The sequence below is a fragment of the Enterobacter sp. SM3 genome (genome assembly GCF_009811935.2).
Taxonomy (GTDB): domain Bacteria; phylum Pseudomonadota; class Gammaproteobacteria; order Enterobacterales; family Enterobacteriaceae; genus Enterobacter; species Enterobacter asburiae_D.
Genome location: NZ_CP099971.1, coordinates 3,555,808 through 3,611,526, shown reverse-complemented (window position 1 = coordinate 3,611,526; position 55,719 = coordinate 3,555,808). Strand labels below are relative to the sequence as shown.

57 protein-coding genes (2 of these 57 cut by a window edge) are annotated in these 55,719 nt (G+C 56.9%); 39 read left to right on the top strand and 18 right to left on the bottom strand.

Annotated features, from left to right (window positions below):
* The 4 genes from pssA to trxC all read right to left on the bottom strand — a co-directional run.
* Positions 1 to 88 carry the beginning of a CDP-diacylglycerol--serine O-phosphatidyltransferase gene (gene pssA, locus GVO84_RS16855; protein ID WP_159515659.1) on the bottom strand. It extends 1,268 nt beyond the left edge of the window, so 88 of the gene's 1,356 nt are visible here — the first part of the coding sequence; it begins with the start codon at positions 86 to 88; the stop codon falls past the left edge of the window.
* A 110-nt stretch (positions 89 to 198) separates the two neighbouring features.
* The gene (locus tag GVO84_RS16850; protein ID WP_159514711.1) at positions 199 to 2,862 is read right to left on the bottom strand and encodes a bifunctional acetate--CoA ligase family protein/GNAT family N-acetyltransferase; all 2,664 of its coding nucleotides are present in this window, start codon (positions 2,860 to 2,862) and stop codon (positions 199 to 201) included.
* A gap of 35 nt (positions 2,863 to 2,897) precedes the next feature.
* Entirely contained in the window at positions 2,898 to 3,596 is a 699-nt protein-coding gene (locus GVO84_RS16845; RefSeq protein ID WP_159514710.1) for a tRNA-uridine aminocarboxypropyltransferase, read from the bottom strand.
* Positions 3,597 to 3,665: 69 nt separating this feature from the next.
* Complete coding sequence (gene trxC / locus GVO84_RS16840) at positions 3,666 to 4,085, bottom strand: thioredoxin TrxC (RefSeq protein WP_023308858.1); 420 nt, start codon at positions 4,083 to 4,085, stop codon at positions 3,666 to 3,668.
* Between the two features lie 204 nt (positions 4,086 to 4,289).
* Here trxC and GVO84_RS16835 point away from each other — a divergent pair, with 204 nt between their 5' ends.
* On the top strand, positions 4,290 to 5,420 hold the full coding sequence (locus GVO84_RS16835; protein WP_159514709.1) for a tRNA/rRNA methyltransferase: 1,131 nt from the start codon (positions 4,290 to 4,292) through the stop codon (positions 5,418 to 5,420).
* Positions 5,421 to 5,460: 40 nt separating this feature from the next.
* Here GVO84_RS16835 and ung read toward each other — a convergent pair whose 3' ends face one another.
* On the bottom strand, positions 5,461 to 6,150 hold the full coding sequence (gene ung, locus GVO84_RS16830; RefSeq protein WP_023333064.1) for a uracil-DNA glycosylase: 690 nt from the start codon (positions 6,148 to 6,150) through the stop codon (positions 5,461 to 5,463).
* 313 nt (positions 6,151 to 6,463) lie between these two features.
* On the opposite strand from ung, the gene grcA reads away from it, so the two are divergent.
* Positions 6,464 to 6,847, top strand: a complete 384-nt coding sequence (gene grcA / locus GVO84_RS16825; RefSeq protein ID WP_008502190.1) for an autonomous glycyl radical cofactor GrcA — start codon at positions 6,464 to 6,466, stop codon at positions 6,845 to 6,847.
* Between the two features lie 49 nt (positions 6,848 to 6,896).
* Here the strand turns inward: grcA and srmB are convergent, their stop codons facing one another.
* Entirely contained in the window at positions 6,897 to 8,225 is a 1,329-nt protein-coding gene (gene srmB / locus GVO84_RS16820; protein WP_023308854.1) for an ATP-dependent RNA helicase SrmB, read from the bottom strand.
* A gap of 132 nt (positions 8,226 to 8,357) precedes the next feature.
* On the opposite strand from srmB, the gene trmN reads away from it, so the two are divergent.
* On the top strand, positions 8,358 to 9,095 hold the full coding sequence (gene trmN, locus GVO84_RS16815; protein ID WP_023344703.1) for a tRNA(1)(Val) (adenine(37)-N(6))-methyltransferase TrmN: 738 nt from the start codon (positions 8,358 to 8,360) through the stop codon (positions 9,093 to 9,095).
* Here trmN and nadB read toward each other — a convergent pair.
* Positions 9,080 to 10,699 carry an L-aspartate oxidase gene (gene nadB / locus GVO84_RS16810; protein WP_159514708.1) on the bottom strand — a complete coding sequence of 540 codons (1,620 nt, stop codon included), beginning with the start codon at positions 10,697 to 10,699 and terminating at the stop codon, positions 9,080 to 9,082. The two genes, trmN and nadB, sit on opposite strands and share 16 nt — an antisense overlap.
* Before the next feature lie 363 nt (positions 10,700 to 11,062).
* Here nadB and rseD point away from each other — a divergent pair, with 363 nt between their 5' ends.
* The 12 genes from rseD to acpS all read left to right on the top strand — a co-directional run bounded on the left by rseD (position 11,063) and on the right by acpS (position 20,455).
* Positions 11,063 to 11,125 carry a rpoE leader peptide RseD gene (gene rseD, locus GVO84_RS16805; protein WP_229255512.1) on the top strand — a complete coding sequence of 21 codons (63 nt, stop codon included), beginning with the start codon at positions 11,063 to 11,065 and terminating at the stop codon, positions 11,123 to 11,125.
* Positions 11,122 to 11,697, top strand: a complete 576-nt coding sequence (gene rpoE, locus GVO84_RS16800; protein ID WP_006176728.1) for an RNA polymerase sigma factor RpoE — start codon at positions 11,122 to 11,124, stop codon at positions 11,695 to 11,697. Before rseD ends, rpoE begins: the two co-directional genes overlap by 4 nt.
* Positions 11,698 to 11,728: 31 nt before the next feature.
* The gene (rseA, locus tag GVO84_RS16795) at positions 11,729 to 12,379 is read left to right on the top strand and encodes an anti-sigma-E factor RseA (protein ID WP_008502186.1); all 651 of its coding nucleotides are present in this window, start codon (positions 11,729 to 11,731) and stop codon (positions 12,377 to 12,379) included.
* Complete coding sequence (rseB, locus tag GVO84_RS16790) at positions 12,379 to 13,332, top strand: sigma-E factor regulatory protein RseB (protein WP_121425087.1); 954 nt, start codon at positions 12,379 to 12,381, stop codon at positions 13,330 to 13,332. The genes rseA and rseB overlap by 1 nt, the downstream gene beginning before the upstream one ends.
* A complete protein-coding gene (gene rseC / locus GVO84_RS16785; protein ID WP_121425088.1) occupies positions 13,329 to 13,805 on the top strand; it encodes a SoxR-reducing system protein RseC in 477 nt (158 codons plus the stop codon). The genes rseB and rseC overlap by 4 nt, the downstream gene beginning before the upstream one ends.
* A gap of 185 nt (positions 13,806 to 13,990) precedes the next feature.
* Entirely contained in the window at positions 13,991 to 15,790 is a 1,800-nt protein-coding gene (gene lepA / locus GVO84_RS16780; RefSeq protein WP_024908619.1) for a translation elongation factor 4, read from the top strand.
* 15 nt (positions 15,791 to 15,805) lie between these two features.
* The gene (gene lepB, locus GVO84_RS16775; protein WP_023308848.1) at positions 15,806 to 16,780 is read left to right on the top strand and encodes a signal peptidase I; all 975 of its coding nucleotides are present in this window, start codon (positions 15,806 to 15,808) and stop codon (positions 16,778 to 16,780) included.
* A gap of 222 nt (positions 16,781 to 17,002) precedes the next feature.
* A complete protein-coding gene (gene rnc, locus GVO84_RS16770) occupies positions 17,003 to 17,683 on the top strand; it encodes a ribonuclease III (protein WP_003860711.1) in 681 nt (226 codons plus the stop codon).
* Positions 17,680 to 18,585 (top strand): GTPase Era, encoded by a 906-nt coding sequence (gene era, locus GVO84_RS16765; RefSeq protein WP_042715851.1) that lies wholly within the window; start codon positions 17,680 to 17,682, stop codon positions 18,583 to 18,585. The genes rnc and era overlap by 4 nt, the downstream gene beginning before the upstream one ends.
* 17 nt (positions 18,586 to 18,602) lie before the next feature.
* Positions 18,603 to 19,310: a DNA repair protein RecO gene (recO, locus tag GVO84_RS16760; RefSeq protein ID WP_159514707.1), complete on the top strand. Its 708-nt coding sequence runs from the start codon at positions 18,603 to 18,605 to the stop codon at positions 19,308 to 19,310.
* A 33-nt stretch (positions 19,311 to 19,343) separates the two neighbouring features.
* The gene (pdxJ, locus tag GVO84_RS16755; protein WP_159514706.1) at positions 19,344 to 20,075 is read left to right on the top strand and encodes a pyridoxine 5'-phosphate synthase; all 732 of its coding nucleotides are present in this window, start codon (positions 19,344 to 19,346) and stop codon (positions 20,073 to 20,075) included.
* Positions 20,075 to 20,455, top strand: a complete 381-nt coding sequence (gene acpS, locus GVO84_RS16750) for a holo-ACP synthase (RefSeq protein ID WP_023294331.1) — start codon at positions 20,075 to 20,077, stop codon at positions 20,453 to 20,455. The genes pdxJ and acpS overlap by 1 nt, the downstream gene beginning before the upstream one ends.
* Here the strand turns inward: acpS and GVO84_RS16745 are convergent.
* Positions 20,452 to 20,712, bottom strand: coding sequence for a YfhL family 4Fe-4S dicluster ferredoxin (locus tag GVO84_RS16745; RefSeq protein WP_010434061.1), 261 nt, complete (start codon positions 20,710 to 20,712; stop codon positions 20,452 to 20,454). The two genes, acpS and GVO84_RS16745, sit on opposite strands and share 4 nt — an antisense overlap.
* Before the next feature lie 46 nt (positions 20,713 to 20,758).
* Complete coding sequence (locus GVO84_RS16740; protein ID WP_023308844.1) at positions 20,759 to 21,607, bottom strand: MurR/RpiR family transcriptional regulator; 849 nt, start codon at positions 21,605 to 21,607, stop codon at positions 20,759 to 20,761.
* Between the two features lie 117 nt (positions 21,608 to 21,724).
* On the opposite strand from GVO84_RS16740, the gene murQ reads away from it, so the two are divergent.
* The 4 genes from murQ to tadA are packed head-to-tail and all read left to right on the top strand — an operon-like array spanning position 21,725 to position 25,194.
* A complete protein-coding gene (murQ, locus tag GVO84_RS16735; protein WP_032659486.1) occupies positions 21,725 to 22,618 on the top strand; it encodes an N-acetylmuramic acid 6-phosphate etherase in 894 nt (297 codons plus the stop codon).
* An 11-nt stretch (positions 22,619 to 22,629) separates the two neighbouring features.
* Complete coding sequence (locus GVO84_RS16730) at positions 22,630 to 23,991, top strand: PTS transporter subunit EIIC (protein ID WP_121425130.1); 1,362 nt, start codon at positions 22,630 to 22,632, stop codon at positions 23,989 to 23,991.
* 3 nt (positions 23,992 to 23,994) lie between these two features.
* Positions 23,995 to 24,630 (top strand): phosphatidylglycerophosphatase C, encoded by a 636-nt coding sequence (gene yfhb / locus GVO84_RS16725; protein WP_039263757.1) that lies wholly within the window; start codon positions 23,995 to 23,997, stop codon positions 24,628 to 24,630.
* 24 nt (positions 24,631 to 24,654) lie between these two features.
* Positions 24,655 to 25,194 (top strand): tRNA adenosine(34) deaminase TadA, encoded by a 540-nt coding sequence (gene tadA, locus GVO84_RS16720; protein WP_032659480.1) that lies wholly within the window; start codon positions 24,655 to 24,657, stop codon positions 25,192 to 25,194.
* On the opposite strand, the gene mltF is transcribed toward tadA, so the two are convergent.
* Positions 25,082 to 26,632, bottom strand: coding sequence for a membrane-bound lytic murein transglycosylase MltF (gene mltF / locus GVO84_RS16715; RefSeq protein WP_159514705.1), 1,551 nt, complete (start codon positions 26,630 to 26,632; stop codon positions 25,082 to 25,084). The two genes, tadA and mltF, sit on opposite strands and share 113 nt — an antisense overlap.
* A 267-nt stretch (positions 26,633 to 26,899) precedes the next feature.
* Between mltF and purL the strand changes: the two genes are divergently transcribed.
* The 5 genes from purL to glnB all read left to right on the top strand — a co-directional run bounded on the left by purL (position 26,900) and on the right by glnB (position 35,214).
* A complete protein-coding gene (purL, locus tag GVO84_RS16710) occupies positions 26,900 to 30,787 on the top strand; it encodes a phosphoribosylformylglycinamidine synthase (protein ID WP_159514704.1) in 3,888 nt (1,295 codons plus the stop codon).
* Between the two features lie 532 nt (positions 30,788 to 31,319).
* Positions 31,320 to 32,747 carry a two component system sensor histidine kinase QseE/GlrK gene (qseE, locus tag GVO84_RS16705; RefSeq protein ID WP_121425134.1) on the top strand — a complete coding sequence of 476 codons (1,428 nt, stop codon included), beginning with the start codon at positions 31,320 to 31,322 and terminating at the stop codon, positions 32,745 to 32,747.
* A gap of 1 nt (position 32,748) precedes the next feature.
* Complete coding sequence (gene qseG / locus GVO84_RS16700; RefSeq protein WP_159514703.1) at positions 32,749 to 33,486, top strand: two-component system QseEF-associated lipoprotein QseG; 738 nt, start codon at positions 32,749 to 32,751, stop codon at positions 33,484 to 33,486.
* On the top strand, positions 33,473 to 34,810 hold the full coding sequence (gene glrR, locus GVO84_RS16695) for a two-component system response regulator GlrR (RefSeq protein WP_159514702.1): 1,338 nt from the start codon (positions 33,473 to 33,475) through the stop codon (positions 34,808 to 34,810). The genes qseG and glrR overlap by 14 nt, the downstream gene beginning before the upstream one ends.
* Positions 34,811 to 34,875: 65 nt before the next feature.
* Positions 34,876 to 35,214 (top strand): nitrogen regulatory protein P-II, encoded by a 339-nt coding sequence (glnB, locus tag GVO84_RS16690; protein WP_003860685.1) that lies wholly within the window; start codon positions 34,876 to 34,878, stop codon positions 35,212 to 35,214.
* Positions 35,215 to 35,295: 81 nt separating this feature from the next.
* Here the strand turns inward: glnB and hmpA are convergent, their stop codons facing one another.
* A complete protein-coding gene (gene hmpA / locus GVO84_RS16685; protein WP_159514701.1) occupies positions 35,296 to 36,486 on the bottom strand; it encodes an NO-inducible flavohemoprotein in 1,191 nt (396 codons plus the stop codon).
* Between the two features lie 304 nt (positions 36,487 to 36,790).
* Between hmpA and glyA the strand changes: the two genes are divergently transcribed.
* Complete coding sequence (gene glyA / locus GVO84_RS16680; RefSeq protein ID WP_029741146.1) at positions 36,791 to 38,044, top strand: serine hydroxymethyltransferase; 1,254 nt, start codon at positions 36,791 to 36,793, stop codon at positions 38,042 to 38,044.
* A 54-nt stretch (positions 38,045 to 38,098) separates the two neighbouring features.
* On the opposite strand, the gene GVO84_RS16675 is transcribed toward glyA, so the two are convergent.
* Entirely contained in the window at positions 38,099 to 38,521 is a 423-nt protein-coding gene (locus GVO84_RS16675) for a DoxX family protein (protein ID WP_159514700.1), read from the bottom strand.
* A gap of 173 nt (positions 38,522 to 38,694) precedes the next feature.
* On the opposite strand from GVO84_RS16675, the gene GVO84_RS16670 reads away from it, so the two are divergent.
* Positions 38,695 to 39,840, top strand: a complete 1,146-nt coding sequence (locus GVO84_RS16670; RefSeq protein ID WP_159514699.1) for a 3-phenylpropionate MFS transporter — start codon at positions 38,695 to 38,697, stop codon at positions 39,838 to 39,840.
* Here GVO84_RS16670 and csiE read toward each other — a convergent pair.
* Positions 39,835 to 41,112 (bottom strand): stationary phase inducible protein CsiE, encoded by a 1,278-nt coding sequence (gene csiE / locus GVO84_RS16665; RefSeq protein ID WP_121425139.1) that lies wholly within the window; start codon positions 41,110 to 41,112, stop codon positions 39,835 to 39,837. The two genes, GVO84_RS16670 and csiE, sit on opposite strands and share 6 nt — an antisense overlap.
* A 125-nt stretch (positions 41,113 to 41,237) precedes the next feature.
* Between csiE and GVO84_RS16660 the strand changes: the two genes are divergently transcribed.
* Both GVO84_RS16660 and GVO84_RS16655 read left to right on the top strand, forming a co-directional pair.
* A complete protein-coding gene (locus GVO84_RS16660; protein ID WP_159514698.1) occupies positions 41,238 to 41,876 on the top strand; it encodes a DUF1007 family protein in 639 nt (212 codons plus the stop codon).
* Positions 41,867 to 42,847, top strand: coding sequence for a nickel/cobalt transporter (locus GVO84_RS16655; RefSeq protein ID WP_159514697.1), 981 nt, complete (start codon positions 41,867 to 41,869; stop codon positions 42,845 to 42,847). The genes GVO84_RS16660 and GVO84_RS16655 overlap by 10 nt, the downstream gene beginning before the upstream one ends.
* 59 nt (positions 42,848 to 42,906) lie before the next feature.
* Here GVO84_RS16655 and suhB read toward each other — a convergent pair whose 3' ends face one another.
* Positions 42,907 to 43,710, bottom strand: coding sequence for an inositol-1-monophosphatase (suhB, locus tag GVO84_RS16650; protein ID WP_003860668.1), 804 nt, complete (start codon positions 43,708 to 43,710; stop codon positions 42,907 to 42,909).
* A gap of 131 nt (positions 43,711 to 43,841) precedes the next feature.
* Here suhB and trmJ point away from each other — a divergent pair, with 131 nt between their 5' ends.
* The 11 genes from trmJ to sseB all read left to right on the top strand — a co-directional run bounded on the left by trmJ (position 43,842) and on the right by sseB (position 52,604).
* Positions 43,842 to 44,567: a tRNA (cytosine(32)/uridine(32)-2'-O)-methyltransferase TrmJ gene (gene trmJ / locus GVO84_RS16645; protein ID WP_023333041.1), complete on the top strand. Its 726-nt coding sequence runs from the start codon at positions 43,842 to 43,844 to the stop codon at positions 44,565 to 44,567.
* 231 nt (positions 44,568 to 44,798) lie between these two features.
* Positions 44,799 to 45,290, top strand: coding sequence for a Fe-S cluster assembly transcriptional regulator IscR (gene iscR, locus GVO84_RS16640; protein ID WP_023308826.1), 492 nt, complete (start codon positions 44,799 to 44,801; stop codon positions 45,288 to 45,290).
* Positions 45,291 to 45,407: 117 nt separating this feature from the next.
* Positions 45,408 to 46,622: a cysteine desulfurase gene (gene iscS, locus GVO84_RS16635; protein WP_008502157.1), complete on the top strand. Its 1,215-nt coding sequence runs from the start codon at positions 45,408 to 45,410 to the stop codon at positions 46,620 to 46,622.
* 24 nt (positions 46,623 to 46,646) lie between these two features.
* Positions 46,647 to 47,033 carry a Fe-S cluster assembly scaffold IscU gene (gene iscU / locus GVO84_RS16630; RefSeq protein WP_003860661.1) on the top strand — a complete coding sequence of 129 codons (387 nt, stop codon included), beginning with the start codon at positions 46,647 to 46,649 and terminating at the stop codon, positions 47,031 to 47,033.
* A 13-nt stretch (positions 47,034 to 47,046) separates the two neighbouring features.
* The gene (gene iscA / locus GVO84_RS16625; protein WP_003860659.1) at positions 47,047 to 47,370 is read left to right on the top strand and encodes an iron-sulfur cluster assembly protein IscA; all 324 of its coding nucleotides are present in this window, start codon (positions 47,047 to 47,049) and stop codon (positions 47,368 to 47,370) included.
* A 79-nt stretch (positions 47,371 to 47,449) separates the two neighbouring features.
* Entirely contained in the window at positions 47,450 to 47,965 is a 516-nt protein-coding gene (hscB, locus tag GVO84_RS16620) for a co-chaperone HscB (protein WP_159514696.1), read from the top strand.
* A gap of 14 nt (positions 47,966 to 47,979) precedes the next feature.
* Positions 47,980 to 49,830 (top strand): Fe-S protein assembly chaperone HscA, encoded by a 1,851-nt coding sequence (hscA, locus tag GVO84_RS16615; RefSeq protein WP_159514695.1) that lies wholly within the window; start codon positions 47,980 to 47,982, stop codon positions 49,828 to 49,830.
* A 1-nt stretch (position 49,831) separates the two neighbouring features.
* Positions 49,832 to 50,167, top strand: a complete 336-nt coding sequence (gene fdx, locus GVO84_RS16610) for an ISC system 2Fe-2S type ferredoxin (protein WP_003860652.1) — start codon at positions 49,832 to 49,834, stop codon at positions 50,165 to 50,167.
* Between the two features lies 1 nt (position 50,168).
* Positions 50,169 to 50,369, top strand: a complete 201-nt coding sequence (iscX, locus tag GVO84_RS16605; RefSeq protein ID WP_003860650.1) for a Fe-S cluster assembly protein IscX — start codon at positions 50,169 to 50,171, stop codon at positions 50,367 to 50,369.
* Between the two features lie 60 nt (positions 50,370 to 50,429).
* Positions 50,430 to 51,716 (top strand): aminopeptidase PepB, encoded by a 1,287-nt coding sequence (pepB, locus tag GVO84_RS16600; RefSeq protein WP_121425143.1) that lies wholly within the window; start codon positions 50,430 to 50,432, stop codon positions 51,714 to 51,716.
* A gap of 111 nt (positions 51,717 to 51,827) precedes the next feature.
* Positions 51,828 to 52,604 carry an enhanced serine sensitivity protein SseB gene (gene sseB, locus GVO84_RS16595; protein ID WP_029741156.1) on the top strand — a complete coding sequence of 259 codons (777 nt, stop codon included), beginning with the start codon at positions 51,828 to 51,830 and terminating at the stop codon, positions 52,602 to 52,604.
* A 17-nt stretch (positions 52,605 to 52,621) separates the two neighbouring features.
* On the opposite strand, the gene GVO84_RS16590 is transcribed toward sseB, so the two are convergent.
* The 4 genes from GVO84_RS16590 to GVO84_RS16575 all read right to left on the bottom strand — a co-directional run.
* Positions 52,622 to 53,392 (bottom strand): MurR/RpiR family transcriptional regulator, encoded by a 771-nt coding sequence (locus tag GVO84_RS16590; protein ID WP_159514694.1) that lies wholly within the window; start codon positions 53,390 to 53,392, stop codon positions 52,622 to 52,624.
* Positions 53,392 to 54,237 carry a 3-mercaptopyruvate sulfurtransferase gene (gene sseA, locus GVO84_RS16585; protein WP_159514693.1) on the bottom strand — a complete coding sequence of 282 codons (846 nt, stop codon included), beginning with the start codon at positions 54,235 to 54,237 and terminating at the stop codon, positions 53,392 to 53,394. The genes GVO84_RS16590 and sseA overlap by 1 nt, the downstream gene beginning before the upstream one ends.
* 90 nt (positions 54,238 to 54,327) lie before the next feature.
* Positions 54,328 to 55,695, bottom strand: a complete 1,368-nt coding sequence (locus GVO84_RS16580) for a 6-phospho-alpha-glucosidase (protein ID WP_042718127.1) — start codon at positions 55,693 to 55,695, stop codon at positions 54,328 to 54,330.
* Positions 55,696 to 55,707: 12 nt separating this feature from the next.
* A protein-coding gene (locus tag GVO84_RS16575; RefSeq protein ID WP_159514692.1) for a PTS transporter subunit EIIC crosses the window boundary here: on the bottom strand, positions 55,708 to 55,719 show its 3' portion. 1,533 nt of this gene lie beyond the right edge of the window; 12 of the gene's 1,545 nt are visible here — the last part of the coding sequence; its start codon lies off the right edge, out of view; its stop codon occupies positions 55,708 to 55,710.

Here is a 55,719-nt window from a genome sequence, read left to right as displayed (position 1 = left end):
AGAACTCTACATCATCAACTGACTGAGAAATCTTCGGTAGTTGAGCAAGGTGTTGTTGATGTTTATTACGCTTAAATTTTGACAACATCACAGTGCGTTTCTTCTCTGTTCATTGAAGGGTTGTCTGTACCATGCAAACAACATAAGCGGACAATGATACCACCAGTCCCGTCCAAAGTGGGTAACATTTCCAGTAGCTTACTCGCGTTTGTCTGCTGATGTCAGACCGAGGGACAAGGCCACAATACCTTCGTCCAGCTGAATATCAACGTCAAACCCAAGTTTTCGCGCCAGGGTCACCATACCGCGATTGTTAGGCATAGTAATGCCATTGAGGCGTAACAATCCGTGATCTCGCGTATAACTGATGAGTTTTTCCAGCAGCCGTCTTCCCAGGCCCAGGCCTTTAAGATCGGAGCGCACCAGCACCGCAAACTCCGCATCGACGTTATCCGGGTCAGAAATAGCACGCGTGACGCCGAGGATCTCATCCCCCTTATCGGAGCGACGAACGGCAACAAACGCCATTTCTCGATCGTAGTCGATCTGGGTCATATTGGCTAAATCATCGTGGGTAAATTCGTTGATTTCGCTAAAATAGCGATAATAAAGATCCTCTTTCGTGACCTGAGAGATAAAGGCCCGCAGCTGGGGCTCATCTTCTGGCAGAATAGGGCGGAACAAGGCGCGTTCCCCATTCTTCATCTCAACCCACTCCTCCAGCTGCAGGGGATACGGGCGGATTGCCAGACGGCTCTCTCTGTCTCCTTCGAAGGGTGCGATATCCAGGGTCACGTCCAGCGCCGTGAACTCGTTGCCGGAGGCGAGCAGCGGATGAATGTCCAGCCGCTGGATCTCGGCACAATCCACAATCAGATTAGACACCTGCACCAGGAACTGGCTTAACCCGGCAATATCAAGCGGACGCAGTGCGCTCCGGCCACGGATCTTTTTACTTTTAATCGCCTGGATGATCAGATAACGCGCCAGGTTCATGTTCAGCGGCGGTAAAGCGACCACGGCCTGCTCTTCCGGACGCCACTCAACGCCACCTTCCCCTAGCATGATGAGCGGGCCAAAGACGGGGTCGTATTCGACCACAACCCGTAATTCCTGAGCCCCAGCGCGGTTGGCCATGCTTTGCACCAGCAATCCGTGGATCCTTGCCTGCGGCCAGGCCATTTTGACCCGGTCGAAAATGGCATCAGCTGCCTGCTGCACCTCAGTCGCCGTACGCAGGTATAACATAACACCCTGAACATCAGATTTATGCGGGATATCCGGGGAGCGCAGCTTCAGGGCCACCGGATAGCCAATTTGCTCGGCAATATGCACGGCCTCAGCGCTGTCGCTGGCGATCCAGGTCGGCAGGGTTTGCATCCCGTAGCTGCCCAGAATGGGCTGGACCTCATGCGTATCAAGCGACGTCGCGCCTTCTTCAATGGCCTGCTGCAACAGCCGGTGAACGTCGACGGTGTTCGCCGTCAGATTCCCGGGCAAAGCCGGCGTCTCACGCAGCTGTTTCTGGTTGCGGCGATATTCCACCATATGCATGAACGCGGTGATAGTGCCTTCCGGCGTACGGTAGGTTGGCAGCCCGGCCTCGCTGAACAAGCGCCGCGCCTCCTGAGAGGAAAATTCACCGCACCAGTTGGTGAGCAGGGTGACATATTTGCCTCGTGGATGGTTGTGCACGGCGTCAATGAGCGCGCGCGCGCTTTCGCTGCCCGGCGCGACCGCGCTGGGGGAGTGGATAATCATCAGCGCATCAAAATCCTGACTATCCAGCAATATGGAAATCGCCCTGATATAGCGGTCGCTGCTGGCGTCATCGCGCAAATCAAGCGGATTGCCGGGCGTCACGCTGGTCGGAAGCGCTTCTTTCAGGCGCTGCAGCGTCTCTTCACTCAGCGTTGCCAGCTTGCCGAAGCGCCGCCAAAGCTCATCCAGCGCGAGCGCGGCAGGGGCTGCACCGTTACTGACAATCATTAATTTCTCACCGCGCAACGGGCGCATATGGCTTAACGTCTCAACGGCGGAAAAAAGCTCGTGCGTATCCTGCACCCGCAGCAACCCCGCGCGCTGGATGGCGGCGTCCCATGCGGGATCCATGCCGGAATGCGAATGCAGCAAACGCTGTGCCGCAGGGCTTCGTCCGCTTTTGATCACCAGGATCGGCTTGTTGCGCGAAGCGCTTCGAGAAGCCGAGACAAAACGACGCGCGTCGCTGAGGTGCTCAAGATAAAGCAGGATCGCACTGGTTTTGCCGTCGCGCGCCAGAAAATCCAGCAGTTCATCAACATCGATATCCAGGCTGTCGCCCAGGGCAATGAAGTAGGAGAATCCCATTTCACGCTGCTGCGCCCAGTCGAGGATGGTGTTCGATACCGCAGCAGACTGCGAGATAAACGCGAGTTTGCCTTTGCGGATTGGAACCGGGGAGAAACTGGCATTCAGCCCCTGCCAGGGGGCGAGCAGGCCCAGACTGTTTGGCCCAAGAATTCGCATTTGATAGCGGCTGGCGCAGGCCAACAGCTCGCCTTTCTGTTCAGGGGGAGACGAGAGAATAATGCAGGTTTTACACCCCTTCTTGCCGAGTGATTCCAGCAGTTCCAGGTTACGCTTCGCGTTTGTACAGAGTACGGCAAGATCCGGCACGAATGGCAGGCTTTGTACGTCAGGCCATGCAAGCACCCCTTGTACGGCCTTATAAGCCGGCGTGACGGGCATGACGGGGCCATTAAAACCCCCGGCCAGCAGGTTGCGCATCATCAGATAGCCAGCACGATCCGGTTTCATTGATGCGCCGATGACGGCAATGGATTTAGGACGAAGTAGCGCTTCTAACCCTCGCTGGCTCATGCAGGCCTCCTGTGAATGCAAGCGACCTGATGATTTTAAACGCTTTCTGGCTCGAGTGCTGTGACGCTGCCCTTATGAACGGTTTTTCCCGCCAGATAGCGCTCCCGGAAGCATGAGAAATGGTCGCCAAGAGCCCCTGCAGCAGCGGTATCTCCCGCTAAATCCAGAAGCGCAATGGCTACTTCGGCGGTGCAGTACTGCCCGTCAGCATGCGCTTCACGCAGGCGGTAGGCGGATACGCGGGAAAGATCGACAGAAATCACCGGCAGCGCGTCGAGATAGGGGCTTTTGCGAAACATTTTCCGCGCTTCGGTCCAGGTGCCGTCCAGCATAATAAACAGCGGTGGTTTACCGGATGGCGGCACTGAAAGCACCTGGCGATCCACGCCTGCATATGAGGCGGGGAAAACGACCATCGGCTGATAGTCCTTGCTTGCCACTAAATCGAGCAGGGCTTGAGGTGGCTCCGTACGGGACCACTGAAACGCGGCCGTATTCGGCAGAATATCGGCGATAAGACGCCCCGTATTGCTGGGTTTCATCGGCTCGGTATCGAACATGACCAGACAAAAACGGCTCTCCGCCGTACTCGGAGCCAGCGTCTCGCACAGACAAACCTTCAGCGGCAGCAGGCAGCGCTGACAGCGGCGAATACGGTTGCCTCGGGCGAGGAACGGTCGGGTGGCGCGCGCAAGGCGTTCGGCGCGTAATTTAAGGACAGCGTTATCAGTCATGGGCGAAATGCAGGAAAAACACTATTTTCGCAGAGGCGGGAGCGGGGCACAAGGTGTGCCCCGTGAATGTTACAGCGACTCGTTTAACCAGCTTTCAAAAGGCGCTTTTGGAACCGCGCCGTTGAGCATATCGATCACTTCGCCATTTTTGAAAATCATAATGGTCGGGATGCTGCGAATACGAAAACGTGCGCTCAGTTCGGGTTCGGCTTCGGTATTGACCTTCACGAACCGCATTTTTCCGCTGCGCTCTTCGGCCACATCTTCGAAGATCGGCGCGAAGCTACGGCATGGGCCGCACCATGGCGCCCAGAAATCGATCACAACAGGAAGATCGTCCTTGAGGAGTTTGTCCAGCGTAGCACCCGTCGCGTTAATGACATCGCCATCAAATAATTCATGGCCACAACGTCCGCATTTCGCACCATCTTCCATCCGATCGTCCGGAATGCGATTAAGAGCCTGACAGTTGGCACATACGGTATTCATAACTAACCTCTGATAGAGCCGTGGGACAGCGGCAGAACGCCGATAATGTTTCTAATATGTTACATATTATCAATGAGCCTGTTTGAAACAACAATGCGTTTTATTCAATGAGAACAATAGTCACAGGCTTTTGTACGAAATTATGGCTATGCGCTGGCACATCGGGTAATCTGCGCGCTTCGCGCAGCGCTGGTGGAGAAAAGCATGAACGACGAAATGAAAAACAAAAGCGGCAAGGTCAAAGTGATGTATGTCCGCAGTGATGATGACTCTGATAAACGCACCCAAAATCCGCGTACCGGAAAAGGTGGCGGGCGTCCGGCGTCTTCTCGTGCAGACGGTGGCCGTCGCCCCGCCCGCGATGACAAAAATAACCGCGGTGATGACCGCAAACGTGACGATCGCAAACGCGATGATCGTCCGCGTTCCGACCGCCCACGCAGTGACCGTCCACGCGACGATCGTCCGCGTGATGACTTCTCACGCGATAACGCCTCCCCGTGGCGCACCGTTTCTCGCGCCCCTGGCGATGAGACGCCGGAAAAAGCCGATCACGGCGGTATCAGCGGTAAAAGCTTCATCGACCCGGAAGTGCTGCGCCGTCAGCGTGCGGAAGAGACCCGCGTGTATGGCGAAAACGCCTGCCAGGCGCTGTTCCAGAGCCGTCCTGAGTGTATCGTCCGCGCCTGGTTTATCCAGAGCGTGACTCCTCGCTTTAAAGAAGCGCTGCGCTGGATGGCCGCGAACCGTAAAGCCTACCACGTCGTGGATGATGCCGAGCTGACCAAAGCCTCCGGTACTGAACACCACGGCGGCGTCTGCTTCCTGATCAAAAAACGTAACGGCACAACCGTGCAGCAGTGGGTCAGCCAGGCGGATGCCGATGACTGCGTGCTGGCGCTGGAAGACGTGGGTAACCCACACAACCTGGGCGCAATGATGCGCAGCTGCGCGCACTTTGGCGTGAAAGGCGTGCTGTTGCAGGATGCCGCGCTGTTGGAGTCCGGCGCCGCGATCCGTACTGCGGAAGGCGGAGCCGAGCACGTACAGCCGATCACCGGCGAAAGCGTTCTGGATGCCCTTGAGCAGTTCCGTAAAGCGGGCTATTCCATCGTGACTACCTCGAGCCATGCCGGTACGCCGCTGTTTAAAGCGACGCTGCCGCGTAAAATGGTGCTGGTATTAGGTCAGGAACGTGATGGTCTGTCTGACGCGGCGCTCTCCAGTGCGGATCTGAGCGTCTCTATCGACGGGACAGGTAATGTGGAAAGTCTGAACGTATCCGTTGCGACCGGCGTGCTGCTGGCCGAGTGGTGGCGTCAGAACAAGGCATAAGCCTCTTAATGTGCCGGGCCTGACCCGGCACATTCAAATCCTACTCGCTCTCTGCCGGTAATACAGGCATCCAGTCAATCGGCGTTTCGCCACGTTTTTCCAGCCATTCATTCGCCAGAACAAAATGATTACTGCCAAAGAAACCGCGATGAGCAGACAGCGGTGACGGATGCGGTGCTTTCAACACGTGATGACGCTGACGATCGATAATCGCCCCTTTCTTCTGCGCGTGAGAACCCCAGAGTAAAAACACCACCCCTTCACGATGCTCGTTGATAAGGCTGATGACTTTATCGGTAAAGGTTTCCCACCCAAGGCTGGCGTGCGAGTGCGCCTGGCCCGCCCGTACGGTAAGCACCGTATTCAGTAACAGCACGCCCTGGCGCGCCCAGCTTTCCAGGTAGCCGTGGTTTGGCCGGGTAAAACCGGGCACGGTTCCCTCAAGCTCTTTATACATGTTGAGCAGAGAAGGGGGGATAGCCACGCCCGGACGGACGGAAAACGCCAGCCCATGCGCCTGCCCAGGGCCGTGATAGGGATCCTGGCCAAGAATGACCACTTTCACATCGCTCAGTTCGGTGTAGCGAAAGGCGTTGAACACATCTTTCTGCGGCGGGTAAATCGTCTGTCCGGACTGACGCTCGGCGGCAACGGTGCTGAGCGTATTGATAAAATAAGGCTGCTGCTTTTCTTCTGCCAGCACGTCATGCCAGGTTAAAGGTGTTGTCATCTCGCTCTCCTGCGAATCTCAATCTGTGACTAGCTTACCTGTTTAACCCCGGTGAGCAAAATTACACGCTGAAATGTGCGCTAAGTGGCTAAATTTATTTTGAAAAGATGCAGGGCAAGTTGAATTGGTAAGGTTGTGAAATTGATCTAAAACAATAAATTCAAACCACACTCTTTATGTGGTTGGTGTTTTTGTTGATTTAAATCAATAAATCACCGAGGTGTGAATGATATATATACACACAAGAAACAATGGTTTTACCAATTGGCCGCGAGAGGCCGACATCAGTTAATGTAGCCTAGGGAGGCAACACATGATTACAGGTATCCAGATTACTAAAGCTGCAAATGACGATCTGCTCAACTCTTTCTGGCTGCTGGACAGCGAGAAAAACGAAGCGCGCTGTGTCGTTGCGAAAGCGGGTTTTGCTGAAGATGAAATCGTGCCGGTGAGCAAACTGGGCGAAATCGAGTACCGTGAAATTCCAATGGAAGTGAAACCGGAAGTGCGCGTGGAAGGCGGTCAGCACCTGAACGTAAACGTACTGCGCCGCGAAACGCTGATGGACGCGGTTGAGCACCCTGAAAAATACCCACAGCTGACTATCCGCGTGTCCGGCTATGCGGTTCGCTTTAACTCACTGACTCCAGAACAGCAGCGCGACGTTATCGCCCGTACCTTTACTGAAAGCCTGTAACGGCTTCAGCAGGGGGGAATAAAAAAGCCGGGGAAATCCCCGGCTTTTTTTACTCTTCAGTTTTCGTCTCTGGTGCGGCAGAGCTTGGCTTACGGCGCTTACCAATATTTTTGGTATCGCGGTGGCGCTGCTTCACGCGCGGTTTCTCTTTTTCTTTCTCTTTTCTCTCAGCACGTTTCGCGAGCGCTTTCTTGGACGGTTTACCCGTCATCTTTTCACTCGGCGCGCGCGTGGTCGGGCGGAGTTCGTCAATAACGCGCGCTTTCAGCGGCTCATCAACATAGCGGCCAATTTTCTGCAGCAGCAGGTAGTCATGCGCTTCGACCAGTGAAATCGCAATCCCTTTGCGGCCCGCGCGGCCGGTACGGCCAATACGGTGCAGGTAGGTATCTCCGCTGCGCGGCATATCGAAGTTAATGACGTGGCTGACGTCCGGGATGTCGATCCCACGTGCGGCAACGTCAGTTGCAACCAGCACGTTAACGCGGCCGTCGGTCAGGCGCTTGATGCCTTCGGTACGCTTGATCTGCGCCATCTCGCCTTCAAGATAGCAGTTGTTGATCCCGGCGTTACGCAGCATTTCAGCCAGCTCGTGCACGCGCTCGCGCTTACGCACAAACACGATGGTGCGCAGAGCATCTTCCTGCTTCAGCAGGTGTTTCAGCAATTCGACCTTGTGCTCGAGGTTGTCCGCGCGGTAGTACCACTGGTGGATCTTCTTACGCTCACGGGTGGACGGCGTCGCCGAGACTTCCACCGGATCTTCCAGCAGGCGCTCTGCGAAGTCTTTGATCGCTTCCCCTTCGAGGGTGGCAGAGAACAGCATCGTCTGGTTACGCCAGCGCGTTTCCCCGGCAATGTGCTCGATATCCTGTGCGAAGCCCATGTCCAGCATGCGGTCGGCTTCGTCGAGGATCAGTGTTTCAACCGCGCGGCAGTCGAAGTTCTCTTCTTTAATGTACTGCAGCAGGCGTCCCGTCGTCGCAACGACGATGTCCTGGTTTTCGCTGAACACTTCGGCGTGGTTCATATACGCAACGCCGCCGGTGATGGTGGCGATATCCAGATGAGTATTTGCCGCGAGTTCACGCGCGTGATCGGCAACCTGCATTGCCAGTTCGCGCGTAGGCGTCAGGATTAAAATACGCGGCGGGCCAGATTTTTTGCGTGGGAAGTCGAGCAGATGCTGCAACACAGGCAGCAAATAGGCTGCTGTCTTCCCCGTGCCGGTTGGCGCAGAACCGAGCACATCGCGGCCCTCAAGCGCAGGCGGAATGGCCGCTGCCTGAATGGCGGTCGGGCGTGTAAAGCCTTTGCTCTCAAGTGCATTGAGCAGGCTTTCATCGAGTTCAAGTTCGGAAAAAGTCGTTACAGTCATGTTCTACCTCTGTGTGGGGCGCTGATTATAGACGTTACGGCTGTAATCTTCATCTGTTTGTATGGATATCGCTTTTCGGCCACTTCGCTTTCCCCTATGCTACTCCAGTTTCACTTAGAAGGTTGCCCTGACATGTCTCAACTCAAAGCGCAGCTGCGCCGCGATGGTTTTACGTTCAAACAATTTTTTGTCGCCCACGATCGCTGTGCCATGAAAGTCGGTACAGACGGTATTTTACTGGGAGCGTGGGCGCCTGTCGCAGGTGTTAAGCGTATTCTTGATATCGGTACCGGCAGCGGGCTGGTAGCGTTGATGCTGGCGCAGCGTACGGAAGAACATGTCACCATTGATGCCGTCGAACTGGATGCGCAGGCCGCAGAGCAGGCGAGTGACAATATGGCCGAATCTCCCTGGGCAGCTCGAATGAAGGTGGAATGCGCAGATGTGCTCGCCTGGGCGCCTGAACAAACCGCGCGTTACGATCTGATCGTCAGCAACCCTCCCTACTACGAGCCCGGCGTTGAGTGCGGCACACCCGAGCGTGAACAGGCGCGTTATACCGGCTCCCTCGATCATAAAGCGCTGCTCACCAGTGCGGCAGAACTCATCTCCGAAGAAGGTTTTTTCTGTGTGGTCCTGCCTGAGAGTACCGGCAACACGTTCATCGGTATCGCGCAGGAGATCGGCTGGACGTTACGTCTGCGTACCGACATTTCGGATACGGAAGGACGGCTGCCGCACCGCGTGCTGCTGGCGCTCTCGCCAAAAGAGGGTGAATGCTTTAATGACCGAATGGTGATCCGTGGGCCAGACCAGCGTTATTCCGAAGATTACACTGCTCTGACCCAGGCGTTTTACCTGTTTATGTAAACCTGCGGGGCGAGTATCGACGGGCCGGACTCAGCAAGCTGATCCGGGTAGTCCAGGGTATAATGCAGCCCGCGGCTCTCTTTCCGCATCATCGCGCAGCGAACAATCAGTTCGGCCACCTGCACCAGATTGCGCAGCTCCAGCAGGTTATTGGATACGCGGAAATTGGCATAATACTCATCAATTTCCTGCTGCAGCATGGTGATGCGGCGCAAGGCGCGTTCCAGACGTTTCGTGGTGCGCACAATCCCCACGTAGTCCCACATAAATAGCCTTAGCTCATGCCAGTTGTGCTGGATCACGACCAGCTCGTCCGGGTTATCCACCCGGCTTTCATCCCAGGCTGGCAGGTGCTCTGTCTCGCGGGCATAAGGCATGCGCTTGGTGATGTCTTCCGCTGCTGACCAGCCGTACACCAGACATTCAAGCAGCGAGTTAGAGGCCATACGGTTCGCGCCGTGAAGTCCGGTATAGCTCACCTCACCGATAGCATACAGACCGTCCACATCGGTACGTCCATGATCGTCAACCATCACGCCACCGCAGGTATAGTGGGCCGCTGGCACAATGGGTACCGGATCGCGCGTTAAATCAATGCCAAGATTGAGCAGCTTTTCGTAAATCATCGGGAAATGCTGGCGAATGAACTCTGCTGGCTTATGGCTGATATCAAGATACATGCAGTCCACGCCAAGACGTTTCATTTCATGATCGATGGCGCGGGCAACGATATCGCGCGGGGCCAGTTCGCCCCGTGCGTCAAAGTCGGGCATAAAGCGGGAGCCGTCAGGGCGTTTCAGATAAGCGCCTTCACCGCGCAGGGCTTCCGTCAGGAGGAAGTTGCGCGCCTGAGGGTGGAACAGGGCGGTTGGGTGAAACTGATTAAACTCGAGGTTCGCCACCCGGCAGCCAGCGCGCCAGGCCATCGCGATACCGTCTCCGGAGGCAATGTCCGGGTTCGTGGTGTACTGATACACCTTGGAGGCGCCGCCCGTCGCCAGTACCACAGCCTTCGCCTGGCAGGTTTCCACCTTCTCTTTATTACGGTTCCAGACCCAGGCGCCCACCACGCGACGCGTGCCGGGCAGGCCAATCTTGTCGGAAATGATCAGGTCAACGGCGTTGCTTCGCTCTAGAACCCGAATATTAGGATGGCTCAGCGCTTTACCGACCAGCGTGGTTTCCACTTCTTTGCCGGTGGCATCCGCTGCGTGCAGGATGCGGCGGTGGCTATGGCCGCCTTCGCGTGTCAGGTGGTAGCTCTCTTCACCGTTGGGTTGAACCTGAGTATCGAATAAGACGCCCTGGTCGATGAGCCACTGAACGCAGTGGCGGGCGTTGCTGGCGACAAACTCTGCGGCGTGCGCATCCACGATCCCGGCCCCGGCAATCAGCGTATCGTCGACATGGGATGCAATGCTGTCTGTTTCATCAAACACGGCGGCAATGCCGCCCTGGGCATAAAACGTGGAACCTTCACTTATCGGTCCTTTACTCAGAACGATAACGTTTTGATGCTCGGCCAGGCGCAGCGCCAGAGAGAGACCGGCAGCGCCGCTGCCGATGATCAGTACATCACAATGGAGTTCAGGTGTTGTGTTCATGATTGTTGTTTAATTTACTAAACAGTGTTGGGTCAGAATAGCACTCGAATGCGATTTATCGCACGTTTTTTTTAGAGGCTGTTGCAATGGCTAAACGCGTAAGCGGAGGTAAACGGAGGGTAAATGAGTGAAATTATTTTGCGAAGCAGATCGTTAGCGTCAGATTTTGTGGTGAAATAAAGCCTGTGTTGCGTTACTCTTCTGGCGGGAAAAAGATGTTTCTTGTCAGAAAGTGGTGCGTATCGTGAACAGACTTATAATGAGAGAAAATGAACGGTCTGCGGCGCGATGAACAAAAACAAAGGCGTTACGGAACTTATTGAAGATCAGACACTCTAATTCGGTGCTTGCTCAAAGTGCGGTATTTTAGAGTGGCGTTTCGATAACGCGTGGAATTTAGGTTTGGGGAGACATTACCTCGGATGAGCGAGCAGTTAACGGACCAGGTCCTGGTTGAACGGGTCCAGAAGGGAGATCAGAAAGCCTTTAACTTACTGGTGGTGCGCTACCAGCATAAGGTGGCGAGCCTGGTTTCCCGCTATGTACCGTCAGGCGATGTGCCTGATGTGGTGCAAGAGTCTTTTATTAAGGCCTATCGCGCGCTGGATTCTTTCCGGGGAGATAGTGCTTTTTATACCTGGCTGTACCGTATTGCGGTCAATACGGCAAAGAATTATCTGGTCGCTCAGGGCCGTCGTCCGCCTTCAAGTGATGTGGACGCAATCGACGCCGAAAACTTCGAAAGTGGCGGCGCATTGAAAGAAATTTCGAACCCTGAGAACTTAATGTTGTCAGAAGAACTGAGACAAATCGTTTTTCGCACGATCGAGTCGCTCCCGGAAGATTTACGCATGGCAATTACGTTACGGGAGCTGGATGGTCTGAGCTATGAAGAGATAGCCGCTATCATGGATTGTCCGGTCGGCACGGTACGTTCACGAATTTTCCGTGCGCGAGAAGCTATTGATAATAAAGTTCAACCGCTTATCAGGCGTTGACGATAGCGGGATACTGGAAAAGGTATTAGGCATGCAGAAAGAAAAACTTTCCGCTTTAATGGATGGTGAAACGGTGGATAGTGAGCTGCTCAACGAGCTGTCTCATTCACCCGAAATGCAAGAGACCTGGGAGAGTTACCATCTCATCCGTGACACCCTTCGCGGTGACACCGGCGAGGTTCTCCATTTCGATATCTCAGCCCGCGTCATGGCGGCGATTGAGAATGAGCCTGTCCATCAGACCACTCCGCTGATTCCTGAAGCTCAACCTGCGCCTCACCAGTGGCAGAAAATGCCGTTCTGGCAAAAGGTGCGTCCGTGGGCCAGCCAGCTTACCCAAATGGGTGTGGCTGCATGCGTATCGCTTGCAGTTATTGTTGGCGTCCAGCACTATAATACTCAGTCTGAAACTAATCAGCAGCCAGAAGCGCCAGTGTTTAACACACTGCCGATGATGGGCAAAGCCAGCCCGGTGAGCCTGGGCGTACCGGCTGATGCTTCCGCCAGCGGCGGTCAGCAGCAGCAGGTTCAGGAGCAGCGCCGTCGCATTAATGCGATGTTGCAGGATTACGAGTTGCAGCGTCGTCTGCACTCTGAACAGCTTCAGTTTGAGCAGGCCCAGACACAGCAAGCTGCTGTGCAGGTGCCCGGAAACCAAACTTTAGGAACGCAATCGCAGTAATGAAGCAACTTTGGTTCGCCATGTCTCTGATGGCGGGTAGCCTGTTCTTCTCTGCCAACGCCTCGGCTGATGTATCATCCGGGGCGTTGTTGCAGCAAATGAATCTGGCTAGCCAGTCACTCAATTACGAGTTGGCATTTATCAGCATCAATAAGCAGGGCGTGGAGTCGTTACGCTATCGTCATGCCCGTCTTGATAACCAGCCGCTCGCCCAGCTTCTACAGATGGATGGTCCGCGTCGGGAAGTTGTCCAGCGTGGCAACGAAATCAGCTATTTCGAGCCAGGCCTGGAACCTTTCACGTTGAATGGCGACTATATCGTTGATTCTCTGCCGTCACTCATTTACACCGACTTCAAACGGCTTGCCCCTTACTACGATTTTATTTCGGTAGGGCGTACCCGCATCGCGGACAGACTGTGCGAGGTGATTCGCGTTGTTGCCCGGGACGGAACACGCTACAGCTATATCGTCTGGATTGACGCCGAAACCAAACTCCCCATGCGTGTTGACCTCCTCGATCGTGACGGCGAAACGCTGGAACAGTTCCGGGTTATCTCCTTCAGCGTGAACAATCAGGTTGGTAACAGCATGCAGAACCTGGCGAAGGCCAGCCTGCCGCCGCTGCTTTCTGTTCCTGCCGGGGATTCCGTTAAGTTCAACTGGGTACCTGCCTGGATCCCGCAAGGGTTTAGCGAAGTGTCCAGCAGCCGTCGTCAGCTGCCAACGATTGAAACGCCGGTGGAATCGCGCCTCTATTCCGACGGCTTGTTCAGCTTCTCGGTGAATATCAATCGCGCAACGGCAAACAGCGCCGAACAAATGCTGCGTACCGGGCGCCGTACGGTGAGTACAACGGTCCGCGATAACGCAGAGATCACCATTGTGGGAGAACTTCCTCCGCAAACGGCGAAGCGCATCTCCGACAGCATTAAATTCAGGGCCGCACAATGATCAAAGAGTGGGCGACGGTTGTCTCATGGCAGAACGGCATCGCGCTGGTGAGCTGCGATGTAAAAGCCTCATGTAATAGCTGCGCATCCCGCGCCGGCTGCGGTAGCCGCGTGCTGAATAAGCTCGGGCCGCAAACATCGCACACGATTTCTGTGCCAAGCGAACAGCCGCTGATGGCGGGGCAAAAGGTAGAGCTGGGTATCGCGGAAGGCAGTCTGCTCAGTTCCGCCATGCTGGTGTATCTCTCTCCGCTGGTCGGGCTGTTTATCATGGGCGGCCTGTTTCAGATGCTGTTTGGTACCGATGTGGCCGCCATGTGCGGTGCCGCATTGGGTGGCATAGGGGGATTCTGGCTTGCCAAAGGTCTCTCTCCGACGCTCGCCGCGCGCGAGGAGTGGCAGCCTGTCATTCTCAGCGTTGGGCTTGCGCCAGACCAGCTTCGTGTTGAAACGCTCTCTTCTGAGGCCCGGTGATCCATAGGGCTTTATCATTTTTTACACCCTAAAACAGAAAACGTCCTTTCTTCACGCTATACCTGTCTCTAAGTGCATTTCCAGGTAGCGAGGATGTAGTGTAGAATGCTGCGTTTTCGCACTGAAAAACGTCAGGCTAAGAACAGCGGCCTCCAGGAATTCGTAAGGCATAATTATTTAACTATATGAAGAACATACGTAACTTTTCGATCATTGCTCACATTGACCACGGTAAGTCGACGCTGTCTGACCGTATTATCCAGATTTGCGGTGGCCTGTCTGATCGTGAAATGGAAGCCCAGGTTCTGGACTCCATGGACCTGGAACGCGAACGCGGTATCACCATTAAAGCGCAGAGCGTTACGCTTGATTACAAAGCGGCTGATGGTGAAACCTATCAACTGAACTTTATCGACACCCCAGGCCACGTTGACTTCTCCTATGAGGTTTCACGCTCGCTCGCGGCCTGTGAAGGCGCGCTGCTGGTGGTGGATGCCGGGCAGGGCGTTGAAGCCCAGACCCTGGCAAACTGCTACACCGCGATGGAAATGGATCTCGAAGTTGTGCCGGTTCTGAACAAGATAGACCTGCCAGCCGCCGATCCTGAGCGCGTAGCGGAAGAGATTGAAGATATTGTCGGCATTGACGCGACCGACGCCGTGCGCTGCTCCGCGAAAACCGGTGTGGGCGTGACCGACGTGCTGGAACGCTTGGTACGTGACATTCCGGCCCCGGAAGGCGATCCGGATGCGCCACTGCAGGCGCTGATTATCGACTCCTGGTTCGATAACTATCTGGGCGTTGTCTCACTGGTGCGTATTAAAAACGGCACCATGCGTAAAGGCGACAAAATCAAGGTAATGAGTACCGGACAGGTCTACAACGCCGACCGTCTGGGTATCTTCACACCAAAACAGGTTGACCGTACCGAGCTGACGTGCGGCGAGGTAGGCTGGCTGGTCTGCGCCATTAAAGACATCCTCGGCGCGCCGGTGGGCGATACCCTGACCGGTGCGCGTAACCCGGCAGATAAAGCGCTGCCAGGCTTTAAAAAGGTCAAACCGCAGGTTTACGCGGGTCTGTTCCCGGTCAGCTCTGACGACTATGAAAACTTCCGCGACGCGCTCGGTAAACTGAGCCTGAACGATGCTTCCCTGTTCTACGAGCCAGAAAGCTCAACGGCGCTGGGCTTCGGCTTCCGCTGCGGCTTCCTTGGTCTGCTGCACATGGAGATCATTCAGGAGCGTCTGGAGCGTGAATACGATCTGGATCTGATCACCACGGCACCGACTGTAGTCTATGAAGTTGAAACCACCTCGAAAGAAGTGATCTACGTCGACAGCCCGTCCAAGCTGCCGCCGCTGAACAACATTCAAGAACTGCGTGAGCCAATTGCAGAGTGTCACATGCTGCTGCCGCAGGAATTCCTGGGTAACGTCATTACGCTGTGTATTGAGAAGCGTGGCGTGCAGACCAACATGGTTTACCACGGTAACCAGGTGGCGCTGACCTATGAAATCCCGATGGCGGAAGTGGTTCTCGACTTCTTTGACCGACTGAAGTCCACTTCCCGTGGCTATGCGTCACTGGATTACAACTTCAAACGCTTCCAGGCCTCCAACATGGTGCGTGTGGACGTGCTGATCAACGGCGAGCGCGTGGATGCGCTGGCGCTGATCACCCACAACGACAATGCGCCGTACCGTGGCCGCGAGCTGGTTGAGAAGATGAAAGATCTGATCCCGCGTCAGCAGTTCGATATCGCGATTCAGGCGGCCATTGGCAACCACATTATCGCGCGTTCAACCGTGAAACAGCTGCGTAAAAACGTTCTGGCCAAGTGCTATGGCGGTGACGTCAGCCGTAAGAAAAAGCTGCTGCAGAAGCAGAAAGAAGGTAAGAAGCGTATGAAGCAGGTCGGTAACGTCGAGCTGCCGCAGGAAGCATTCCTTGCCATCCTTCATGTTGGTAAAGACGGCAAATAACCCTAAGGAGTTGGCATGGCGAACATGTTTGCCCTGATCCTGGTCATTGCTACCCTGGTGACAGGTCTGCTGTGGTGTCTGGATAAGTTTATCTTCGCCCCAAAACGTCGTGAACGTCAGGCTGCCGCACAGGCAGCCACTGGCGATGGGATTGACGCGAAAACCCTGAAGAAAGTCGGCCCGAAACCGGGCTGGCTGGAAACGGGTGCCTCGGTATTTCCGGTGCTGGCGATTGTGCTGGTGGTACGTTCGTTTATTTACGAGCCGTTCCAAATCCCATCAGGTTCAATGATGCCAACGCTGCTGATTGGTGATTTTATTCTGGTAGAGAAGTTTGCCTACGGCATTAAAGATCCTATCTACCAGAAAACGCTGATCGAAACCGGTCACCCGAAACGCGGCGATATCGTGGTGTTCAAATATCCGGAAGATCCGCGCCTGGACTACATCAAGCGTGCGGTAGGTCTGCCGGGTGATAAAGTCACTTACGATCCGGTTGCGAAAGAAGTTACCGTTCAGCCGGGCTGCAGCTCCGGTACTGCATGTGAAAACGCGCTGCCAATCACCTACTCAAACGTTGAGCCAAGTGATTTTGTGCAGACCTTCGCCCGTCGTAACGGCGGCGAAGCGACCAGCGGATTCTTCCAGGTACCGAAAGGTGAAACCAAAGAGGACGGCATCCGTCTGGTTGAGCGCAAAGAGACGCTGGGCGATGTGACGCACCGAATCCTCACCGTGCCAATCGCGCAGGATCAGCTGGGTATGTACTATCGCCAGCCGGGTCAGCAGCTGGCGAGCTGGATTGTACCGCCAGGACATTACTTCATGATGGGTGACAACCGCGATAACTCTGCGGACAGCCGTTACTGGGGCTTTGTGCCGGAAGCGAATCTGGTCGGTAAAGCCACCGCCATCTGGATGAGTTTTGAGAAGCAGGAAGGCGAATGGCCGACCGGCGTACGCCTGAATCGTATTGGCGGAATCCATTAATTCTCAATAAATGAACGCGTAGCCGCTTTAATTAGCGGCTACGTGAATTATTTCCACGATAAATCTCTTCGAACTAACGACATCCCCTGTCGTTGTGTATAGAATATTCCCCCGAAGTTTAAGGTTGGCCCTGCAAGGGTGCCACGGCACACGAAACCGCGTTGGTTTTCTCAGGTCGGTTTCGTGTGCTGCATTTTTGACGCATTCATTTATTGGTATCGCATGAACCCCATCGTAATTAATCGGCTTCAACGGAAGCTGGGCTACACTTTTCATCATCAGGAGTTGTTGCAACAGGCATTAACCCACCGCAGTGCCAGCAGCAAACATAATGAGCGTCTCGAGTTTTTAGGCGACTCTATTTTAAGTTTCGTGATTGCGAATGCGCTTTATCACCGTTTCCCGCGCGTGGATGAAGGGGATATGAGCCGCATGCGTGCCACGCTGGTTCGGGGTAATACCCTTGCGGAAATCGCGCGCGAATTTGAGCTGGGCGAATGTCTGCGTCTTGGACCGGGTGAACTGAAAAGCGGCGGCTTCCGTCGTGAATCTATTCTTGCCGATACGGTCGAAGCATTAATTGGTGGTGTGTTCCTGGACAGCGATATCCAGACCGTAGAAAAGCTGATCCTGAACTGGTATCAGACCCGTCTGGACGAAATCAGTCCGGGCGATAAACAAAAAGATCCGAAAACGCGTCTGCAGGAATATTTGCAGGGTCGTCATCTGCCGCTGCCGTCTTATCTGGTGGTGCAGGTACGTGGCGAAGCGCACGATCAGGAATTTACCATCCATTGCCAGGTCAGTGGCCTGAGTGAACCGGTGGTGGGCACAGGTTCAAGCCGTCGTAAGGCTGAACAGGCTGCCGCCGAACAGGCGTTAAAAATGCTGGAGCTGGAATGAGCATCGACAAAACCTATTGCGGATTTATTGCCATCGTCGGACGTCCGAACGTTGGCAAATCCACCCTGCTGAATAATCTGCTCGGGCAGAAGATTTCTATCACCTCGCGTAAGGCGCAGACCACGCGTCACCGCATCGTCGGCATCCATACTGAAGGCGCGTATCAGGCGATCTACGTCGATACCCCAGGCCTGCATATGGAAGAGAAGCGCGCCATCAACCGTCTGATGAACAAGGCGGCGAGCAGCTCCATTGGCGACGTAGAGCTGGTGATTTTCGTTGTTGAAGGCACCCGCTGGACGCCGGACGACGAGATGGTGCTGAACAAGCTGCGTGACGGCAAAACGCCGGTCATCCTCGCGGTCAACAAAGTTGATAACGTGCAGGAAAAGGCCGACCTGCTGCCGCATCTGCAGTGGCTCGGTAGCCAGATGAACTTCCTCGACATCGTGCCGCTGTCTGCTGAGACCGGCCTGAACGTGGATACTATCGCGGGCATCGTGCGTAAGCATCTGCCGGAAGCGATTCATCACTTCCCGGAAGACTACATCACCGATCGCTCTCAGCGCTTTATGGCGTCTGAAATCATCCGTGAAAAGCTGATGCGTTTCCTGGGCGCTGAACTGCCGTACTCTGTGACGGTGGAGATCGAGCGTTTCCAGACCAACGAACGCGGGGGCTACGACATCAACGGCCTGATCCTCGTTGAGCGCGAAGGGCAGAAGAAGATGGTGATCGGCAACAAAGGGGCCAAGATTAAAACCATCGGTATTGAAGCCCGTAAGGACATGATGGAGATGTTCGAAGCGCCGGTTCACCTCGAACTGTGGGTGAAAGTGAAATCTGGCTGGGCCGATGATGAGCGTGCTCTGCGCAGCCTCGGTTACGGCGAAGACCAGTAACTTAAGACGACGAGCATATGGATGGATGGCAGCGCGCCTTTGTCCTGCATAGTCGTCCCTGGAGCGAAACCAGCCTCATGCTGGACGTCTTCACGGAAGAGTCGGGCCGCGTGCGCCTTGTTGCGAAAGGCGCACGTTCCAAACGTTCTAACCTGAAAGGTGCCCTACAGCCTTTCACGCCGCTTCTGGTTCGCTTTGGTGGGCGAGGGGAAGTGAAAACCCTGCGCAGTGCTGAAGCCGTCTCCCTGGCGCTTCCTCTTTCTGGCATCACGCTCTACAGCGGTCTGTATGTCAACGAACTCATCTCACGGGTTCTTGAACATGAGACTCGCTTCTCTGAACTTTTCTTCGATTATCTGCACTGTATCCAGGCGCTTGCTGGCGCAACCGGCACGCCCGAACCCGCCTTGCGTCGTTTTGAGCTGGCGCTGCTGGGGCATCTCGGGTACGGCGTCGATTTTCTGCACTGTGCGGGCAGCGGGGACGAGGTAGAAGACACCATGACCTACCGCTACCGTGAAGAAAAAGGCTTCATTGCCAGTATCGTGATTGACAACAGCACCTTTACCGGGCGCCAGCTCCGGGCGCTGTATGAGCGCGAGTTTCCCGATCTGGACACCCTGCGCGCAGCAAAACGCTTTACCCGGATTGCCCTCAAGCCGTATCTTGGCGGCAAGCCCTTAAAGAGCCGCGAATTATTCAGGCAGTTTGTGCCGAAACGTTAGACCACAGAATCGAAAAGAAAACCGAGGATTGTCATGGCTGAATTACTGTTAGGCGTCAACATCGATCATATCGCCACGCTGCGTAATGCGCGCGGCACGGCGTATCCCGATCCGGTTCAGGCGGCGTTTATCGCTGAACAGGCTGGCGCTGACGGCATTACCGTTCACCTGCGTGAAGACCGTCGCCACATTACTGACCGCGACGTGCGCATTCTGCGTCAGACGCTGGACACCCGTATGAATCTGGAGATGGCGGTCACCGAAGAGATGCTGACCATTGCCTGCGAGACCCAGCCGCATTTCTGCTGCCTGGTGCCGGAAAAACGCCAGGAAGTGACCACCGAAGGCGGTCTGGACGTGGCCGGTCAGCTCGACAAAATGCGCGATGCCTGCAAACGTCTGGCGGATGCCGGTATCCTGGTTTCTCTGTTTATCGACGCCGATTTCGCTCAGATTAAAGCGGCGGCCGACGTGGGTGCACCGTATATCGAAATCCACACCGGCTGCTATGCCGATGCCAAAAATGATGCCGAACAGGCCAAAGAGCTGGAGCGTATCGCCAAAGCGGCCACGTATGCCTCAAGCCTGGGTCTGAAGGTTAACGCCGGTCATGGCCTGACCTACCACAACGTGAAGGCCATTGCCGCTCTGCCGGAAATGCACGAGCTGAACATCGGCCACGCCATCATTGGCCGCGCGGTGATGAGCGGTCTGAAAGAAGCGGTCTCAGAGATGAAACGCCTGATGCAGGAAGCGCGTCAGTAATGGCCATTCTGGGCTTAGGCACCGATATCGTTGAAATAGCCCGCATTGAAGCGGTGATCGCCCGTAGCGGCGATCGCCTCGCAAGACGCGTGCTGAGCGATAACGAGTGGGCCATCTGGGAAGCGCATCAGCAGCCGGTGCGCTTTCTGGCAAAGCGCTTTGCGGTAAAAGAGGCGGCGGCCAAAGCCTTCGGGACCGGCATTCGTAACGGCCTGGCGTTTAACCAGTTCGAAGTGTTTAACGATGAGCTGGGCAAACCGAGCCTGCGTCTGTGGGGAGAAGCGCAGAAGCTGGCGGAAAAGCTGGGGGTGAATCACATGCACGTGACGATCGCGGATGAACGCCACTATGCCAGCGCGACGGTGATCATCGAAAGTTAAAGCTTGTCCGCGTGGTGCATCAGGACAAACTTATCCCACAGCTGCTCTTCGTTCTCGACGTGGGCCGGATCCTTCAGGATGGTATTTGGGATCGGGCACACCTTCTGGCAGGTCGGCGTTTCATAGTGGCCGATGCATTCCGTGCAGCGGTCGCTGTTAATCTCATAAATGCTGTCGCCCATCGAAATCGCCTGGTTTGGGCATTCGGGCTCGCACATATCGCAATTAATGCATTTTTTGGTAATTAACAGCGCCATCAGGAAATTCTCAGAAACAACACAAACTGGGCGGGCATTATACGCGTCAAACCAGTTTCTTTACCAGTTCTTCGCTGTGGCGAATGCGTTCGGGCGCGCGCTCGAGATCCTGCTGCACCAGCGCCATAAACAGCAGGTCCGTCAGCATCATTTGCGCGCTGGTGGACGAGATAGCCGCGCTGCGCGTGGCCTGCTCTTCGGCAATGGTATATAAACAGCGTGTGGCCCGCTGCTGCAGGGCATTCGGGGTAAAACCGGTGATCGCCAGAATTTTACCGCCGACGCGCAGGGCTTCATCGGTGGCCATATTGATTTCACGGCGCTCGCCGGAGTAGGAGATAGCCAGCAGCAGATCGTCAGGATCCATCGCCTGTACGGTCGCCAGCAGGGCGTGCATATCCTGCTCGACGATGGCGTTAAGCCCAATTTTCGTCAGCTTCCAGCCGAAGTTACGCGCCACAAGTCCGGACGCGCCGATGCCGGTCAGGATGATGCGCCGCGCGCCGCGCAGCATCGCCACGCTCTCCAGCAGCTTCTCTTCCGTATTCACGTCGAGCGTCGCATGCATGGCCGCCACGTTCTCTTTGATCAGCTTTTCGCCGACCAGCCGCATCGGGTCATCGCCGCGGATCTGATTATGCACCGGCATGGACTGCGGATTGGGGTTGCTCACCAGCGCTTCGCTGATCGCCAGCTTGAGGGCGGGGAACCCCTTAAAGCCAATCTTCTGCGCAAATTTCACCACGCTGGACTGGCTCACGCCGGCTTCACTCGCCAGCTGTTGCGAGCTGAGATGGCGCGCGTGGTCAGGTTGAGAAAGCAGAAAATCCGCCAGCTTCTTGTCGCTTTGGGCAAAGCCTGCGTAGCGCTGGCGAATGCGAATTAAACAGTTCATACGGTCTCCTGGCGAAAATGTGATTATCTGCGCAAATACGAATTTTGCTCGCCTGAATGAATTTTATATTCCATTATAGTGTGATTATTATGAATTAAAAATTCTTGAGGTACAAAAATGAATCTTGGCTCACTTGTTTCTGAAACGCGTAACCCGCAAACCATGGATCTGGACGCGCTCTCCACCCTGGAGCTGGTTAACCGCTTTAATCAACAGGATACGCTGGTCGCGCAGGCAGTGAAAGAGACATTACCCGAGGTGGCGAAAGCTGTCGATGCGGCGGCGGAAGCCCTCAAGGCCGGCGGCCGTATTATCTACATGGGGGCGGGCACCAGCGGGCGTCTTGGGGTGCTGGATGCGTCAGAATGTCCGCCAACTTTTGGGGTTCCGCACGGTCTGGTCGTTGGGTTGATTGCCGGTGGACCCGGCGCGCTGCTAAAAGCCGTTGAAGGGGCGGAAGATAACAAACAGCTGGGTGAGGATGATCTGAAGGGTCTGAATCTGACCGCGAAGGATCTAGTGGTCGGGCTGGCGGCATCCGGGCGCACGCCGTACGTCATTGGCGGCCTGGAATACGCCAACCAGACCGGCTGCACGACGGTGGCCATCTCCTGTAATCCGGGCTCCCCGATTGCGCAGGTGGCGGCTATCGCTATCTCTCCGGTTGTCGGGCCGGAAGCGCTCACCGGCTCCACGCGCCTGAAATCCGGGACCGCGCAAAAGCTGGTGCTCAATATGATCTCCACCGGCGCGATGGTGAAGTTCGGCAAGGTGTATCAGAACCTGATGGTGGATATGCAGGCCACCAACGTCAAGCTGGTGGACAGAGCCTGCCGCATGGTGATGGAGGCGACAGGTGCAGGCCGTGAAGAGGCAGAAGCGGTACTCAAGCAAACCGATCACGATGTTAAACCGGCCATTTTGATGATCTTAAGCGGGCTGGATGCGGCGACCGCGAGAGCCAAACTCGCTGCGCATAACGGCTTCTTACGGGCGGCATTAGAAAACTAACAGAGGCGTCTATGGACAAAACAGCAGCGCTCGCCAGCGATATCCTGCAGGGAATTGGTGGGGAAAAAAATATTCAGCGTCTCGAAAACTGCATGACGCGCGTGCGCGTCGAGGTGCATAACGACGATCAGCTTGACGTGCCGCGCCTGAAGCAACTCTCCGGCGTCAGCGGCTACGTGAAGCAGGGGCAGCAGCATCAGCTGATTGTCGGGCCGGGGAAAGCGGCGCAGGTTGTCGATGCCATGCGCGCGCTGATGGGCGTTAGCGCGAGCGCGTCGATGGACGATGCGGAGCGCACCAAAGCGCAGGCAAAGGCCAAATACAAAGCCCCCATGAGCGATGCGCTGCGTCAGCTGGCAAACGTCTTCATTCCGCTGATCCCGGCGTTTATTGCCTCAGGCCTGATCACCGGGATTATCAATATCCTCAAGCGACCGGATATTGTGGGGGATTTCGCCACGCAGTATCCGAACCTGCTGGGGATTCTCGGGATCTTCGGCAGCGCTGTTTTCGCCATCATGAACATTCTGGTCGGGGTGAATACCGCGAAGGTGTTTGGCGGATCGCTGGCGATGGGCGGGGTAATGGCAGGCATCTTGTCCAGCCCGCAGCTGGCGCAGATAACGCTGTTTGGCGAGGCGCTCCAGCCCGGGCGCGGCGGGGTGATTGCCGTGCTGCTGGTGGTCATCCTGATGAGCTGGATCGAGAAAAGGCTGCGCGCGATCCTGCCTGGCTCGATCGAGCTGATCCTCAACCCGCTGCTGACCACGTTAATTACCGGTAGCGTAGCGATTGTGGCCCTCCAGCCGTTAGGCGGGTGGATCTCTGAAGCCATCGCTCACGGTGCGTCTCTGGCTATTGACCGAGGCGGGCTGCTGGTTGGCGCTGTGCTTTCCGGTACCTTCCTGCCGCTGGTGCTGACCGGCCTGCACCAGGGGCTGGTGCCGATCCACGTCGAGCTGGTGCAGTCGCACGGCTATAACGCGCTGCTGCCTATCCTGTCGATGGCGGGCGTGGGGCAGGTCGGCGCGGCGATTGCCGTACTGATGAAAACCCGCAACGCGCGTCTGAAAAAAATGATTAAAGGCGCACTCCCGGTCGGGCTGCTCGGCATCGGCGAGCCGCTGATTTTCGGCGTTACGCTGCCGCTGGGTAAACCGTTCCTCGCCGCCTGTCTGGGCGGCGCGGTGGGCGGGGCGCTCATTAGCTACTGGAAAGTCGCTACCGTTATCACCTTTGGGCTTTCCGGTTTACCGCTGGCATTAACCATCGTGACCGGAAAAGTGATGCTCTATCTGTTAGGCTATTTAGTAGCGGTGATCGCCGGGTTCCTGTTTACCTGGCTGTTAGGTTTCAACGACCCAGAGGAGTAAGGTTTGGCAAATCACGCGCGTCGCGTTGTCTTTTTCGACCTGGATGGAACGCTGCATCAGCAGGATATGTTTGGTACGTTTATGCGTTACCTGCTGCGGCGTCAGCCTTTGAATGCGCTGCTCGTGCTACCGCTCTTACCGGTTATCGGTATCGCGCTGCTGGTGAAAGGCCGTGCGGCGCGATGGCCGATGAGTCTGCTGCTGTGGGGATGTACCTTTGGGCACAGCGAAGCGCGGCTCAAACAGCTCGAAAAGGATTTTGCGCACTGGTTCCGCGGCCACGTCGCCGCCTTTCCGGTTGTGCAGGCGCGGCTCACCAGCTACCTGGACGCGAACGATGCCGACATCTGGCTGATTACCGGCTCCCCGCAGACGCTAGTGGAGCAGGTCTATTTTGATACCCCCTGGCTTCCGCGCGTGAATCTTATTGCCACGCAAATTGCCCGCGGCTACGGCGGCTGGGTGCTGACCCTGCGCTGCCTGGGGCATGAAAAAGTGGTCCAGCTGGAGAAACGCATCGGGACGCCGCTGCGCCTGTACAGCGGCTACAGCGACAGCAAGCAGGACAACCCGCTGCTCTATTTTTGCCAGCACCGCTGGCGCGTCACGCCATCAGGTGAACTCCAGCAACTCGAATAGTTTTATCCATAACGGGCGTGTATAATGCCGCCCGCTTTTCGACTGGAGTATCAGCCTTTGTCCAACCCTGAATACAATCATGAATACTGGATGCGCCATGCGCTGACGCTGGCTCAACGCGCCTGGGAAGAGGGCGAAGTGCCCGTGGGCGCGGTGCTGGTTCATAACAACCAGGTGATTGGCGAAGGGTGGAACCGTCCTATTGGACGCCACGATCCTACTGCGCATGCCGAAATCATGGCGCTTCGCCAGGGCGGTCTGGTGCTGCAAAACTATCGTCTGCTTGATACCACGCTGTATGTGACGCTGGAGCCGTGCGTGATGTGCTCCGGCGCGATGGTGCACAGCCGGATCGGGACTCTGGTCTTCGGCGCGCGGGATGAAAAAACCGGTGCGGCCGGTTCGCTGATGGACGTGCTGGGTCACCCGGGGATGAACCACCAGGTGAAGACTATCGGTGGGGTGCTTGCACCAGAGTGTTCGGGGCTATTAAGCGATTTCTTTCGAATGCGCCGTCAGCAGAAAAAGCAGCAAAAGGCAGAATTGAAGCTGTCGGACGATTAAGCTCGTCCGGCGCCACGACCGGGTAACTTTGAGCCAGCTGTTTGGCCTCCGTCGCCTCTTTCTCTTTCTCCAGCAGATACCCGACCAGGCTAATCTGATATTTACGGATATTTTCCACGTAGGCGTAGGCTTCATGCCCGCGCGCGTAGCCGTATGTCAGCTTGTTATACCATGGCTTCTGGCTCAGCAGCGGCAGGCGCTGCTTAACGTCTGACCAGCTGTCCGGGTTACCTTTCGTTTTGGCCGTCAACGCTCGCGCATCAAGCATATGCGCGTAGCCCATATTGTAGGCCGCCAGCGCAAACCAGATCCGCTCTTCTTCCGGCACCGTTTCCGGTACTTTGGCCATCATATCCTGCAGATAGCGCGCGCCGCCGCTGATGCTCTGTTCAGCATCGGTACGGTCATTCACGCCCAGGCTCAGCGCGGTATTTTTGGTTAACATCATCAAACCGCGTACGCCCGTGGGCGACGTGGCCTGCGTGTCCCAGTGGGATTCCTGATACGAAATAGCCGCCAGCAGCTTCCAGTCAATCTCCTGGGCGTATTTTTCGAACAGCGGCTGCAGGTCCGGCAGGACGCTGTCTACCGCGCGCAGGAAGCTGCGGGTGTCAACGTAGTCAAAGTCATCGCCGTGCCCGAGGTACTTCTCCTCCAGACGCGCCAGGGTACCGTCTTCATTGATGGTGTTGAAGAAATCGAGCATCGCGGCAGAGAAGGTCTGATCGCCATCAAGCTGGCTAAACCAGGTCACGGGCTGCTCGTCGGTGACGTCCAGCGCCACGGCGATTTCAGGATGCACCCGCTGGAACAGACTGATCGCAACCGAATCGGCGATGGTGTAGGGCACCTTCTGGTCTTTTACCTGCTCCAGCAACTCCGTCGTGCCGAGTTTCGGATCCACCGTCCAGCTCAGGTCGGGATATTTCTTCTCCTTGAGCTCACGCAGATCGTCAATCACCACGTGGCCGGGCGCAATCGTCAGCTGCCGATCGTTAATCGAGGCCAGCGAGCGCGGGCGCAGGCTCCCGACGCGGTAAACCAGCTGCTGCGAAACGGAGTAGTAGGTCGGGCCTGGCTGGTAGTTCTTGCTGCGCTCGCTGTTATACACCAGCCCGGCGGCAAGCATATCGGCATCGTCGTTATCGAGGTCGTCAAAGAGCTCGTTGATATTCTGGCGGACGGTAATTTTAAGCTTCACGCCAAGATAATCGGCGAACTGTTGTGCCAGCTCGTAATCCAGGCCAATGATTTTGCCGTTGATGTCGCTGTAAATCAGCGGAGAGTTGAGGGTACTGACGCGCAATTCCCCCCGCTCCTGAATGGCGGCGATACGGTTTTCGGCTTTGCCGAACCAGGGGATGGAAGGCCAGAGGGCCACTGCCAGCAGCAACGTTACAATGCCGATGAGCAGATAATTAATCTTTAATTTTTTCAATTAGTTAATTCTCTGCGACGCCGGTTGCCTCAGTCTGCTGTAGCCATGTTAATCATAAGGTTTGCCATTGAATGAGCGGCATTTTGCGTAAACTTGCGCCACTTGGCAACCAATTAGAGAGACAGGTCACATCTATTGTTAAATCTCTGTGCAAATTTTATTTCGACGCAAACGGTTTCGTCGGCGCTCAGGATTCTCTATAATGACGCCCGTTTTCCCCCCTTGCGCACACTGTAAGCGCCCCGGCGCTTCGAAGACGAGAGACTTATGATGGAAATTCTGCGTGGTTCGCCTGCACTGTCTGCCTTCCGTATCACTAAACTGCTGGCACGTTTTCAGGCGGCCGACCTTCCGGTAAGCAATATTTACGCTGAGTATGTCCATTTTGCTGACCTGAATGCCCCCCTGAATGCAGAGGAGCGCGTACAGCTGGAACGCCTGCTCAAGTATGGTCCAAGCCTGAGCAGCCATACGCCAACCGGCAAACTGATCCTTGCGACGCCTCGTCCGGGCACCATCTCCCCCTGGTCTTCCAAAGCCACCGACATCGCCCATAACTGTGGCCTGAACCAGATTAACCGTCTGGAACGCGGCGTGGCGTACTACGTGGAAGCCTCTACCCTGAGCGACGCGCAGTGGCAGGCGGTTGCGGCTGAACTGCACGATCGCATGATGGAGAGCGTATTTGCCTCTCTCGATGACGCGCAGAAGCTTTTCTCTCACCATCAGCCTGCGCCGGTACAGAGCGTAGACCTGCTGGGGCAGGGCCGTCAGGCGCTGATTGACGCCAACCTGCGTCTCGGCCTGGCGCTGGCAGAAGACGAAATCGACTACCTGCAGGATGCGTTTGTTAAGCTCAACCGTAACCCGAACGACATCGAACTTTACATGTTCGCGCAGGCGAACTCTGAGCACTGCCGCCACAAGATTTTCAACGCCGACTGGATTATTGACGGCGAACAGCAGCCGAAGTCGCTGTTCAAAATGATCAAAAACACCATGGAGCAAACCCCTGACCACGTGCTGTCTGCCTATAAGGACAACGCCGCGGTAATGGAAGGTTCCGAGGTGGGCCGCTTCTTCGCCGATCGCGAAGCAGGGCGCTATGACTTCCATCAGGAGCCTGCGCATATCCTGATGAAAGTGGAAACCCACAACCACCCGACGGCGATCTCCCCGTGGCCGGGGGCGGCGACCGGCTCCGGCGGTGAAATCCGTGACGAAGGTGCGACCGGTCGTGGCGCTAAACCTAAAGCGGGTCTGGTCGGTTTCTCCGTCTCCAACCTGCGTATCCCGGGCTTTGAACAGCCGTGGGAAGAAGATTTCGGCAAGCCGGAGCGCATCGTGACCGCCCTGGATATCATGACCGAAGGCCCGCTGGGCGGCGCGGCGTTTAACAACGAGTTTGGTCGTCCGGCGCTGAACGGTTACTTCCGTACCTATGAAGAGAAAGTGGACAGCCACAACGGCGAAGAGCTGCGCGGCTACCACAAGCCGATCATGCTGGCGGGCGGGATCGGCAACATCCGTGCCGATCACGTGCAGAAAGGCGAGATCGTCGTCGGCGCGAAGCTGATCGTGCTCGGCGGCCCGGCGATGAACATCGGTCTGGGCGGCGGAGCGGCCTCTTCTATGGCCTCCGGCCAGTCTGACGCGGATCTCGACTTCGCCTCCGTGCAGCGTGACAACCCAGAAATGGAGCGCCGCTGCCAGGAAGTGATCGACCGCTGCTGGCAGCTGGGCGATGCCAACCCGATCCTCTTCATCCACGACGTGGGTGCGGGCGGTCTGTCCAACGCCATGCCGGAGCTGGTGAGCGACGGCGGCCGCGGCGGGCGTTTCAACCTGCGCGATATCCTGAGCGATGAGCCGGGCATGAGCCCGCTGGAAATCTGGTGTAACGAATCCCAGGAGCGCTACGTGCTGGCGGTTGCTGCGGATCAGCTGCCGCTGTTTGACGAGCTGTGCCGCCGCGAGCGTGCGCCGTATGCCGTCATCGGTGAAGCGACCGAAGAGCAGCACCTTTCCTTAAGCGACACTCACTTTGACAACCAGCCGATCGATCTGCCGCTGGACGTTCTGCTCGGTAAAACGCCGAAGATGACCCGCGACGTAACCACCCGCAAAGCGGCGGGCAAAGCGCTGGATCGCCAGGGCATCACCGTGGCAGAAGCGGTTAACCGCGTGCTGCACCTGCCTGCCGTGGCGGAGAAAACCTTCCTCGTGACCATCGGCGACCGCACCGTGACCGGTATGGTATCGCGCGACCAGATGGTCGGCCCTTGGCAGATCCCGGTCGCTAACTGCGCCGTGACCACCGCGAGCCTCGACAGCTACTACGGCGAAGCGATGGCTCTCGGCGAACGCACCCCGGTGGCGCTGCTGGACTTCGCGGCCTCTGCCCGTCTGGCAGTGGGTGAAGCGCTGACCAACATCGCTGCGACGCAGATTGGCGATATCAAACGTATCAAGCTCTCCGCAAACTGGATGGCCGCAGCCGGTCACCCTGGCGAAGATGCTGGCCTGTATGAAGCCGTGAAAGCGGTGGGCGAGGAGCTGTGTCCTGCCCTCGGCCTGACCATTCCGGTGGGCAAAGACTCCATGTCGATGAAAACCCGCTGGCAGGAAGGCAGCGAGCAGCGCGAGATGACCTCTCCGCTGTCGCTGGTGATCACCGCGTTTGCCCGCGTGGAAGACGTGCGTCACACCGTTACGCCGCAACTGGCGACCGAAGACAACGCCCTGCTGCTGATTGACCTGGGTAAAGGCCACAACGCGCTGGGTGCCACCGCGCTGGCGCAGGTTTACCGCCAGCTCGGCGACAAGCCAGCCGACGTTCGCGACGTTGCCCAGCTGAAAGGCTTCTACGACGCGATTCAGGCGCTGGTGGCGCAGCGTAAGCTGCTGGCCTACCACGACCGTTCCGACGGCGGCCTGCTGGTGACGCTGGCAGAGATGGCCTTCACCGGCCACTGCGGCGTGGAAGCGAACATTGCCACGCTTGGCGAAGACCGTCTGGCGGCGCTGTTCAATGAAGAGCTGGGTGCCGTGATTCAGGTGCGTGCGGCGGATCGCGACGCGGTTGAAGCCATTCTGGCGACGCACGGTCTGGCGGACTGCGTGCACTATCTGGGGAAAGCCGTTCAGGGCGACCGCTTCGTCATTGAAGCAGACGGTCACGCCGTGTTCAGCGAAAGCCGCACCACGCTGCGCATGTGGTGGGCGGAAACCACCTGGCAGATGCAGCGCCTGCGTGATAACCCGGAATGTGCCGATCAGGAGCATAACGCGAAAGCGAATGACCAGGATCCAGGCCTGAACGTGAAGCTCTCCTTCGACATCAACGAAGACATTGCCGCGCCGTACATTGCGACCGGCGCGCGTCCGAAAGTGGCGGTGCTGCGCGAGCAGGGCGTTAACTCCCACGTTGAGATGGCGGCTGCCTTCCACCGCGCGGGCTTTGACGCCATCGACGTCCACATGAGCGACCTGCTGGCGGGCCGTACCGGTCTGGAAGATTTCCAGGCGCTGGTGGCGTGCGGCGGCTTCTCCTACGGCGACGTGCTGGGCGCGGGCGAAGGCTGGGCGAAGTCCATCCTGTTCAACAGCCGCGTGCGTGACGAGTTCGAAACCTTCTTCCACCGTCCGCAGACCCTGGCGCTGGGCGTGTGTAACGGCTGTCAGATGATGTCTAACCTGCGCGAGCTGATCCCGGGCAGCGAAGCCTGGCCGCGCTTTGTGCGCAACCAGTCCGACCGCTTCGAAGCGCGCTTCAGCCTGGTGGAAGTGACCCAAAGCCCGTCTCTGCTGCTGCAGGGGATGGTCGGTTCACAGATGCCAATCGCCGTTTCCCACGGTGAAGGTCAGGTAGAAGTGCGTGATGCTGCGCACCTGGCTCAGCTGGAGAGCAAAGGCCTGGTGGCGCTGCGCTTTGTCGATAACTTCGGCAAGGTGACAGAAACCTACCCGGCTAACCCGAACGGCTCCGCCAACGGTATTACGGCAGTGACCAGCGAAAGCGGTCGCGCGACCATCATGATGCCGCACCCGGAACGCGTGTTCCGTACCGTGAGCAACTCCTGGCACCCGGAAAACTGGGGCGAGGACAGCCCGTGGATGCGTATCTTCCGCAACGCGCGTAAGCAGCTGGGTTAAGTTTTAACGCAGTACCTGTAGGCCCGGTAAGCGCGAGCGCCACCGGGCTTTTTTGTATCTGTCGCAAAATCGCGACAAATAATATATGCAGATGTCTCCAAAAGGAGACATTTAAATCATTGATTTATATATGGTGGTATGGGTTCCCGTTAAGGTGTTGCTTAACAGCGACACTTAGCCTGGAAATCATTCAACCGATAACTAACCGGTTAAACGGCTAAAAATCATATATTTCAATGTGTTAATATTTTGTTTTGCATTCTGGCACGGGTGTTGCATAATATTAACCAGTGGCTCATTCACCTTCTTATGTCAGCCCCTTCGGGACGCGCTACATAAACTTCGAATGACGCACAAAAAGGTGCCTGCCGTCCAACTACTGATCATAGCGATGCTTTATCAGGCCAGGGCGAAACGTCGAGTTAGGCACCGCCTCATTCCATGACAAAGCCGGGTTTTTACCCGGCTTTGTTGTATTTGAAGGGCAGACTCAGTTACGCTCTGCGTAAACCCCCATTAAGAGAGTAATGCGTTGAAACGCTGGCCCGTTTTCCCCCGCTCCCTGCGGCAGCTCGTCATGATGGCCTTCCTGCTGATCCTGCTGCCGCTGCTGATCCTTGCCTGGCAGGCGTGGCAAAGCCTGAACGCGCTGAGCGCGCAGGCGGCTTTGACCAACCGCACGACGCTCATCGACGCCAGACGCAGTGAAGCGATGACCAACGCCGCGCTGGAGATGGAGCGCAGCTATCGTCAGTATTGTGTGCTTGACGATCGGACGCTGGAAAAGGTTTATCAGAGTCAGCGTAAACGCTACAGCGAAATGCTGGACGCTCACGCGGGGGTTTTGCCTGACGACAAGCTCTATCAGGCGTTACGTCAGGATTTGAACGATCTGGCGCAGCTGCAGTGCAGCAACAGCGGCCCGGATGCCGCCGCCGCCGCGCGTCTTGAAGCTTTTGCCAGCGCCAACACCGAGATGGTGCAGTCAACGCGCACGGTGATTTTCTCTCGCGGCCAGCAGCTCCAGCAGGAGATTGCCGAGCGTGGCCAGTTCTTCGGCTGGCAGGCGCTGGTGCTGTTCCTGGTGAGTCTTGGGCTGGTACTGCTCTTTACCCGCATGATCATCGGCCCGGTGAAGGGCATTCAGCGTATGATCAACCGCCTGGGGGAGGGGAAATCGCTCGGGGATACGGTCGCTTTTAAAGGCCCGCGCGAGCTGCGATCCGTCGGCCAGCGCATTATCTGGCTGTCCGAGCGCCTGGCGTGGCTCGAATCTCAGCGTCATCAGTTTCTGCGCCATATCTCTCATGAGCTTAAAACGCCGCTGGCCAGCATGCGTGAAGGAACGGAGCTGCTGGCGGACGAAGTGGCCGGGCCCCTTACGCCAGAACAGAAAGAAATTGTCGAGATCCTGGATAACAGCAGCCGCAATCTGCAAAAGCTGATTGAGCAACTGCTGGACTACAACCGCAAGCTGGCAGACGGGGCGGTCGTACTGGAAAACGTTGAGATTGAGCCGCTGGTGGATATGGTGATCTCCGCCCATAGCTTGCCAGCAAGAGCTAAAATGATGCATACCGGCGTCGAGCTGAATGCGCCTGCGTGCCTGGCTGAGCCCATGCTGCTGATGAGCGTTCTGGATAATCTTTACTCCAATGCGGTGCACTATGGTACTGAATCCGGTAACATTTATATCCGAAGTAATACGAATGGTTCACGGGTGTTTATTGACGTCGCAAACACCGGCACCCCGATCCCCGATGACGAAAAAATCATGATCTTCGAACCCTTTTTCCAGGGGAGTCATCAGCGGAAAGGCGCGGTTAAAGGAAGCGGGCTGGGCTTGAGCATCGCCCGGGACTGCATTCGACGCATGCAGGGTGAGCTAAACATTGCCGCGGACGAACGTTCAGATGTTTGCTTCCGTATCGAACTGCCCCTGAGCCGGAAAAATCAATAAAATGAATCTATGTCTGGTGAGTATGTCACACGTCTTTTTCCGCGCCGTACGCGCGGTGTTTTCCTGCAACACGCTTCGCCTGAGCCTGCCCTGTTTATTTCTGGCAGGGTGTGTTTCCCATGCGCCACAAAGTGCCATTAGCGATAAACAAGAAGATAAATGGCCCGATAACCAGCTGGCAGATTTCCTCTCCACCCGCTGTGAAGACATCTGGAACCTGTCAGGACATGACGTTGAAAGCAACCCGCTGTTCTGGCTGCGTGGAATAGACTGCGCCCAGCGTCTTGCGCCGGTAGATGCCCGTTCGAAGGCGGCGATGCTGGATGACGACACCTGGCAGGACGCGTTCAAGCGTGGGATTTTACTCGCAGATGCAAAAATCACCCCCGTTGAACGCCGCGTTAATGTGACCCGACTGGACACGTTTGTGGTCAATCTTCCGGTACAGGTACGCCCGGTATACCAGCTCTGGCGCGATGGGCAGACATTACAGCTTCAGCTGTCTGAAGAGCGCTCCCGCTACAGCAAGCTGCAACAGTCAACCGACAGCGAGCTTGATACGCTGCGTCAACAGCAGCAACATTTACGTACGCAGCTGGATACCACGACGCGTAAGCTGGAGAACCTGACCGATATCGAAAGGCAGCTTTCGTCGCGTAAATATCAGCCGGGGAGTTCATCCGCGGCACCGGACAGCGATACGCCGAAACAAGAGGATGTGAAGCATGACGAGCCGTAAACCTGCCCATCTGTTACTGGTGGATGACGATCCCGGGCTGTTAAAGCTGCTGGGCATGCGTCTGGTGAGTGAAGGCTACAGCGTCGTGACCGCTGAAAGCGGGCTGGAGGGGCTGAAGATCCTCAGCCGCGAGAAAATCGATCTGGTGATAAGCGACCTGCGGATGGACGAAATGGATGGCCTGCAGCTGTTTGCGGAGATCCAGAAGCAGCAGCCGGGTATGCCCGTGATTATCCTGACGGCGCACGGGTCGATCCCGGATGCGGTTGCCGCGACGCAGCAGGGGGTATTCAGCTTCCTGACCAAGCCGGTGGACAAAGACGCGCTCTATAAGGCCATCGACAGCGCGCTGGAACATGCCGCCCCGGCGGGGGATGAAGCGTGGCGGGAGGCCATCGTCACCCGCAGCCCCATTATGCTGCGTCTGCTTGAACAGGCCAGGATGGTGGCGCAGTCCGACGTCAGCGTGCTCATCAACGGCCAGAGCGGAACCGGGAAAGAGATCCTGGCCCAGGCGATCCATAACGCCAGCCCGCGCAGTAAAAACGCCTTTATCGCCATTAACTGCGGTGCGCTTCCGGAACAACTGCTCGAATCTGAACTGTTTGGTCACGCCCGCGGCGCATTCACCGGCGCGGTGAGCAGCCGGGAAGGGCTGTTCCAGGCTGCGGAAGGCGGCACGCTGTTCCTGGACGAGATTGGCGATATGCCCGCGCCGCTGCAGGTCAAACTGCTGCGCGTGCTGCAGGAGCGAAAAGTTCGCCCGCTGGGCAGCAACCGCGACATTGATATTAATGTGCGAATTATTTCCGCCACCCACCGCGATCTGCCAAAAGTGATGGCCCGCAACGAGTTTCGCGAAGATCTCTACTACCGCCTGAACGTGGTGAACCTGAAGATCCCGGCGCTGGCGGAACGGGCGGAAGACATTCCGCTGCTGGCGAACCACCTTTTGCGCCAGGCGGCCGATCGCCATAAACCGTTCGTCCGCGCGTTTTCCACCGATGCGATGAAGCGGCTGATGGCCGCAGGCTGGCCGGGCAACGTGCGCCAGCTGGTGAACGTGATTGAGCAATGCGTGGCGCTGACCTCGTCACCGGTGATCAGCGATGCGCTGGTGGAGCAGGCGCTGGAAGGGGAAAACACGGCCCTGCCGACGTTTGCGGAAGCGCGGAATCAGTTTGAGCTCAACTATCTGCGCAAGCTATTGCAGATCACCAAAGGCAATGTGACCCACGCGGCGCGCATGGCCGGACGCAACCGAACCGAGTTCTACAAGCTGCTGTCGCGCCACGAGCTGGAAGCAAACGATTTTAAAGAGTAATGCCGTATGGTACTGTGAGCAATCGATTACGAGGCAGCTTACAGGCAAGAGTTTAAGGACCCACCATGAAAAAGATTGATGCGATTATTAAACCTTTCAAACTGGATGATGTGCGTGAAGCGCTGGCGGAAGTCGGCATCACCGGGATGACCGTGACGGAAGTGAAAGGTTTTGGTCGTCAGAAGGGCCACACCGAGCTTTACCGTGGCGCAGAGTACATGGTCGACTTTCTGCCGAAAGTAAAAATTGAAATCGTGGTCAGCGACGATATCGTCGATACCTGCGTGGATACCATTATCCGCACCGCGCAGACGGGCAAAATCGGCGACGGTAAAATCTTCGTCTTTGACGTGGCGCGCGTGATCCGTATCCGTACCGGCGAAGAAGACGACGCCGCGATTTAACAATGCCAACGGTTTTGTAGGCCGGGTAAGGCGCAGCCGCCACCCGGCGAAAAAAAGCCCCTCGTTCGAGGGGCTTTTTCATTACAGCACCTTATGCGGCCCGAAACATTCGTAATGTATGTTGTCTTTGTTCACACCCAGCCCCACCAGCTGCTGCGCGGCATACTGCATAAACGCCACCGGCCCGCAGACGTAGAACTGCATGTCCGGCGCGCTAAACGCCCCTTCCATCTGGCTTAAATTCATCAGACCTTCGCTGTCAAACCGTGCGGCTGCGCGGTCTGCATCCGTCGGCAGGCGATACCAGGTGTGCGCGGTGAAGCGCGGCAGGGACGCCCCGAGCGTTTTCACTTCATCCGCAAAGGCGTGTAAGTCACCGTTTTCCGCAGCGTGGAACCAGTTGACCTGCGCACCGTGGTTTGCTTTCGCCAGCGTATCGAGCATCGCCAGCATTGGCGTTTGGCCGACGCCCGCAGAGATCAGCGTAACCGGGGTATTCGCTTCAACGGCCATAAAGAAATCGCCCGCCGGCGCGGCCAGATGAACCACGTCGCCCACGTTAGCTTCGTTGTGGAGCCAGTTGGAGACCTGACCGCCGTCCTCACGCTTCACGGCAATGCGGTAGCCTTTGCCGTTTGGCTTGCGGGTAAGAGAATACTGGCGGATCTCCTGATGCGGGAAGCCTTCAGGCTTCAGCCACACGCCCAGATACTGGCCTGGCTGGTAATCGGCAACCGGCTGTCCGTCCACCGGCTCAAATTCAAAGCTGGTAATTAATGCGCTGCGCGGGGTTTTCTCGACGATGCGGAAGGCTCGCGTGCCTTCCCAGCCGCCGTTCTTGCTGGCGTTTTCGCTGTAGATCTGTGCTTCACGGTTGATAAACACGTTTGCCAGCACGCCGTAGGCTTTACCCCACGCGTCCAGCACCTCCTGGCCCGGGCTGAACATTTCGTCCAGCGTGGCCAGCAGGTGGCTACCCACAATGTTGTACTGCTCGGGTTGGATCTGGAAGCTGGTATGTTTCTGCGCAATCTTTTCTACCGCAGGTAGCAGTGCGGCCAGGTTTTCAATATTACTGGCGTAGGCCGCGATGGCGTTGAACAGCGCTTCGCGCTGATCGCCGTTACGCTGGTTGCTCATGTTGAAAATTTCTTTGAGCTCCGGGTTGTGCGTGAACATGCGATCGTAGAAATGGGCGGTGAGTTTAGGGCCGGTTTCCACCAGCAGGGGAATGGTGGCTTTAACGGTAGCGATGGTTTGGGCGTCGAGCATGAGCGCATCCTTCTGATGTGACTTTAATGATGTATTTTAAATGCATCTTATAAAAAATATCCCTGCGTTGTAAATGGTTCTTTGCAAGATGAAAAATGTGCATCACAAACCTGAAAAGAAATCCGCTGGAAATGACGAGAGCTTTATTCCTCAAACCCTTGCGTGGCGCATAGGAAAACGTTTGCGTAAAATCGTTTGTCAAGACCTGTTATCACAGAACTAATCAGTTATACTGTTGCCCGTCGTCCAACAGGACTGCCTTTTCAGGCCAAAATTTACTTGTTAGCTGAGTCAGGAGATGCGGATGTTAAAGCGTGAAATGAACATTGCCGATTATGATGCCGAACTGTGGCAGGCTATGGAGCAGGAAAAAGTACGTCAGGAAGAGCACATCGAACTGATCGCCTCCGAAAACTACACCAGCCCGCGCGTCATGCAGGCGCAGGGTTCTCAGCTGACTAACAAATATGCTGAAGGTTACCCGGGCAAACGCTACTACGGCGGTTGCGAGTACGTTGATATCGTTGAGCAGCTGGCTATCGACCGTGCGAAAGAACTCTTTGGCGCTGACTACGCGAACGTGCAGCCGCACTCTGGCTCTCAGGCTAACTTCGCGGTCTACACCGCGCTGCTGCAGCCGGGCGATACCGTTCTGGGTATGAACCTGGCGCAGGGTGGCCACCTGACTCACGGCTCCCCGGTTAACTTCTCCGGCAAACTGTACAACATCATCCCTTACGGTATTGATGAGTCCGGTAAAATTGACTACGAAGACATGGCGAAGCAGGCTAAAGAGCACAAACCGAAGATGATCATCGGTGGCTTCTCTGCTTACTCCGGTATCGTTGACTGGGCAAAAATGCGTGAAATCGCGGACAGCATCGGTGCTTACCTGTTCGTTGATATGGCGCACGTTGCGGGCCTGATTGCCGCTGGCGTTTACCCGAACCCGGTTCCACACGCTCACGTTGTGACCACCACCACCCACAAAACCCTGGCGGGTCCACGCGGTGGCCTGATCCTGGCGAAAGGCGGTGACGAAGATCTGTATAAGAAACTGAACTCCGCTGTGTTCCCAAGCGCGCAGGGCGGCCCGCTGATGCACGTTATCGCGGCTAAAGCGGTAGCGCTGAAAGAAGCGATGGAGCCAGAGTTCAAGGTTTATCAGCAGCAGGTTGCTAAAAACGCCAAAGCGATGGTGGAAGTGTTCCTGAACCGTGGCTACAAAGTGGTATCCGGCGGTACCGAAAACCACCTGTTCCTGCTTGATCTGGTTGATAAGAACCTGACCGGTAAAGAAGCTGACGCTGCCCTGGGCCGCGCCAACATCACCGTGAACAAAAACAGCGTGCCAAACGATCCGAAGAGCCCGTTCGTGACCTCCGGTATCCGTATCGGTTCTCCGGCCGTGACTCGCCGCGGCTTTAAAGAAGCGGAAGTGAAAGAGCTGGCTGGCTGGATGTGTGACGTTCTGGACAACATCAATGACGAAGCGGTAATCGAGCGCGTCAAAGGTAAAGTTCTGGATATCTGCGCACGCTTCCCGGTATACGCATAATTCCTCTGCTTTGCAGAAATAAAAAAGGCCGCGCTTGCGGCCTTTTTTTATGGCTTAACGCCGGTCGAGGGAAATGGCCCCCGGTCCGACAATGGCCAGCAAAATAAAGGCGCCAGCAATGCTGACGTTCTTATAGAAGTTAATCATATTTGGCACGACCGCATCACCGGTCATATCCCAGTAGTGGTGTCCAATCACCGCCGTTCCGAGGGTATAGAATACAAACAGTACCGCGAGAGGACGGGTGAAAAAGCCCAGCACGATCAGGATGGCGGCAGGCACTTCCATCACCACCGCAATAATGGCCGCCAGCATGGGCATCGGCGAACCCAGCGAGGTCATATATTGTACGGTGCCGCTAAACCCCGTCAGTTTTGGATAACCAAAGATAATAAACAGTACGACAAGCGCGATGCGGCCAATCAGCAGCAGCAGGTGACGTGACTGACCGAAATCGAAATAACGTAGTGAGTTCATGGCAGAAAAACCTCTGCAAGTGGAGTAATTTAAACGTAATACATATTTTCATTCCCTGCCATAAGCCAGGCGACTGCACAAGATGTTAATTTTTCGTTAATTTATAGCAGGCTATCGACTTGCTTAATTTTTATATTCTCGCCAGACTATGGCCTCGATTTCGGGAGGGATTCATGGTCTTGCATTCCACGCGCTGGCTGGCGCTCAGTTATTTCACCTATTTCTTTAGCTACGGTATTTTTCTGCCCTTCTGGAGCGTCTGGCTCAAGGGTATCGGCCTGACTCCCGAGACCATCGGTGTCCTGTTGGGGGCCGGGCTGGTGGCGCGTTTCCTCGGCAGCCTGCTGATTGCCCCGCGCGTCAGCGATCCCTCCTTGCTGATCAAGGCTGTGCGCATTCTTGCTCTGCTGACGCTGGTCTTTGTTGCCTGCTTCTGGGTCAGCCACCAGTTTGCCTGGCTGATGGTGGTAATGGTCGGCTTTAACCTGTTCTTCTCCCCGCTGGTACCGCTGACGGATGCCCTGGCGAACACCTGGCAAAAGCAGATCACCATGGACTATGGGCGCGTGCGCCTGTGGGGCTCTATTGCCTTTGTGATTGGCTCCGCGCTGGTGGGTAAACTGGTCAGCCTTTACGATTACCGCGCCATTCTCGCCCTGCTGAGTATCGGTATTGCCTCAATGCTGCTGGGTATGCTGCTGCGGCCGTCGATAATGCCGCAGGGGGAAAGCCGCCATCAGGAGAGCGCAGGCTGGCCCGCCTGGCGGAGCCTGGTAGCACAAAGCTGGCGCTTTCTGGCGTGTGTCTGTCTGCTTCAGGGGGCGCATGCGGCGTACTATGGGTTCAGCGCCATCTACTGGCAGGGGGCGGGATATTCTGCTTCCGCCGTGGGCTATCTGTGGTCGCTGGGCGTGGTGGCCGAAGTCATTATCTTCGCCCTGAGCAAGAAGCTGTTCCGTCGCTTTGGCGCGCGAGACCTGCTGCTGCTTTCCGCTGTGTGCGGCGTGGTGCGCTGGGGCATTATGGGCTGGACGACCGAACTGCCGTGGCTGATTGTGGCGCAGATCCTTCACTGCGGTACGTTCACCGTGTGTCATCTGGCGGCGATGCGCTATATCGCTGCGCGCGAGTGCGGGGACGTTATTCGCCTGCAGGCGGTGTATTCGGCGGTTGCAATGGGGGGCAGTATCGCGATCATGACGGTCTTTGCGGGGTTCCTCTACCAGCATCTGGGGCATGGCGTATTCTGGGTGATGGCGCTGGTCGCCTTACCCGCAATCGTTGTTCGCCCTAAAGTGGCCGCTCGCGCGTCGCTATGATTCCAGCATGGCGCGAATATGTTCTTGCTGTTGCGCGTTCAATGTCTCAACGGCATGGATCAGCGGCGGCGAGAACAGCGGCAGGACGGTAGGGTAGGGGGTGATAACCAGCGCGGCCTCGCGCGGTGCCCCCTCTTTCTGGAAAGCCTGCAGCGTCAGATAGCGAATATTGAGCGGCAGCAGCGTCAGCTCGCGAAGCTGCTGTTCAATCAGGTCCTCGCTGGCCTTATCGTCTCCCGTCAGCAGGATCACCTGTTTTTCGTGCAGATCGGTCTCCTGCATCAGCCAGGCACCGAAAATCACCGCGACAAGGCTCATCTCTTCATCAGAAAAACGCAGCCCAAATTCCGCCTCCAGCTCAAACAGCGCTTCCTTTGTGGTGCGTAACAGCCGGGGATAGAGACGATGGATCTCCTCCGGCAGGCTAGTGTCGATGCCGATCTCAAACAGCGAGCGATCCAGCGCCTGAGCAAGATGGATATACAGCTGATCGGTCAGCCCTTGCTCGTCGCTGAAGTTCATCCCGGTCTGCGAGCGAAAACGGGCGACCATGCGCACGATGGCGCGGCGCAAGCGCTGATCCTGCTGGTGTTTATCGAGCACCGGATCGGGCGTGCGGAGCATCATAAACAGCAGCGCCAGAAACAGCTGTTCATCCCCGTGCGCACCCTGCGGCACGCGCCGTCTCCAGTGACGCACAATCTCCTGGGCCGTAAAATATTCCCCTCTCGATTGGGTCCAGCTGCGCTGAACGTGAGAAAACTGTGGCGTATTCCCAAGCTGGTGCTGAATAAGACAGTATTGTAAATAGAGCTGTAAAAACTGGACGTCGCGGCATTCAAACTGGCGCTGCAGCTTGCGTGAGCAGAAGCCGATCAGCGCCCGCAGGTTCGCATCGTCGTAAAGCGGCCGCGCAATGCCGTGTTGTTTAAGCGCGGTTTTTAATGCGGGGGTAAACTGGTGCGAGACAAACTGCGGGCAAAGCCGCAGCGCCCGACGCAGCCAGTGCAGCAGGCATAAACGCTGATTCAGGGCTGTGCCTTCAATCCGGTAGCTGCCGTCGTGATGCGTGACGATGTCCAGCCGGTGATAGCGCTGGATTTCATCGCGCGTCTCGGCTATATCTTGCCGTGCCATCGCGTCGTCAACCCCGTTGGCAGCAATGATGCTCTGTGCGGTGACGGCAGCATCGGGCAGGTAAAGCATCAAAAGCACCTGGCAGCGGCGCTGCGAACTGGAAAGCACAGATGGAATTTCAAGCGTCGTCATCATCTGTCGGGTATCCAGTGTGAATGTTTGATAAGAATAGCTAAAGGATGAGCGCTGAAAAGCGCGCCGGCAGGCCTTTCACTCAGGATTGCTGGGGAACATCACAGAATTTTTGACGTGAGGAATTGATGCAAACAGTTAAACAAAGTGCGATGGCGGTATTTTTGGCGGCTATCAGCTTCACCGCCAGCGCACACCCTCACAGTTTTATTGACCTCCAGACGGAGCTGGTCACCGACGGCACGCAGCTGAGCGGCCTGAAGATGCGCTGGACGATGGATGAAATCACCTCGGCCGATCTGCTCTACGATGCGGGAAACGCGAAGCCCGGCGACGAAATCTGGAAAAAGCTGGCGGCGGAAGTGATGGCCAACGTGCTCGGCCAGCACTACTTCACGGAATTCTGGCACAACGGGCAGAAGGTCAAATTTCTTAACCGGCCAACGGAATACGGTATGACGCGTGACGGGCATCAGGCGGTGCTGACGTTCGTGCTTCCTCTGGCGCATCCGCAGCCGCTGGTGGGGCAAACGTACCGCTTTTCCACCTTTGACCCTACCTACTATGTCGACATGCGCTACGACAAAGACAGCGACGTACGGCTGCCGGATGCTTTGCAAAAAAACTGCAAAATTGGCGTGCACACCCCGAAACCCAGCGAGGAGACGCTGAACTTTGCAGTCTCGCTTGATAAAGAAGATGCACCGCCTGAGGACATGGAGTTGGGTAAACAGTTCGCGCAGGAGGTGACGTTACAATGTCAGTGATCTCCTCTCCGGTTCGGAAACCGCGCCGCTGGCTTCACCTCTGGCCGCTGGCGCTCTTTTTGCTGTTCGCCGTTTGCGGCGCCCTGTGGCTGTGGCAGGCCTGGCCGCAGGTGATGATGAAAAGCATTGTCTGGCAGCGTGAGGTCAACCAGCAGATGAGCGGTCTGCTGAAGGCGGTGGCGGAGAACCCGACCAAAGCGGGTGGTTCCCTGCTGGCATTCAGCTTTATCTATGGCGTTCTGCACGCGCTGGGTCCGGGGCACGGCAAAATTGTCATCACAACCTGGCTCGCCACACATCCGTCGAAGCTCAAATCGAGTATCGGCCTGACGCTGGCCTCCTCGCTGCTTCAGGGCAGCGTGGCGATTGCGCTCGTCGTGGTGGTGCTTTCGCTGTTACAGCTTCCCGCGCGCCAGCTGCACCTGAGCAGCTTCTGGCTGGAGAAGGGGAGCTACGCGCTGGTGGGCGTGCTGGGGCTGATCCTCTGCTGGCGGGCGCTGAAAAAGCTGCGCGTGCTGCTGCAAAAACCGAAATTCAAAACCTTTACGCCGCACCACGTTCATGATGCAAACTGCGGCTGCGGACATCAGCATTTGCCCACGCAGGAACAGTTGCAGAACGGCGACGACTGGCGCGCGCGGCTGATGATTGTTCTCTCGATGGGCATGCGCCCGTGTTCGGGGGCAATCATGGTACTGCTGTTCAGTAAGGTGATAGGCGTGTTTGGCTGGGGAATGCTGTCCGCGCTGGCGATGGCGGCAGGAACGTCTCTCACTATTTCGTCGTTAGCGCTGCTGGTACACAGCTTCCGTCAGCTGGCGGTCAAATTCAGCGGCAATAAAACGCCGGTATTGTGGCGACAGGTCGGGTGGACAACGCTCGCGCTGGCGGGCGGGGTGATTCTGCTGGTAGCGGCGGTGACGATGTGGATGAGCGCGGTGCCGGTAGGAAGGGGATTACGACCTTTCTAACGTACTGAGGGGTTTTGTAGGCCCGGTAAGCGTAGCGCCACCGGGCTTAACAAACTGGATTAACGCTTCAGCGCATCGCTCAGTTCATCACGCATGTTTGCCAGCATGGCTTTAACAACGCGTGGGTTACCCGCAACGATGTTGCCGGTAGACATATAGTTATGGCCGCCGGTGAAATCACACACGATGGCGCCTGCTTCACGTGCGATCAGCTCGCCCGCAGCAAAGTCCCACGGCTTCAGTGACAGCTCGAAGTAACCGTCAACGCGGCCGGTTGCCACGTAGGCCAGATCCAGCGCAGCAGAACCGGTGCGACGGAAGTCCGCGCATTCCGTGAACAGTTTGCCCAGGATATTCATATAGGTGGTCGCGTGCTGTTTCGCCTTGAACGGGAAACCGGTCGCCAGGATGGTGCCGTCCAGATCGCGTGCGTTGCTGCAGCGCAGACGGTAGCCATTCAGCTGTGCGCCCTGACCGCGGGTAGCGGTGAACAGTTCGTTACGCATTGGATCGTAAACAACGGCGACTTCAGTACGGCCTTTAATGCGTACTGCGATAGACACAGAGAAGTGTGGCAGGCGTTTGACGAAGTTGGTGGTGCCATCCAGTGGATCGATAACCCATTGAACATCCTGATCGGTACCTTCATGTTCACCGCTTTCTTCGGTGATGATGGTGTGCTGTGGGTAAGATTTGCGGATCGTTTCGATAATAATCGCTTCTGCGGCTTTATCGACGTTAGTCACGAAATCATTGCTGCCTTTCTGGCTGGTTTCTACGGAGTCTGGCGTTTCGTAGTGTTTGGCAATTACATTACCCGCCTTGCGCGCTGCGCGCACGGCGATGGTCAGCATCGGATGCATCGGTCTCTCTCACTGGATGTTAAAGAACAGGAAAATCGGCGCAGAGTATAGCAGTGGGATCGGATTATGTCTCCCGTTTATGATAATATGCCCGAATATTCTTCAGACGCTGAATTCAGACATTAAAAATTATGCTGCAAAACATTCGAATCGTGCTGGTCGAAACATCGCACACCGGCAACATGGGCTCCGTTGCCCGCGCTATGAAAACCATGGGCTTAACAAACCTGTGGCTGGTTAACCCGCTGGTGAAACCAGACTCGCAGGCCATCGCCCTGGCGGCCGGTGCCAGCGACGTGATCGGCAACGCCCAGATCGTCGACACCCTTGACGAAGCGCTGGCCGGTTGCAGCCTCGTTGTCGGCACGAGCGCGCGTTCACGCACGCTGCCGTGGCCGATGCTGGATCCGCGCGAATGCGGCCTGAAAAGTGTCTCAGAAGCGGAGCAGGCCCCGGTTGCGCTGGTGTTTGGCCGCGAGCGCGTTGGCCTGACCAACGACGAGCTGCAGAAGTGCCACTATCACGTTGCCATCGCGGCGAACCCGGAATACAGCTCGCTGAACCTGGCGATGGCGGTGCAGGTTATCGCCTATGAAGTGCGTATGGCGTGGCTGGCGACGCAGGAGAAACCGGTCGAACCGAAAGAAGAGACGGCCTACCCGCTGGTGGACGATCTTGAGCGCTTCTACGGTCACCTGGAGCAGACGCTGCTCTCAACCGGCTTTATCCGTGAAGGCCACCCGGGCCAGGTAATGAACAAGCTGCGCCGTATGTTTACCCGCGCGCGCCCGGAAAGCCAGGAGCTCAACATCCTGCGCGGAATTCTGGCGTCGATTGAGCAGAAGAATAAGGAATAGTGTCGTCTGTTCGCCGGGTGGCGCTTCGCTTACCCGGCCTACAAAACCGTAGGTCGGGTAAGCGAAGCGCCACCCGACAAAAAACGGCACGGAAGGTTAAATACCTGACTAAAACAGTCAAGTAAATAGTTGACCATTTTAGTCAGGAATGTCAGACTTGGCCCTGCTATGCAATACCCCATTTTACTATAAAAAACCCCGGGCAGGGGCGAGTTTGAGGTTAAGTAAGACATGAGACTGACATCTAAAGGGCGTTATGCCGTGACCGCGATGCTGGACGTTGCGCTCAACTCCGAAGCGGGCCCGGTTCCGTTGGCTGATATTTCTGAACGACAAGGGATCTCCCTCTCTTATCTGGAACAGCTGTTCTCCAGACTGCGTAAAAATGGACTGGTTTCCAGCGTTCGTGGCCCAGGCGGCGGTTATCTGCTGGGTAAAGACGCGGGCAGTATTGCAGTTGGTGAAGTGATTAGCGCAGTTGACGAATCCGTTGACGCGACCCGTTGCCAGGGTAAAGGCGGCTGCCAGGGCGGCGACAAATGCCTGACCCACGCGCTGTGGCGCGATCTGAGCGACCGTCTCACCGGCTTCCTGAACAACATCACCCTGGGTGAACTGGTCAATAACCAGGAAGTTCTGGATGTCTCTGGTCGTCAGCACGGTCAGGATTCCCAACGCAGCACCCGCGCGCAGGACGCTATCGACGTCAAACTGCGCGCGTAATAAAACGATAAAGATTTCAGAATCAGGCCGGGGCGGTCACGCCCCGCGTACTCGGTCGTACATCCAGCCGGTTGCCTGATTCCTTGCATTGAAGCGATGTACGGAGTTTAAAGAGCAATGAAATTACCGATTTATCTCGATTACTCCGCAACCACGCCGGTGGACCCGCGTGTTGCCGAGAAAATGATGCAGTGTCTGACCCTGGACGGAAACTTTGGTAACCCAGCTTCCCGTTCACACCGTTTTGGCTGGCATGCTGAAGAGGCGGTTGATATCGCCCGTAATCAGATCGCCGACCTGGTGGGTGCCGACCCGCGTGAGATTGTTTTCACCTCCGGTGCGACCGAATCCGACAACCTGGCGATCAAAGGTGCAGCCAACTTTTATCAGAAAAAAGGCAAGCACATCATCACCAGCAAAACCGAACATAAAGCCGTGCTGGACACCTGCCGCCAGCTGGAGCGTGAAGGGTACGAAGTAACCTATCTCGCCCCACAGAGCAACGGTATTATTGACCTCAAAGAGCTCGAAGCGGCCATGCGTGATGACACCATTCTGGTTTCCATCATGCACGTCAACAACGAAATCGGCGTGGTACAGGACATCGCGACCATCGGCGAAATGTGCCGCGCGCGCGGTATCATCTATCACGTGGACGCGACCCAGAGCGTGGGCAAACTGCCTATCGACCTGAGCCAGCTGAAAGTGGACCTGATGTCCTTCTCTGGCCACAAAATCTATGGCCCGAAAGGCATCGGCGCGCTGTACGTTCGTCGTAAGCCACGTATCCGCATCGAAGCACAGATGCACGGCGGCGGTCACGAGCGCGGCATGCGTTCCGGTACGCTGCCTGTCCACCAGATCGTGGGCATGGGCGAAGCGTACCGCATTGCAAAAGAAGAGATGGAAACCGAGATGGCGCGCCTGCGCACGCTGCGTAACCGTCTGTGGGACGGCGTGAAAGATATGGAAGAAGTGTATCTGAACGGCGATCTCGAGCAGGGCGCTCCGAACATCCTCAACGTCAGCTTCAACTATGTTGAAGGCGAATCGCTGATCATGGCGCTGAAAGACCTGGCCGTTTCTTCCGGTTCTGCCTGTACGTCTGCAAGCCTGGAGCCATCCTACGTGCTGCGCGCGCTGGGCATGACCGACGAGCTGGCACACAGCTCTATCCGTTTCTCTTTAGGTCGTTTCACTACCGAAGAAGAGATTGACTACACCATCAAGCTGGTTCGCAACTCCATCGGCCGTCTGCGCGACCTTTCTCCACTGTGGGAAATGTTCAAGCAGGGCGTGGATCTGAACAGCATTGAATGGTCACATCACTAATCGGTACATAAGGAGAATTCAATCATGGCATACAGCGAAAAAGTCATCGATCATTACGAAAACCCGCGCAACGTTGGCTCTTTTGACAACAGCGACGAATCTGTCGGTAGCGGCATGGTTGGCGCACCGGCGTGTGGCGACGTGATGAAGTTGCAGATTAAAGTCAACAATGAAGGTATCATTGAGGACGCGCGCTTCAAGACCTACGGCTGCGGTTCTGCTATCGCGTCCAGCTCCCTGGTTACCGAATGGGTGAAGGGCAAGTCTCTGGACGAAGCACAGGCAATCAAGAACACGGATATTGCTGAAGAACTCGAACTGCCACCGGTGAAAATTCACTGTTCAATTCTGGCAGAAGACGCGATCAAAGCCGCCATTGCGGATTACAAAAGCAAACGTGAAGCAAAATAATTGAGGTTTGAGTATGTCGATTACCCTTAGCGACAGCGCTGCCGCGCGAGTAAGCTCTTTTCTGGCGAACCGTGGTAAAGGCTTTGGCCTGCGACTGGGCGTACGTACCTCCGGCTGTTCTGGTATGGCTTACGTACTGGAGTTTGTTGATGAACCGGCGTCTGACGACACCGTGTTTGAAGACAAGGGCGTGAAGGTGGTGGTCGATGGCAAAAGCCTGCAATTCCTCAACGGCACTCAGCTGGACTTCGTTAAAGAAGGCCTGAACGAAGGGTTCAAATTCACGAACCCGAACGTCAAAGACGAGTGTGGTTGCGGCGAAAGCTTCCACGTTTAACCGCGCGTCATCCGAAACCCCACCGTGGCGTACCCGCTACGCGTGGGGTTTGTTCTAACAGGCTACCCCTGAGATTGTTATGGATTACTTCACTCTCTTCGGACTACCCGCTCATTACCCGATTGATCTGCAGGCGCTGACGATCCGCTTTCAGGATCTGCAGCGTCAGTATCATCCGGATAAATTCGCCAGTGGTACTCAGTCAGAGCAACTGGCTGCGGTCTCGCACTCTGCGACCATCAACCAGGCCTGGCAGACGCTGCGCCATCCGCTGAGCCGTGCTGAGTACCTGCTTTCGCTGCACGGTTTCGACCTGGCGAGCGAACAGCATACCGTGCGCGACACCGCGTTTCTGATGGAACAGCTGGAGCTTCGCGAAGAGCTGGATGAGATTGAACAGGCCAAAGACGAAGCGCGTCTGGAAAGCTTCATCACGCGCGTGAAGGGCATGTTCGATACCCGCCATCACCAGATGGTGGAGCAACTGAACAACGAGACCTGGGACGCGGCGGCAGATACTGTGCGCAAACTCCGTTTTCTCGATAAACTGCGAAGCAGTGCTGAACAACTCGAAGAAAAGCTGCTCGATTTTTAATTTCGGAAGCAATTATGGCCTTATTACAAATTAGTGAGCCTGGCTTAAGTGCCGCACCGCACCAGCGTCGTCTGGCGGTGGGTATCGATCTGGGCACCACCAATTCCCTCGTGGCGACCGTGCGCAGCGGCCAGGCGGAAACGCTGGCCGACGAGCAGGGCCGCCATCTGCTGCCTTCCGTAGTCCACTACCAGCAGCAGGGTCACGCGGTCGGCTATGACGCTCGCGCCAACGCCGCGCGCGATCCGGCCAACACCATCAGCTCCGTAAAGCGCATGATGGGCCGCTCGCTGACCGATATTCAGACCCGCTATCCGCATCTGCCGTATCAGCTGCAGGCCAGTGAAAACGGCCTGCCGATGATCGCGACCGCGGCCGGTCTGCTGAACCCGATTCGCGTTTCCTCCGACATCCTCAAAGCGCTGGCGGCGCGCGCGACGGCGACGCTCGGCGGCGATCTGGACGGCGTAGTCATTACCGTTCCGGCCTATTTTGACGATGCACAGCGTCAGGGCACCAAAGACGCCGCGCGTCTGGCGGGCCTGCACGTGCTGCGCCTGCTGAACGAACCGACGGCGGCGGCGATTGCCTACGGCCTCGACTCCGGTCAGGAAGGGGTCATTGCAGTTTACGATCTTGGCGGCGGTACTTTTGATATCTCGATCCTGCGCTTAAGCCGCGGGGTGTTTGAAGTGCTGGCGACTGGCGGGGATTCCGCGCTGGGCGGCGATGACTTCGACCATCTGCTGGCTGACTACATTCGCGAGCAGGCGGGCATCAGCGATCGCAGCGATGCGCGCGTGCAGCGTGAACTGCTGGATGCAGCCATCGACGCAAAAATCGCCCTGAGCGATGCGCAGACGGTTACCGTTAACGTTGCGGGCTGGCAGGGTGACATCACCCGCGACCAGTTCGACGACCTGATTGCCTCCCTGGTGAAACGCACGCTGCTGGCCTGCCGTCGCGCATTGAAAGATGCGGGCGTTGAGGCGAGCGAGGTGCTGGAAGTGGTCATGGTGGGCGGTTCGACCCGCGTGCCGCTGGTGCGTGAGCGCGTGGGCGAATTCTTTGGCCGCACGCCGCTGACCTCCATCGACCCGGATAAAGTGGTTGCCGTGGGCGCTGCAATCCAGGCCGATATTCTGGTCGGCAACAAGCCGGACAGCGAAATGCTGCTGCTGGACGTCATCCCGCTGTCGCTGGGGTTAGAAACCATGGGCGGCCTGGTAGAGAAAGTTATCCCGCGTAACACCACCATTCCGGTTGCGCGCGCGCAGGAGTTTACCACCTTCAAAGACGGCCAGACCGCGATGTCCATCCACGTGATGCAGGGCGAACGCGAGCTGGTGCAGGACTGCCGCTCTCTGGCGCGCTTTGCGCTGCGCGGTATTCCGGCGCTGCCTGCAGGCGGGGCGCATATTCGCGTTACCTTCCAGGTGGATGCGGACGGCCTGCTGAGCGTCACGGCGATGGAAAAATCCACCGGCGTGGAATCGTCCATCCAGGTGAAGCCGTCCTACGGCCTGACCGATGGCGAAATCGCCTCCATGATTCAGGACTCAATGAGCTACGCCGAGCAGGATGTGAAGGCGCGTATGCTGGCTGAACAGAAAGTTGAAGCCGCCCGCGTGCTGGAAAGCCTGAACGGCGCGCTTGCTGCCGATGCCGCGCTGTTAAGCGCCGCTGAGCGTCAGGTGATTGACGATGCTGCCGCGCACTTAAGCGCTGTCGCAGTAGGCGATGACGCTGACGCAATAGAAGAAGCCATTAAAAACGTTGATAAACAAACCCAGGACTTTGCTGCTCGCCGCATGGACAAATCTGTCCGCGTCGCGCTGAAAGGCCAGTCCGTGGACGAGGTTTAATATGCCAAAGATTGTAATTTTGCCTCATGCGGACCTCTGTCCGGATGGCGCTGTTCTGGAAGCGAAGACCGGTGAAACCATTCTCGATGTTGCCCTGCGTGCAGGTATCGAAGTGGAACACGCCTGTGAAAAATCCTGTGCCTGCACCACCTGCCACTGCATCGTGCGTGAAGGTTTTGACTCTCTCGCCGAGAGCACCGAAGACGAAGACGACATGCTGGATAAAGCATGGGGTCTGGAGCCAGACAGCCGCCTGAGCTGTCAGGCCGCGGTGACCGATGAGGATCTGGTCGTGGAATTCCCACGCTACACCATCAACCACGCACGCGAGCATTGATATGGGACTGAAGTGGACAGACAGCCGTGAAATCGGCGAAGCGCTCTACGACGCGAACCCGGATCTCGATCCGAAGACCGTACGATTCACCGACATGCACCAGTGGATCTGCGATTTAGAGGATTTCGACGACGATCCAAACGCATCCAATGAAAAAATTCTGGAGGCGATTCTGTTAGTCTGGTTAGATGAAGCAGAATAAATAACATAACGGGCTGCCTTCAGGCGGCCCGTTTGCTAGTTGCTAATAAGGAAAAATAAAATGACCGAAGCGATGAAGATTACGCTCTCGAATCAGCCTGCCGACGCGCGCTGGGGCGAGAAAGCCACCTACAGCATTAATAACGACGGCATTACCCTGCACCTGACCGGCAAAGATGATACCGGCCTGATCCAGCGCGCCGCCCGTAAAATTGACGGGCTGGGCATTAAGCATGTCTCCCTGGAAGGCGAAGGCTGGGACACCGACCGCAGCTGGGCATTCTGGGCGGGCTACAAGGGCCCGAAAGGCACCCGCAAAATTGAGTGGGCAAACCTCGATGCCGCCGGTCAGAAAGAGCTGGAAAACCGCCTGCAAATTATCGACTGGGTGCGCGACACCATCAACGCCCCGGCGGAAGAGTTAGGCCCAGAGCAGCTGGCGCAGCGTGCGGTTGACCTGCTGTGCGGCGTGGCGGGCGACAAAATGTCCTACCGCATCACCAAAGGTGAAGACCTGCGCGAGCAGAACTACATGGGTATCCACACCGTGGGCCGTGGTTCTGAGCGTCCTCCGGTCCTGCTGGCGCTGGATTACAACCCAACCGGCGATAAAGCGGCACCGGTCTTTGCCTGCCTGGTGGGTAAAGGCATCACCTTCGATACCGGCGGCTACAGCCTGAAGCAGAGCGCGTTCATGGACTCCATGAAGTCCGACATGGGCGGCGCGGCAACCATCACCGGCGCGCTGGCGTTTGCCATTACTCGCGGTCTGAACAAGCGCGTGAAGCTGTATCTCTGCTGCGCGGACAACATGGTGAGCGGTAACGCCTTCAAGCTGGGCGACATCATTCGCTACCGCAACGGCAAAAACGTCGAAGTGATGAACACCGACGCCGAAGGCCGTCTGGTGCTGGCCGATGGCCTGATCGACGCTTCTGCGCAGAAGCCAGAGCTGATTATCGACATGGCGACCCTGACCGGCGCGGCGAAAACGGCGCTGGGCAACGACTACCATGCGCTGTTCAGCTTTGACGACAAGCTGGCTGCTCGCCTGCTGGCAAGCGCCGCTGCGGAAAACGAACCGTTCTGGCGTCTGCCGCTGGCCGAGTTCCACCGCAGCCAGCTGCCGTCCAACTTTGCCGAGCTGAATAACACCGCGAGCGCGGCGTATCCGGCGGGTGCAAGCACTGCAGCAGGCTTCCTGTCCCACTTCGTTGAGAACTACCACGAAGGCTGGCTGCATATCGACTGTTCCGCAACGTACCGTAAAGCGGCGGTTGAGCAGTGGTCTGCGGGCGCGACCGGTCTGGGCGTGCGTACCGTGGCGAACCTGCTGACGGCTGAGTAATCGTCATTGCCCTCACCCTAACCCTCTCCCACAGGGAGAGGGGATGGTTTGCTCCCTCTCCCTTGAGGGAGAGGGCCGGGGTGAGGGGGAAATGCATCATCTGGAATTGTTATGTCCGAAACCAAAAACGAATTAGAAACCCTGCTGGAGCAGGCGGCGACCGAGCCCGCCCACCGTCCGGCATTTTTCCGCACGCTGCTGGAATCCACCGTCTGGGTGCCGGGCACCGCGGCGGAAGGTGAGCAGGTTGTCGAAGACAGCGCGCTGGATCTGCTGCACTGGGAAAAAGACGACGGCACGTCGGTGATCCCGTTCTTTACCTCGCTGGAAGCCCTGCAGGAAGCGGTAGAAGACGAACAGGCGTTCGTGGTAATGCCGGTGCGTACCCTGTTTGAAATGACGCTGGGTCAGACGCTGTTCCTCAACGCTAAACTGCCGACCGGGAAAGAGTTCACGCCGCGTGAAATCAGCCACCTGATTGGCGAAGAGGGCAACCCGCTCAGCACCCAGGAAGTGCTGGAAGGGGGCGAAACGCTGCTGCTGTCTGAAGTGGCCGAGCCGCCCGCGCAGATGATCGATTCCCTGACCACGCTGTTCAAAACGCTCAAGCCCGTCAGGCGTGCGTTTCTCTGCTCCATTAAAGAGCGCGCGGACGAGCATCCGGTTCTGCTGATTGGTATTGAGGCGGACGGCGATATCGACGAGATAATTCAGGCTGCGGGAAGCGTGGCGACCGACACGTTGCCGGGCGATGAGCCGATCGATATCTGCCAGGTGAAGAACGGTGAGAAGGGCATCAGCCACTTTATTACCGAGCACATCACGCCGTTCTACGAGCGTCGCTGGGGCGGCTTCCTGCGCGATCTCAAAACTAACCGCATCATCTGATTACGGCGGGGTGAATATCACCCCGTTGCTTCCAGCAGCAGTAAATCCATCAGCAGCACCAGATTCGACTCAAACGACGTCACCCCCGCGGCTTCGGCGGCGAAGTGTACCGCTTCGTCATAGAGGGCAAAGTGCACGTCCGCCATCCCCGCCAGCGTGTTGGCCGAGGCGCGGGTAAACGCGACGATCGTCATACCGACGTTTTTGGCAATCCGCGCTTTATCCAGCACCTGTTCCGTTTCGCCGCTGCGCGAGACGGCAATAAACACCTGATAACGGGCGGCGTTGCTGAGGAAAATATTCCGGCTGTCCCCCGGCCCGGAGATAAACGCCGTTTTGCCCAGCACCTGCAGCTTCTTGGTCAGGTACTCCGCAAACAGATAGGAAAACCCGGCGCCGTAGAGAAAGAAGCTCTCTTTCTGGCGCAGCAGGTCGGCAAACTGCTGGCGCTTCTCCTGCGTGACCCACTGGAAGGTGTGCTGGTAGTTGGCGATAAACTGATTAAACAGCGCAGGGAGTTCAGGAAGCGACTGCCCCTGGGCGGCTATGTGCGGCGTGTCGGAGAGCAGCTGCTTGCAGTGCCAGATAAACTCGCTAAAGCCGCTGAACCCCAGCTTCTGGCACAGCCGCATGATGGTGGCGGTAGAAACAAAGGTCGACTGCGCCAGCTCTCGCACCGTGATGTTGCCCACCAGCAGCGGATGCTCCGTGAGGTGGGCAAGGACGCGATACTCCGCACGGGTCAGCGATGCCCCGCGCGTTAACAGCGTGGCCAGGCGGTTATCCATTATTTCGCGGGTTCGACAGGCAGATCGTCTCGCGCACCCCATTCGCTCCAGGCGCCGTCGTAAAGCGTGACGTCGTTCGCGCCGAGCGTGGCGAGCGCCAGGATCACCACGCAGGCCGTGACGCCGGAGCCGCAGCTGGCAATAATCGGACGATGTAAATCCACGCCTGCACGGTCAAAAATAGCGCGCAGCTCGTCGGTGGTTTTCAGCTCGCCCTCAAACACCAGGTCGCCCCACGGTACGTTCAGCGCGCCCGGAATATGTCCGCGCTTCAGCCCCGGACGCGGTTCATCCGCTTCGGCATTGAAGCGCGGAGCAGGACGGGCATCGACGATTTGCGCTGTTTTTTCATGGCTCACGACCAGTACGTCGGTCAGGCGTTTCACCACGTGCGCGTCGAACGCGGCATCAAATTCGCCTTCCGGCAGCGTCACGTCGCCCTGCTGAAGGGGTAGCTCGTCGCGCTTCCAGCCCGCCAGCCCGCCCGCCAGAATCGATACTTTTTCCACGCCGAAGTTCTTCAGCATCCACCACGCGCGCGGTGCGGAGAAAAGGTTACCTTCATCATAGACAACAAGGTGTTTGTCTTTGCTGACGCCCAGCTCGCGCATTGCCACGGAAAATGCTTCCGGGCGCGGCAGCATGTGCGGCAGGGGAGAGGTGTGATCGGAGAGGGCTTCGATATCAAAAAATACCGCGCCAGGCAGATGTCCGGCACGGTATTCACCGGGCACGTCGCGATGCTCTTGCCCCGGCGGGGCCATACGCGCGTCAATAATCTGGACTTCCGGATCGTCACCGTGCTCAATCAGCCAGTCGGCGGCGACAAAATATGAGGTGGACATGGGTTGCCTCCATTCTTTTCCGTAAAAAAGGATTGTCGGTGTTTTTTCTGACACCGACAAGCAAACCACGTTCAACTCGCGAGCAAGCCCCTATTTTTTCACCGTTTCGCCGTCCTGCCAGGCTTTTTGCAGCGCAGGCCAGTAGTCGCGGTTGGCCTCGATCATCTCATCCAGAATCGCTTTTGCATGCTCCATGGTTGGTACGGTGCGGTTGAGGGTGAACGCCTGCAGGGCTTTCTCATAGCTGCCCTCGATGGTCGCTTCCACCAGCAGCTGTTCAGAGGCGAGCTGCTGTTGCAAAAGGGTCTGATGGAACAGCGGCACCTGACCGACGCGGATCGGTTCCGGGCCTTCGGAGGTGATATACGCGGGCACTTCCACCACGGCATCGTAAGGCAGGTTGGTAATCGCCCCGCGGTTCTCCACCATCACCAGGTGGCGGCTCCGCAGGTTAAAGGCCAGCGAGCAGGCGACATCGACGATAAACTCGCCGTGGACGCCCACGTGGAAGGCGTCCGGCAGGATCCCGGTGCGCTTATATTCTTCGGCTGCGGCGAACAGCTTTTTCTCGCGCCCGTCCATCACTTCATTGGCGCGGGTATAGTCCGGGTTCTGATGCTCCACAATCTGGTTCGGCATCAGGTAGTACTGCAGATACGGGTTCGGCAGATACTCCGGGAAGTTGTCCATGATTGGCTTAATGTTGCGCCAGGTTTTTACCCACGAAGGATCCGAGTGCTGCGGGTCGGTTTTGGCCGCATCTTCCGTCAGCAGGCCAAACTTCGCGATATGCTTACGCAGCTCGGGCAGCTTGTCTTCGCCGTCCACCAGCACGCGGGTAAACCAGCCGAAGTGGTTCAGACCGAAGTAGTCCACCTCCAGTTTGCGGCGATCGACACCCAGAATGGCGCCCATATTGCGCATCGCGGCCACCGGCATATCGCAGATGTTCAGCACCCGCGCATTTGGCCGCAGGCGGCGCACGCCCTCCGCGACGATCGCCGCCGGGTTGGAGTAGTTCACGATCCAGGCTTTCTCGTGCGCGTAGCGATCGACCAGATCGATAAGCTCCACCATCGGCAGGATCGTGCGCAGCCCGTAGGCCAGCCCGCCGGGTCCGCAGGTCTCCTGGCCGACCACGCCGTGACGCAGCGGGATCTTCTCGTCCTGCTCGCGCATTTTATACTGGCCGACGCGCATCTGGGCGAAGACGAAATGCGCGCCGCTAAAGGCAACTTCCGGGTCACTGGTGACGGTAAATTTGATGCTCTGACTGTGGTCGCGAATGACCTTCTCGACGACGGGCGCAATGGTGTTCTGACGCGCCTCGTCGATGTCATAAAGGCGGATTTCGGCCAGCGGAAAATCCTGCAGGCGCACCATCAGGCTTTTCACAATACCCGGCGTGTAGGTGCTACCGCCGCCGGCAATCGACAGAATGAATGGGGGTGTAAACATCTTTAGCTCCTTTCAGAGAAACGT

What these genes read in the sequence shown, in the direction of transcription:
- sseA (WP_159514693.1), bottom strand. Translation starts at nt 54,237, where the DNA reads ATGTCCACCTCATATTTTGTCGCCGCCGACTGGCTGATTGAGCACGGT.
- iscS (WP_008502157.1), top strand. Translation starts at nt 45,408, where the DNA reads ATGAAATTACCGATTTATCTCGATTACTCCGCAACCACGCCGGTGGAC.
- ung (WP_023333064.1), bottom strand. Translation starts at nt 6,150, where the DNA reads ATGACAACACCTTTAACCTGGCATGACGTGCTGGCAGAAGAAAAGCAG.
- glyA (WP_029741146.1), top strand. Translation starts at nt 36,791, where the DNA reads ATGTTAAAGCGTGAAATGAACATTGCCGATTATGATGCCGAACTGTGG.
- pdxJ (WP_159514706.1), top strand. Translation starts at nt 19,344, where the DNA reads ATGGCTGAATTACTGTTAGGCGTCAACATCGATCATATCGCCACGCTG.
- hmpA (WP_159514701.1), bottom strand. Translation starts at nt 36,486, where the DNA reads ATGCTCGACGCCCAAACCATCGCTACCGTTAAAGCCACCATTCCCCTG.
- GVO84_RS16670 (WP_159514699.1), top strand. Translation starts at nt 38,695, where the DNA reads ATGGTCTTGCATTCCACGCGCTGGCTGGCGCTCAGTTATTTCACCTAT.
- rseA (WP_008502186.1), top strand. Translation starts at nt 11,729, where the DNA reads ATGCAGAAAGAAAAACTTTCCGCTTTAATGGATGGTGAAACGGTGGAT.
- acpS (WP_023294331.1), top strand. Translation starts at nt 20,075, where the DNA reads ATGGCCATTCTGGGCTTAGGCACCGATATCGTTGAAATAGCCCGCATT.
- iscA (WP_003860659.1), top strand. Translation starts at nt 47,047, where the DNA reads ATGTCGATTACCCTTAGCGACAGCGCTGCCGCGCGAGTAAGCTCTTTT.
- GVO84_RS16660 (WP_159514698.1), top strand. Translation starts at nt 41,238, where the DNA reads ATGCAAACAGTTAAACAAAGTGCGATGGCGGTATTTTTGGCGGCTATC.
- iscR (WP_023308826.1), top strand. Translation starts at nt 44,799, where the DNA reads ATGAGACTGACATCTAAAGGGCGTTATGCCGTGACCGCGATGCTGGAC.
- sseB (WP_029741156.1), top strand. Translation starts at nt 51,828, where the DNA reads ATGTCCGAAACCAAAAACGAATTAGAAACCCTGCTGGAGCAGGCGGCG.
- tadA (WP_032659480.1), top strand. Translation starts at nt 24,655, where the DNA reads ATGCCGCCCGCTTTTCGACTGGAGTATCAGCCTTTGTCCAACCCTGAA.
- murQ (WP_032659486.1), top strand. Translation starts at nt 21,725, where the DNA reads ATGAATCTTGGCTCACTTGTTTCTGAAACGCGTAACCCGCAAACCATG.
- glnB (WP_003860685.1), top strand. Translation starts at nt 34,876, where the DNA reads ATGAAAAAGATTGATGCGATTATTAAACCTTTCAAACTGGATGATGTG.
- pepB (WP_121425143.1), top strand. Translation starts at nt 50,430, where the DNA reads ATGACCGAAGCGATGAAGATTACGCTCTCGAATCAGCCTGCCGACGCG.
- trmJ (WP_023333041.1), top strand. Translation starts at nt 43,842, where the DNA reads ATGCTGCAAAACATTCGAATCGTGCTGGTCGAAACATCGCACACCGGC.
- rseB (WP_121425087.1), top strand. Translation starts at nt 12,379, where the DNA reads ATGAAGCAACTTTGGTTCGCCATGTCTCTGATGGCGGGTAGCCTGTTC.
- hscA (WP_159514695.1), top strand. Translation starts at nt 47,980, where the DNA reads ATGGCCTTATTACAAATTAGTGAGCCTGGCTTAAGTGCCGCACCGCAC.
- csiE (WP_121425139.1), bottom strand. Translation starts at nt 41,112, where the DNA reads ATGATGACGACGCTTGAAATTCCATCTGTGCTTTCCAGTTCGCAGCGC.
- lepA (WP_024908619.1), top strand. Translation starts at nt 13,991, where the DNA reads ATGAAGAACATACGTAACTTTTCGATCATTGCTCACATTGACCACGGT.
- hscB (WP_159514696.1), top strand. Translation starts at nt 47,450, where the DNA reads ATGGATTACTTCACTCTCTTCGGACTACCCGCTCATTACCCGATTGAT.
- grcA (WP_008502190.1), top strand. Translation starts at nt 6,464, where the DNA reads ATGATTACAGGTATCCAGATTACTAAAGCTGCAAATGACGATCTGCTC.
- GVO84_RS16850 (WP_159514711.1), bottom strand. Translation starts at nt 2,862, where the DNA reads ATGAGCCAGCGAGGGTTAGAAGCGCTACTTCGTCCTAAATCCATTGCC.
- GVO84_RS16745 (WP_010434061.1), bottom strand. Translation starts at nt 20,712, where the DNA reads ATGGCGCTGTTAATTACCAAAAAATGCATTAATTGCGATATGTGCGAG.
- iscX (WP_003860650.1), top strand. Translation starts at nt 50,169, where the DNA reads ATGGGACTGAAGTGGACAGACAGCCGTGAAATCGGCGAAGCGCTCTAC.
- glrR (WP_159514702.1), top strand. Translation starts at nt 33,473, where the DNA reads ATGACGAGCCGTAAACCTGCCCATCTGTTACTGGTGGATGACGATCCC.
- suhB (WP_003860668.1), bottom strand. Translation starts at nt 43,710, where the DNA reads ATGCATCCGATGCTGACCATCGCCGTGCGCGCAGCGCGCAAGGCGGGT.
- lepB (WP_023308848.1), top strand. Translation starts at nt 15,806, where the DNA reads ATGGCGAACATGTTTGCCCTGATCCTGGTCATTGCTACCCTGGTGACA.
- GVO84_RS16835 (WP_159514709.1), top strand. Translation starts at nt 4,290, where the DNA reads ATGAACGACGAAATGAAAAACAAAAGCGGCAAGGTCAAAGTGATGTAT.
- GVO84_RS16845 (WP_159514710.1), bottom strand. Translation starts at nt 3,596, where the DNA reads ATGACTGATAACGCTGTCCTTAAATTACGCGCCGAACGCCTTGCGCGC.
- GVO84_RS16740 (WP_023308844.1), bottom strand. Translation starts at nt 21,607, where the DNA reads ATGAACTGTTTAATTCGCATTCGCCAGCGCTACGCAGGCTTTGCCCAA.
- era (WP_042715851.1), top strand. Translation starts at nt 17,680, where the DNA reads ATGAGCATCGACAAAACCTATTGCGGATTTATTGCCATCGTCGGACGT.
- GVO84_RS16590 (WP_159514694.1), bottom strand. Translation starts at nt 53,392, where the DNA reads ATGGATAACCGCCTGGCCACGCTGTTAACGCGCGGGGCATCGCTGACC.
- nadB (WP_159514708.1), bottom strand. Translation starts at nt 10,699, where the DNA reads ATGAACACAACACCTGAACTCCATTGTGATGTACTGATCATCGGCAGC.
- fdx (WP_003860652.1), top strand. Translation starts at nt 49,832, where the DNA reads ATGCCAAAGATTGTAATTTTGCCTCATGCGGACCTCTGTCCGGATGGC.
- iscU (WP_003860661.1), top strand. Translation starts at nt 46,647, where the DNA reads ATGGCATACAGCGAAAAAGTCATCGATCATTACGAAAACCCGCGCAAC.
- rpoE (WP_006176728.1), top strand. Translation starts at nt 11,122, where the DNA reads ATGAGCGAGCAGTTAACGGACCAGGTCCTGGTTGAACGGGTCCAGAAG.
- purL (WP_159514704.1), top strand. Translation starts at nt 26,900, where the DNA reads ATGATGGAAATTCTGCGTGGTTCGCCTGCACTGTCTGCCTTCCGTATC.
- GVO84_RS16730 (WP_121425130.1), top strand. Translation starts at nt 22,630, where the DNA reads ATGGACAAAACAGCAGCGCTCGCCAGCGATATCCTGCAGGGAATTGGT.
- qseG (WP_159514703.1), top strand. Translation starts at nt 32,749, where the DNA reads ATGAATCTATGTCTGGTGAGTATGTCACACGTCTTTTTCCGCGCCGTA.
- trxC (WP_023308858.1), bottom strand. Translation starts at nt 4,085, where the DNA reads ATGAATACCGTATGTGCCAACTGTCAGGCTCTTAATCGCATTCCGGAC.
- srmB (WP_023308854.1), bottom strand. Translation starts at nt 8,225, where the DNA reads ATGACTGTAACGACTTTTTCCGAACTTGAACTCGATGAAAGCCTGCTC.
- rseC (WP_121425088.1), top strand. Translation starts at nt 13,329, where the DNA reads ATGATCAAAGAGTGGGCGACGGTTGTCTCATGGCAGAACGGCATCGCG.
- recO (WP_159514707.1), top strand. Translation starts at nt 18,603, where the DNA reads ATGGATGGATGGCAGCGCGCCTTTGTCCTGCATAGTCGTCCCTGGAGC.
- trmN (WP_023344703.1), top strand. Translation starts at nt 8,358, where the DNA reads ATGTCTCAACTCAAAGCGCAGCTGCGCCGCGATGGTTTTACGTTCAAA.
- GVO84_RS16675 (WP_159514700.1), bottom strand. Translation starts at nt 38,521, where the DNA reads ATGAACTCACTACGTTATTTCGATTTCGGTCAGTCACGTCACCTGCTG.
- rnc (WP_003860711.1), top strand. Translation starts at nt 17,003, where the DNA reads ATGAACCCCATCGTAATTAATCGGCTTCAACGGAAGCTGGGCTACACT.
- GVO84_RS16580 (WP_042718127.1), bottom strand. Translation starts at nt 55,695, where the DNA reads ATGTTTACACCCCCATTCATTCTGTCGATTGCCGGCGGCGGTAGCACC.
- GVO84_RS16655 (WP_159514697.1), top strand. Translation starts at nt 41,867, where the DNA reads ATGTCAGTGATCTCCTCTCCGGTTCGGAAACCGCGCCGCTGGCTTCAC.